The organism is Synechococcus sp. M16.1 (assembly GCF_014279895.1).
Taxonomy (GTDB): Bacteria; Cyanobacteriota; Cyanobacteriia; order PCC-6307; family Cyanobiaceae; genus Parasynechococcus.
In genome coordinates, this window is record NZ_CP047954.1 from 599,479 (window position 1) to 653,063 (window position 53,585).

Here is a 53,585-nt window from a genome sequence, read left to right on the forward strand (position 1 = left end):
GAAGGGACTTCTGGCGGCCTTGTCCCTCGCTTTGGCCGGTTTCATCTGGTTGTCGGGCTTGATGGACAGCCTCTCGCGACCTTCGGTGGCACCGGCCCTGAGCCTTCAACAGCAGGAACTGACGCTTCTGGCTGAACCAGCGGTGCCGCCCCCGTTGCGGGACGCTCTCCTGGGGGAGTCGCCGCGGGATGCGCTGCTCAAGGCCCTGGAGGGCATCAGCCCAGACGAGCGCAATGAGCGGCAGCAACAGATGCTCCTGTTGTTGCAAGGCCAAGGTTCCGCATCCACGGAGCTCGATCGTCAAGACGACGACCCATTGCTCCAGCAGCTGCATTGCGAAGCGGACGCCTCTGATCCGACGCTCTGCATCGATGCTGCAGCCGCGGGGCAAGCGGCGTTCCGTTTGGCCGTCAGCACGGTGCTGCCCCTGGTGACGGCCCTGCTCGGTGGACTGTTGCTGCTTGGTCAGGCCTGGCGTCTGCTGCGTGGTCGGCTGATGGCTTGGCCCGATGTTCAGGGGCCGGAGCTGACCCTGGTTGATATGGCCCTGCTGGTGGCTGGTGGCTTTGTGGTGATCAGTGCCGTTGGCGTTCCGCTGGTGGCGTTTCCCTTGGTGGGTGCCCTGACGGCGGGGCTGGGCAGCCCTCGTCGTGAAGCCATGAGTGTGGTGATCAACTACGGCGTGATGGCCCTGCCGAGCCTGCTGATCCTCTGGCGGCAACTGCGTTCTTTGCCCGGGGAGAGGGCACCGCTGGGGGGGTGGATGCAGTGGCGCGTGCGTCCGCTGCTTTCAGCTCTGCGGGATGCCCTGGCGGGCTGGTTGATGGTGACGCCGGTAGTGATGCTCACGGGGTGGTTGCTCGTGCGCCTGGTCGGTGATCCCGGGGGCAGCAATCCGCTGTTGGAGTTGGTGCTCGGCAGCCGTGATCCGCTTGCCCTGGCCTTGCTTGCCCTCACTGCGGTTGTGCTGGCCCCGCTGTTTGAGGAGACGATTTTCCGCGGTGCCTTGCTGCCGGTGTTGGCGATGCGACTCGGTCCCCTCCCGGGGGTCCTGCTCAGTGGCCTGTTGTTTGCCATGGCCCACATCAGTGTTGGCGAGTTGGCGCCGCTCACGGTGTTGGGGGTTGGGCTTGGTTTGGTGCGACTGCGCAGCGGACGCCTGTGGCCCTCGGTGCTGATGCATGGGCTCTGGAACGCCGTGACGTTCCTGAACCTGCTGCTGCTCTGAACCTTGCCCCGCCTTTCTGCAGGTGGTTCACTGGCCTATTCGCCTGTGATCCCGGTGGTTGCCGCTCCGGAACAGCGTGCATCGACCACAGCTTTCGAGCTGATTCAAGGGTCACTGTCCTCCGGACGCATTGCACGACGCTCGCCTCTTCTTGGGGGGCTCCATCGCCTGATGGACGGCACGCTGCTGGGGTTGATTGCGGCGGTTGCCGTTCTGGCTGGTCTCACGCTGCACTGGCAGCATCGCTGGACTGTGGCCTTCCGCCTGCTGGAGGCAACCCGAACCCAGGCGCACCGGTTGACGGAATCAACCGCTGTGATGGAGCAGCACCTGTTGCTGCGTTCTCAGCAGCCCAACCGTCTGGTGCCAACGCAGGTGGCCAATCTGGTGCATCTTGATCGCCCTGATCTGGGCGCGTTGCAAGCGTCCGCCTCCTCGCCCATGGCATCGCTCCAGGCCCTGGGGAATCAGCCCATCCGGGCGGGGTACTGATGACGCGGGCGTCGGGGCGTCGACCCATCCGTTCGCGCCGCTCCCGCGCGCGGGTCGTTCCCCTGACCCAGGTTCCCCCCAAGCGGCTCTGGATCATCTTCTGGATCCTGGCGGCAGGCTTGCTGGGGCTGGTGGGTCGCATGGCCTGGCTGCAGTTGGTGCAAGCCCCCGACCTGGAGCAGCGTGCCCGTCAGCTGCAAACCCAGCGCACCCAACCCTTGGGGCAACGCCGTCCGATCGTCGATCGCACCGGCCGTTTGGTCGCGATGGATGAAAAGCGGTTCCGGCTCTGGGCCCATCCCCGCTACTTCAACATGCCGGGAGATGCTCCCAACCTTGTCCGCCCTGCCGAAGATGTGGCGGCGGTGTTGGCCGATCCCTTGGCTCGTCCTGCGCCTGCGCTGCTGAAGGCCATGGGAACCCAGGCCTCGGGGATCAAATTGGCTGAGGAGCTGGATCCGGAAACGGCCGATCGCATCCGGGCCCTTGGAATCAGCGGCCTGGATCTGGAGGCCTATCCCCAGCGGGTGTACCCCCAGGCGTCGTTGTTCGCCAACGTGGTGGGCTTTCTCAATGCGGAGCGGCAACCTCAAGCGGGTCTTGAGCAGAGCCGTAATGGGGATCTGGCTCGCCATGAGCAAACCCGATACCTCCGCCGGGGTGCTGATGGCACGCCATTGCCGGCCAACCTCGCCCCGGGAGCCTTCTATGGCGATGATTTACGCCTGCAGCTGACGCTGGATTCCAGGCTTCAGCAGGTGGCCCTCAAAGCTCTTGCTGAGCAGGTTGCCAAGTGGAAAGCCCAGAAGGGCGCCGCAATCGTGATGGATGCCACCAACGGTGAGTTGTTGGTGCTGGCATCGACACCCACCTATGACCCCAACCGCTACTGGGACTTCCCCACGGGGCGGTTTCGTGAATGGTCCGTTCAGGATCTCTATGAACCAGGCTCAACGTTCAAGCCGATCAACCTGGCTCTGGCCCTCCAGGACGGTGCCATTCAGGCCACGGATCGGGTGAATGATGTGGGCAAGTTGATGGTTGGTGGTTGGCCGATCAACAACCACGACAAAAAAGCCCATGGTTTGGTGGATTTCGCCACCGTGCTGCAGGTGTCAAGCAACGTCGGCATGGTCCAGGCCATGCGCCGTCTCGACGACGACGCCTACTGGAACTGGATGGAGCGTCTTGGCATCAATCAGCGTCCTGACACCGACCTGCCTGGAGCGGTGGCTGGTCAGCTCAAGAGCAAGAAGCAGTTCACCAGTCAGCCGATCGAGCCGGCGACGACGGCCTTTGGTCAGGGGTTTTCGCTCACACCGCTCAAGCTGGTGCAGCTCCACGGGATGCTGGCCAACGGTGGCAAGTTGATCAGTCCCCACATCACCCGTGGCTTCCGCTCGGGTGATGCCTTGGCTCCGGCGGCGGCACCCAGTGGTCAGCAGTTGCTGAACCCGGAGGTCACGCGCACGGTGCTTCAGTGGATGGAATCTGTGGTGGATCAGGGCAGTGGCAAGGGTGTGAAAACACCCGGCTACCGAATTGGCGGAAAAACAGGAACGGCGCAGAAGGCCCTCAATGGGATCTATCTCCCAGGAGCCAAGATCTGCAGCTTTGTGGCGACCTTGCCGATTGAGGACCCCCGTTACGTGGTGTTTGTGGTGGTGGATGAGCCCCAAGGTGAGCACGCCTATGGCTCCACCGTGGCCGTTCCTGTCGCCAAACAGATCATTGATGCCTTGCTGGTTGTGGAGCGCATCGCCCCCTCAAAACCTGCTGAATTGAACAAGCTTTTGAACAGCTGACGCATCAAAAAGCGCGGCTACGTTACGGGTATTGAGCCGTCGTACATCATGGCCAGCCTGCTCGATCAGCTTTCACAAATGACCGTGGTCGTTGCCGACACGGGTGATCTGGAGGCGATCCGCAACTTTACCCCTCGGGATGCCACCACCAACCCGTCGTTGATCCTGGCTGCTGCACAGATTCCGGCCTATCAGAGCCTGATTGATGAGGCTTTGCGCTCATCGCGCAAGTTGATGGGTAGCGACGCAGCGGTGGAAGACGTGGTGCGGGAAGCGCTCGATGAGATCAGTGTGATCTTCGGCAAGGAGATTCTCAAGATTGTTCCCCGTCGTGTGTCAACGGAGGTGGATGCTCGCTTGAGTTTTGACACCGACGCCACGATTGAAAAAGGGCGCAAGCTGATTCGTCTGTACAACGATGCCGGCATCAGCAACGATCGCGTTCTGATCAAAATTGCTTCCACCTGGGAAGGCATCAAAGCCGCCGAGGTGCTGGAGAAAGAGGGGATTCACTGCAACCTCACCCTCCTGTTTGGTTTCGGTCAGGCCGTTGCCTGTGCCGAAGCCGGCGTCACTCTGATCTCCCCCTTTGTGGGGCGCATCCTGGATTGGTACAAGGCCGAAACCGGGCGCGACTCCTACCCCGGCCCTGAGGATCCGGGTGTGATTTCGGTGACAAAGATCTTCAACTACTACAAGACCCACGGCTACGGCACGGAGGTGATGGGGGCGAGCTTCCGCAACATCGATGAGATCACGGAGTTGGCCGGTTGTGATCTGCTCACGATTTCACCGAAGTTGTTGGATCAGCTCCGTGAGACTGATGCTGTGCTGACCCAGAAATTGGATGCCACCCATCCCACCGATGGCGAAGCCAAGATCCACGTCGATCGCGCCACCTTTGATGCACTGATGCAGGACGATCGGATGGCGAGCGACAAACTCACCGAGGGCATTAAAGGCTTCAGCAAAGCCATTGAAACCCTGGAGCATCAACTTGCCCATCGTCTGGCTGAACTGGAGGGTGGATCCGCCTTCCGCCACGCCGTTTCCGAGATCTTCATGCTCAACGACATGAACGGCGATGGCTCGATCACCCGCGACGAATGGCTCGGAAGTGATGCCATTTTTGATGCCCTCGATCAGGACCACGACGGCCTGATCTCTCAGGAGGACGTGCGCCAAGGCTTTGGCGCAGCTCTGACTCTGACCTCTGTCTGAGTCGCGCTGGTTCCATGCATGCCCTCGACACCATGCGTGCTTTGGCCAGCAAGGCCGAAGTGATTCATCTCAATCAGGGTGACGTGCTGTTTCGTGCCGGCGAAACCGGCACCTGCATGTACGGCCTGCTGGAGGGATCGGTGCGGCTCACCTGGATCGATTCAGCAGGCCATGAGGGACATGAAGACATCCCTGTGGGTCATGTGTTCGGCGCAGGGGCCTTGGTGATGGAGGACCATCAGCGTCTGAGCACCGCCACGGCTACCAGTGATTGCCGTTTGATTGCCATGAACCGCGACAAGTTCCTGTTTGCGGTTCAGGAGACGCCGATGTTTGCGGTGCAACTCCTCGCATCGATTGATGCCCGTTTGCGGGACATCAAGTTGGCCGATTGATGATTGATGGGCGGGGCGATTTTTAAAGCGAAAACGGCATAATTGCTCAACTTTTGAGTCTGACTTGGTGCACAGCCGTCCCCTGCGTCTTGCGCTGCAGTTGGGTTTGTTCCAGCTCAGCCTGGGGATCCTCGGCGTCCTGATCCTGGGACTTCTGAATCGTCTGTTGATTCAAGACATTCAGGTCCCGGCGGTGCTGGCGGCTGTTGCCGTTGGTGGTCACCAGCATGGAGGCCTCCGGCGGTCAGCTGAATGCGCGGCTGATGGTTTTGTTGATCCTGGTTTTTGTTCGGATCGGCACCGCGATTGCCGCTGGTGGCACGGCGTTTTCAGCCTTGATTGCGGATCGCACCACGGAAGCCGAACGGCCGCGGGTGCTGTCGGTGGTGTGGGGGATGCGTCTCCTGGGGCTGAGTGGCTTCTGCTTGATTGAGCGTGTCGGCAACATCAGAACGGCCCGGGTGGGTGCGGTGCTGGCTGCTTTGGCTTTGCTGTTGATGCTTTGGGCCGGTTCTGGCCAGTCCATCCCCCTGTTGCGGACAGCCGTTGGTTTGTTTGGCCTGTCACTGGGGGTGTGCATGAATGCCTGCCTCACCTTGATGTTCAGCTTTGTGCAGCCCGGACGCACCGGCTTTCTGCTTGGTGTTTGGGGGGCGGGATATGCCTATTCCTGCGGCCTGGCCACCATCAGTGGAGGCGGGCTGCTCACCTTGCTCAAAGCCGGGAACGGTGGTGATTTGTTTGCTGCCTATAGCGGCGTGTTCGGCCTGCAGATGGTTTGTTTCCTCGCTGCCGCGTTGATGACGCGCCGTTTGGATGTGGTGGGTTTCCGCAACACGGTGAAAACTCGCTTTGCCGATGTCATGGAAATGGCAGTGGATTGAAGCTTGGCTGGAGCTCCGGATCCACTAGAACCGGGTTCTTTCCATTGCAGTGAATGGCAGCGCTGCAGATCGTCTGGTTCAAGCGTGATCTGCGCATCGTTGATCACCGGCCCTTGGCGGCTGCTGTGGAGCGGGGTGTGGTGCTGCCGCTGTACGTGGTGGAGCCGGAGTTGTGGCGGCAGCCCGATGCCTCCCAGCGGCAGTGGATGTTTTGCCGGGAGTCGCTGTTGGAGTTGCGCCAGGCCTTAGCGGATCGGGGCCAACCCTTGGTGGTGCGCGCTGGGGATGTGGTGCAGGTGCTGGAACGGGCCCGGCGTCAGTTCGGCATCGATGGGCTGTGGAGCCATGAGGAAACTGGTAACGGCTGGACGTATCAGCGCGACAAACGCGTTGGCGCCTGGGCCCGTCGGCACGGCATCGCCTGGACAGAAATCCCGCAGTTCGGGGTGACGCGCCGGATGCGCAGTCGCAATGGCTGGGCCAAGCGCTGGGAAGTTCAGATGACGGAGCCCATCACACCCGTGCAGGCCGCATTGCAATCGCTGGAGGGCATTGATCCCGGCGTGATCCCGGAGCGCCCCTGTTCAGAACTGCTTTCGGATGCATGTCCGCAGCGTCAGATCGGAGGGCGTTCGATCGGCCTGGAGGAGCTGAACGACTTTTTGCAGCACCGCGCCCCGCGTTATCAACGGTCGATGTCGAGCCCCAACACGGCGTTCACCGGTTGTTCGCGCCTGTCGGCTTATCTCACCTGGGGTTGTCTCTCGATGCGCGAAGTGCTGCAGACCAGCCGCAACCACAGCGGCCGCGGCGTCAGCAGCTTTGAATCAAGGCTGCACTGGCATTGCCATTTCATTCAGAAGCTGGAGGATCAGCCGGCGATTGAATTCAGCGATTTCCATCCGTTCATGCGCGGCATTCGCGCAGCCGATGCCGAGCGCTTGACGGCCTGGAGCGAAGGTCGCACCGGCGTTCCCTTTGTGGATGCCTGCATGCGCGCCTTGCGGGCCCATGGCTGGATCAACTTCCGCATGCGGGCGATGTTGATGTCTTTTGCCAGCTACAACCTCTGGCTGCCCTGGAGAGACAGTGGTCTGCATCTGGCTCGTCAGTTTGTGGATTACGAACCGGGTATTCACTGGAGCCAGTGCCAGATGCAGTCGGGCAGCACCTCGATCAACACGATTCGGATCTACAACCCGATCAAGCAGGGAATGGATCACGACCCTCAGGGGCTGTTCATCCGTCAGTGGTGCCCTGAACTCAAGGATGTGCCCACGATTCACATCCATGAGCCCTGGATGCTGGGTGGTGGCATGCCAGCACCAATCGTTGATGTCACCGCATCGATGCAGGATGCCAAAGATCGCATCTGGGAGATTCGCCGATCGGCCGGTTTTGATCGCCATGCCGATGCGATCCAGCGCAAGCATGGCTCACGTAAGGCGGGATTGAAGCCAACAACGGCTCGACGCCGCCGGCGCAAACCTCAGCAGCCCGACAACGGCAGCCAGCAGCTCAGTCTTGGTCTTTAGTTGCGCTGCAGCAGCAGCCGCTTGATCACCCTTTGGGCGATGTCGCCATAGCCCATCTCCCCGGAGAGGATCTGAGCAATTCGCCGTGGTGCGGTGGGCCGCTTGATCCCCAACTGATACCCCACACCGGGGAAGCGATAGAACACCTGGGCAATGCGCCGGCCCCAGGCCATCGACTCACCCCAGCGCTCCCGCATGCTGCGGCTGTAGCCCCGCAGATCCTTGCTGTCGCCCTTGAGCCATAGGTTCAGATGTCGGGCCGCCTCGCAGCCACTCATCAGGGCGGGGCGTAGCCCCTCCGCCAGAAAGGGGTCGCAAAGCGATGCAGCATCGCCCACCACCACAATGCCGTCGCCATCAAGACGGTGATGGCCGTTCCATACCCGCAGTTGGCCGCGCTGACGGATGCCTGCATCGGCGGCGAAGCCCAGATCCGGCAACAGCTGAGCCAGCACCTGCTCCGGGTCAGCATCCTGCTTGCCGATGAAGCTGCCCACACCGATGTTCACACCACCGGCGAGGGGAAAGGCCCAGGCGAAGCCCTGTTTCACCAGGCCGAATTCAAAGCGGGTGCTGCCTTCGTTGAGTTTGCCTTGCCCCTCCAGCCGCACCGACATGGTGGTGGCCATCTGGGGTTGTTTGGGTCCCAGGCCGAGCCGTTGGGGCCAAGGGGACCCCGAACCATCGGCGATCACCACCGCCTTCCCCTGCCAATGGCGTCCATCGGTTGCCGTGACATGCCAGACGTCGCCATGGCGCCCGATGTCATTGACCTCAACGCCTGAAAGGCGTTTTGCCCCAGCCTGAATGGCCTGATCTGAAAGCAGTTGATCGAGCCTTTCGCGGCGCACGATCCAGAACGGTGCATCGCCGGGCAGCTTGGCGACCACCGGATCCTCCAGGCACCAACTGAAATCCACCTGCCGGATCACCTGCTCCACCGCTGGCTCCAGGGAAAACGGAAACCACTGCCGCACGGAGGCCGCCATGCCACCGCCGCAGGGTTTGATCCGCAGCTCTGAGTCGCGCTCAAGTATCAAGGCGTCATGGCCCGCTAACGCGAGATGCACGGCCGCCGCACCGCCAGCGGCCCCGGACCCGACGATCAGGACGTCGTGGGTGCGATCTGCATCGTTGCTCACACCTTGAGGATGTCGGCTTCCTTGTTGGCCAGGTGCTTCTCGAGTTCAGCAATGAACTTGTCGAGTGTTTTCTGAACGCCGTCTTGTTCGTCGCGACTCTGGTCTTCGGAGAACTCCCCTTCTTTTTCCTGCTTCTTGATCTTGTCGATCGCGTCGCGGCGCAGGTTGCGCAGGGCCACCTTGCCTTCTTCGGCGTACTTCGAGGCCAGCTTGCAGAACTCCTTGCGGCGCTCCTCGGTGAGGGGCGGCACGTTGATGCGGATGATCTTGCCGTCGTTGTTGGGGGTGAAGCCGAGCTCACTCATGGCGATGGCCTTCTCGATCGAGGCCAGGGCGCTGATGTCGAAAGGTTGGATCTGGATGGTCTGGGAGTCCGGGGTCGACAGGGTGGCCAGCGACTTCAGCGGTGTGTCAGCGCCGTAGTACTCGACGCTGATGCGATCCAGCAGGGAGGAATTGGCCCGGCCGGTACGGATCGTGTTGAAGTTGCGCTGGGTGGCCTCCACCGACTTGCGCATGCTGGCTTCGAGGTCCTGGGTCGACATGGTTGCTGAGGGAGGAGGCGTGCGAACTGGGTTGGCGTTGTTTAGGAGGGGTCGCCGATGCGGGACCCGATCGGTTCCCCGGCCACGGCTCTGCCGATGTTGCCAGGTTCAAACAGGTTGAAGACAACAATCGGGATGTTGTTGTCTTTGCAGAGGGCGATGGCGGTGCTGTCCATCACGCCCAGCTCTCCGCTGAGTACATCCTGATAGCTGAGCTGCGCGTGCTTCACCGCGTCGGCGTGCTTGGCCGGGTCTTTGTCGTAAACCCCATCCACCTTGGTGGCTTTGAACACCACATCGGCATTGATTTCGGCGGCCCTCAGGGCAGCCGTGGTGTCGGTGGTGAAGAACGGGTTGCCGCAACCGGCGCCGAACACCACCACCCGGTTTTTCTCCAGATGCCGGATTGCCTTGCGACGGATATACGGCTCCGCCACTTCCTGCATGGCGATGGCGGTCTGCACCCGGGTGGGAACACCAGCCCTCTCGAGCCCGTCCTGGAGGGTGATGGCGTTCATCACCGTGGCCAACATGCCGACGTAGTCAGCTGTGGCTCTCTCCATGCCCGCTGCAGACCCCTTCAGCCCGCGGAAGATGTTGCCGCCGCCCACGACGATCGCCAGCTGGGTGCCATTGGCCACCACCTTGGCCACATCGGAAGCAATCGACTGAACAATGGCGGGATCGATGCCATAGCCCTGAGATCCCATCAGAGCTTCGCCGCTGAGTTTCAGCAGGACGCGTGTGTAGGTCATCTACGGTCCAGATCCTTTCGACAGTAGCAAGCACTGGCACAAGCCTCTGATCGCCGCTTGGATAGGGAAACCGCGGCTGTTTGATGCCAGAGACCGATGCCACCCAAAGCGGTGTGATGGCCCGTCTCACGCTTTCAGCTCTGGAGCGGGCCAGTCAGGATCCCGACTGCTGGCGTGAACCGGTGGTGCATCGCGCTCTGTTGGTGAGTGGGCTTTCGGTGCTTACCGCGGCCACTCGTCATCTTCAGGATGATCTCGATGCGGCTGAAGCGGCCTGAGGTCGGCTGGTTCAACCTTTAAAACTCGATGCCTGCCTGGGCCTTCACTCCCTGTTCGCGGAAAGGGTGGTGCACCAGGGTCATTTCTGTCACCAGATCGGCCCGCTCCACAAGCTCGGCTGGTGCACCTCGGCCGGTCACCGCCACGTGGGTGAGCTCCGGTCGCTCGTTCAATCCGGCGATCACCGTATGGGCCTCGATGTAGCCCAGTTTCAAGGCCACGTTCAGTTCGTCGAGTAGCACCAATTTCACGCTGGCATCGCGCAGGTAGCCCAGGGCCGTCTGCCAGGCCGCCTCCACCAGTTGCTGATCCCGCTCTCGGTTCTGGGTTTCCCAGGTGAAGCCTTCCCCCAGGGCATGCCAGCTCACCTGATCACCGAAGGCCTGCAGTGCCCGTGCTTCGCCGGGCTCCCAGCCCCCCTTGATGAATTGAACAATCGCCACCCGCTCGCCATGGCCAAGGGTGCGCAGCACCAGCCCAAGCCCGGCGGTGGTTTTTCCCTTGCCCTGGCCGGTGAACACCAGCACCAGCCCCTTCTCCTTGTTGCGTTCCTCCACCCGTTGCTTCTGCACCTGCTGGCGCCGCTCCATCCGTTTGCGGTAACCGGCATCGTCGGTTTCTGGGGCGAGCTTGCCCCCCATGCCCAGTTCCGCGGCGGATTGATCGAGGTCGTTCGTGCTCATGGGGTGAGGGGGTGTTGGTTCTATCGAGGCCGAGTGGCGGTGATGCGTTGCAAGGCTCGACCCGCCAGCAGCTCCTGGCTCACGCTGCTGAACCCGAGTTGCTCCAGCTCGGTGGGGAGGTCGTCCTCCAGCATGGCGGTGGCGGTGTCGGTTTCAAACAGGGCACAAAACAGTTGCTGGGGAAGTTTCAGCCAAGGTCCGGCTGGATGCAGATCCACAAGCACCAACCAGCCGCCCGGTTCCAGCAGCCGTAGGGCACTGCGGAGCACCCGTTCCCGATCGCTGCGGGGAAATTCGTGCAGGGCCACGCTCAGCTGGATGGCGCTGAAGCTGGCATCGGCCAGGGGTGGATCTTCGGCCAGCCCTTCCACCCGCTCCAGGCTGGGGTGGCGTTGGGCGGCCAAATCCAGGGCCCGGGGGGAGACATCGAGCCCCGTCACGGCGTAGCCCGCCGCCAGCCAGGGGGCCGCTGCTTCGCCACTGCCGCAGCAGAGATCCAGCACCGCCGCGCCTGGCTTGAGATGGGGCTGCACCGCTTCGAGCCCGAGGCCCCGAAGGCGCTCCACCCCGCCAACACTCAGCGACGACACCGCCGTGACCGTGTCGTAAATCCAGCGGTAGTGGTAGGCCAGCGGCCTCAGAAATGAGGTCATCGTTGAAGTGAAAACAAGCAGACAGGGTGTTGTCAGGCCGGTTGCCGGGCCAGGGCTGCATCCACCGCCTGCTGCTGATCACGCCGGGTGATCCAGTGGTGATAGGTGCGGGTGTGGATCGTCACCGAGTGGCCCATCATCCTGGCGGCGACGGTGTCCGGCAGGCCGACATGGATGGTGCGCACCGCCCAGGCGTGGCGCAGGTCGTAGGGGGTAATCGGCAGGTCGTAGCGGCGGAACTGCTCACTCACCCGCCGTCCCACCTGCTGCAGGGTGGTGCGCCGCAGATCGGTCTGGATCGCCGGTAAGGCGGCCGGGTTCTCCGCCAGCTCTTGAAGCCCAAAGCGCTCGACCCAGTCGGGGTGGAACGGCCAGCTCTGGTGTTCACCGGTTTTGGTGGTGGGCAGCACCCGCAGCACCTGATCCCCGCCCGCTGCCAGGGAGGAGCAATCGCAGAAGAACACCTCGTGGTTGCGCAGGCCGTAGGTGGCCATCAGGGCAAAGGCCAGGCGCCACTGTGGATTGGGGATGCGGCCTGCGGCCTCGAGGATCTGCGGATCGGTGGGCAGCTGGCGGAAGCGGGCCCGGTGCAGGCCATAGCCGCCGGCCTCCTGGCGCCAGTCTTCCGGCAAGGGCAGCTCCAGGTGCCGGGCCAGGGCGGCCAGGGCTGTGGCGCATTGCTGCCGGCTGCGGCTGCCGTCCTCGTAACTGGTCAGCGTCTGCATCAGCAGCGCTGGCTCCAGCGGCTGATCACCGCACTGACGCGCCAGTCGCCGGAGGTAGGGCAAATAGGCACTGGTCCAGGTGGTGCGACTGCTCGCCGGGGAACGGCGTCGGCGCGGGTCGGCAAAAAAGGCTGCTTCGAAGCCCTCGATGGCGGCCTGGATCCCGATCGAACGCCCTCTGGCCGTGGCTGCAGAGGAGGAGGCCGACCAGAGCGTCCAATCAAAACTGCGCTGCTCAAGTTGCAACTGCACCAGGGCAGCGGTGCTGAGGGCCTGATTCAGTCCTGCTGCATCGGCCATTAGCCCCAGGCTGATCCGTTGCAGGCTGTTGCGGCTCGGATCCCCGCGCAACGGCAGAGACCCGCGCAGGTTCAGCCGCCGACCCCGCTGTTCGATGCGCAGGCGCGACCCCTGTGCCGCCAGCTGCGCATTGGCGGTCTCCAGCGCACTTTTGAGCTCCATAAATGTGTCGTTGGAACCAAGGATCGCGTCCGTGGCGGCTACGCTCAACCCCCGAAAACCGTTCTGATCGGTATGTCTCGCGTCGGTGTCGTCCTGCTGAACCTGGGTGGCCCGGAGCGGATCCAGGACGTTGGCCCGTTTCTCTACAACCTGTTCGCCGATCCGGAGATCATTCGGCTTCCCAGTCCGGCGCTGCAGAAGCCGCTGGCTTGGTTGATCAGCACCCTGCGCAGTGGAAAGTCGCAGGAGGCCTATCGCTCCATCGGTGGCGGATCACCGCTGCGGCGCATCACCGAGCAGCAGGCCCGTGAACTCCAGAGCTTGCTGCGCCAGCGCGGCATCGATGCCACCAGTTATGTGGCCATGCGCTACTGGCATCCGTTCACCGAATCCGCTGTAGCGGACATCAAGGCCGATGGCATGGATGAGGTGGTGGTGCTCCCCCTCTACCCCCATTTCTCGATCAGCACCAGTGGATCCAGTTTCCGTGAGCTGCAGCGCCTGCGTCAGGCGGATCCGGCCTTTGAGAAGTTGCCGATTCGCTGCATCCGCAGCTGGTTTGACCACCCGGGCTATGTGAAGGCCATGGCCGAGCTGATCGCGACAGAGGTCCGCAACAGCGACGACCCCACGAAGGCTCACGTCTTCTTTAGTGCCCACGGTGTGCCGAAGAGCTACGTCGAAGAGGCGGGCGACCCCTATCAAAAAGAGATCGAAACCTGCACCGGTTTGATCATGAAGGAGTTGGCCGTTCAGATGGGCCACGAGAACCCCTTCACCCTGGCCTACCAAAGCCGTGTGGGTCCGGTGGAGTGGCTCAAGCCCTACACCGAGGAGGCCCTTGAGGAATTGGGGCAAGCCAAGACCAACGATCTGGTGGTGGTGCCGATCAGCTTCGTCAGCGAACACATCGAGACGCTTGAGGAAATCGACATCGAATACCGGGAGTTGGCCACCGAAGCCGGTGTGGTGAATTTCCGTCGGGTGCGTGCTCTCGACACCTATGCCCCCTTCATCGAGGGATTGGCGGATCTCGTGGCCACCAGCCTGCAGGGCCCTGAGGTGAGTCTCGATGCGGCGGCGGAGCTGCCCAACAAGGTGAAGCTCTATCCCCAGGAGAAGTGGGAATGGGGTTGGAACAACAGTTCCGAGGTCTGGAACGGCCGTCTGGCCATGGTTGGTTTTTCAGCCTTTTTGCTCGAGCTGATCAGTGGTCAAGGGCCGCTGCACGCCCTCGGCTTGCTCTGACCAAGCCAGGGGAGCTGCGGGCCCTTAACCTTGGGGGTCATTGACCCGTCGCCTCTGTGACTCTCACCTCAGCGTCTTCGGCCGTCACTGGGCAGCAGGCCGGTCACGGTGGCCAGAGAATGTCTGGGGCGACAGCCCTGATGGATGCGTTGCGGCGCCATGGCGTCGACACGATTTTCGGCTACCCCGGCGGCGCGATTCTCCCGATCTACGACGCACTCCATATCGCCGAGAGCGAGGGCTGGGTGAAGCACATCCTGGTGCGGCATGAGCAGGCCGGCACCCACGCGGCCGATGCCTATGCGCGTGCCACCGGCAAGGTGGGCGTTTGCTTCGGCACGTCGGGGCCGGGTGCCACCAACCTGGTGACCGGCATCGCCACCGCCCAGATGGACTCGGTGCCCATGGTGGTGATCACCGGTCAGGTGCCGCGTCCGGCGATTGGCACCGATGCCTTCCAGGAGACTGACATCTTCGGCATCACCCTGCCGATCGTGAAACATTCCTGGGTGGTGCGCGATCCGGCTGATCTCGCCTCCATCGTTGCCCAGGCCTTCCTGATTGCAGCCAGTGGTCGTCCGGGCCCCGTGCTGATCGACATCCCGAAGGATGTTGGCCAGGAGATGTTCGATTACGTGCCGGTTGAGCCCGGATCGATTGTTCCCAAAGGCTTCCGCAAGCCTCAGCCCCCCCGGGATGAACCGATCCTGTCGGCGCTTGAGCTGATCGCCGAGGCGGAGCGTCCGCTGCTCTATGTGGGCGGTGGTGCGATCTCAGCCGGTGCTCACGACAGCCTGCGGGTGATCGCTGAGCGCTATCAGATCCCTGTCACCACCACCTTGATGGGGAAGGGTGCCTTCGATGAAAACGACCCTCTCTCGGTGGGCATGCTCGGCATGCATGGCACGGCCTATGCCAACTTCGCCGTCACCGAATGCGATCTGCTGATTGCTGTTGGCGCCCGTTTTGACGATCGGGTGACCGGAAAGCTCGACACCTTCGCCCCCCGGGCCCGGGTGATCCACTTTGAGATTGACCCGGCCGAAATCGGCAAGACTCGCCGCCCCGATGTTGCGGTGCTCGGTGATCTGGGCCTGAGCGTGGCGCGCTTGGTGGAGCTGAGCCTGCAGCAGCAGGTGCAACCCCGCACGGCCCCTTGGTTGGCGCGCATCGCCGAGTGGAAACAGACCTATCCCCTCACCGTGCCTCCCACCGAAGGCCCCCTCTTCCCCCAGGAGGTGCTGCTGGCCGTTCGCGAGCTGGCACCGAATGCCATCGTCACCACGGACGTGGGTCAGCACCAGATGTGGGCGGCCCAGTACCTGCGCAATGGGCCCCGGGGCTGGATCAGCAGTGCCGGTCTTGGAACCATGGGCTTCGGCATGCCGGCCGCCATGGGCGCCCAGGTGGCGTGCCCCGATCGTCAGGTGGTGTGCATCGCGGGTGACGCCAGCATCCTGATGAACATCCAGGAGTTGGGAACCCTGGCGGCCTATGGCCTTCCGGTGAAGGTGGTGATCGTCAACAACCACTGGCAGGGCATGGTGCGTCAGTGGCAGGAGAGCTTCTACGAGGAGCGTTATTCCGCCTCCGACATGCTCAATGGCATGCCGGACTTCGTGGCTCTCGCCCGCTCCTTCGGTGTGGACGGCGTGCACATCCGCGAGCGGGACTCGTTGAAGCGTGATCTCGAGGCGGCGCTCAAGGCCCCCGGCCCGATGTTGATCGACATCCACGTGCGTCGTGGTGAGAACTGCTATCCGATGGTTCCCCCGGGCAAAAGCAATGCTGAAATGGTGGGCCTTCCGGCTCCCATGCCGGTCCTCAACGCCCCGACCTCTTGATTCGTCTTGTCTTAATCGGCGTTCTGCTGCTGCTTTGGGCCGTGCCGGTGCAGGCCGCAGAGGTGCTTCAGGTGCGCAGCAGTTCCCTGCTGCAGGTGGGAGACCACAACCGCACTTACACCGTTGCCCTGGCCTGTTCCGCCGTTGATGCAAGCCAAGAGGCCGAGGCCACTGCATGGTTGCGTCAGGAACTGCCGCGCCGTCGCAAGGTCAATCTGCGGCCGGTCGGCTCCAGCGAGGGGCAGCTGATGGCCAGAGTGACCCCGATCGGTGCTGAGCGTGACCTCAGCACCGGCTTGATTGCCGCTGGTTTGGCCAGCAACAGCTGTGGGGTCGATGGCTGATAACCGCATTGCCCGGGGCATTGTCTTGGTGCCCTGTCTGCTGCTGGGGGGTGCCTTTCTGGCCACAGCGGCCTGGGGGCAGGGCGCCGCAGCTGAAAACCGCACCCTGGCCATCGGCATCGGTGCTGGCTTGCTGTTGGCAGGTTGGTTGTCCCAGTTGGGTGGCGGCTCAGACGGTGGGCCTGAATCCTCTGTGACAAAACCGGACGAGTCCGACCCCTCTCCCTAATTGCGGGGATCGGGTTGCTTCCCTCCGATCCCATGTCGAAGCCTGAGTGGCGACCTTGGCCTTTGCCGATGCAGAACCCTTGCCGTTGTCCGCTGACGGGGGCATCGATGCGATGGGTTGGTTGGACCCTGATCAGAAGGAGGTCGTTCCGATTTGCCAGGCCTTTGATCAGCGTCGCCCCGGGGAGCGTCTGCGTCTGAAGGCAGTGGCCAGTGATTCCCGCTTTCGTGCTGGCCTGGCACCATCCGGCCAGGCCATGGCCGGTCTGATCGAATGAGGTCTGGGGACACGACCTTGAGATGCTGCGCCTGAGTGAACTGAAGCTGCCCCTCGACCATGGGGAAGAAGCGCTGCAGGAGGCGGTGCTCAAGCGTTTGAGGATTCCGCCGGATCGTCTTTTGGGTCAGACCCTGGTGAAGCGCAGTGTTGATGCGCGGCGTCGCGACCGGATTCAGCTGATTTACAGCGTGGATGTGCAGGTGAAGGGTGAAGCCGCCCTGTTACGGCGCATCGGCAACAAAGGCCGGGTGCGTCTGGCTCCAGACACCCGCTACCGGTCTGTGGGTCAGGCCCCCGATGGCTTCCCCTTGGATGCGGCCGATCGGCCTGTGGTGGTGGGGGCAGGCCCCTGCGGTTATTTCGCTGCTCTGCTGTTGGCACAGATGGGGTTCCGACCGCTGTTGCTGGAACGGGGTCAGGCCGTGAAGCAACGCACCGCTGACACCTTTGGCTTCTGGCGGGGCACCAGCCCCTTCAACCCGGAATCCAATGCCCAATTCGGTGAGGGCGGAGCCGGCACCTTCTCCGACGGCAAGCTCTACAGCCAGGTGAGCGATCCCGAGCACTACGGCCGCAAGGTGCTGGAGGAGCTGGTGGCCTGTGGTGCCAGCGAGGAGATCCTCACGTTGCACCGCCCCCACATCGGCACCTTCAAGCTCGCCACCGTGGTGCGTGGCCTGCGGGCACGGATTGAAGCTCTGGGCGGTGAGGTGCGTTTCAACAGTCGCGTGACACGCCTCCAGCTCAGCGACAGCAGCGCTGGGAAGCCCCATCAACTCGATGGGGTGGTGCTGGCCGATGGAACGGAGATTCCCTGCCGCCATCTGGTGCTGGCTCCCGGTCATTCCGCGCGCGACTGCTTCGAAATGCTGGAGCAGATCGGTGTGCAGCTGCAGCGCAAACCGTTTTCCGTGGGTGTGCGGATTGAGCATCCGCAGCATCTGATTGACGCAGCCCGCTGGGGAGAGGCGGCGGGCCATCCGCGTCTCGGGGCCGCCGAGTACAAGCTGGTTCACCATGCTGAAAACGGCCGCTGCGTCTACAGCTTCTGCATGTGTCCCGGAGGATTTGTGGTGGGTGCCACCTCGGAGGAAGGCCGGGTGGTGACCAATGGCATGAGCCAGCACTCCCGCAACGAGCGCAACGCCAACAGCGGTTTGGTTGTGGCTCTGGACGCCGATGACCTGGCACCGTTTGAACGCTTCCCCGGGGATCCGCTGGCGGGGATTGCTCTGCAGCGGGAGCTGGAGGAGCGCGCCTTCAGGCTTGGAGGGAGCAGTTACGCCGCACCGGCGCAGCGGTTGGAGGATTTCCTGGCGGCCCGTCCCTCCACCCGTCTGGGTGGCATCGCCGCGTCGTATCAGCCGGGTGTGCATCCCGCCGATCTGGATGACCTGCTCCCTGCTGCCATCGTTGAGGCCTTGCGGGAGGCGTTGCCGGCCTTTGCCCGCAAGCTGAAGGGGTATGACCACCCCGATGCGGTGCTCACCGGCGTGGAAACCCGCACGTCATCGCCCGTGCGGATTCCCAGGGATGAAGCGTTGGAATCGCTCAATGTGAAGGGGCTGGTGCCCGCGGGTGAAGGGGCGGGCTATGCCGGCGGCATCCTCTCGGCCGGAATCGATGGCATTCGGGCTGCTGAAGCCTTGGCCATTCAGATCCTGAAGACCAAGCCTGTTTAAGTTTCAGCTGCAGACGGGGGCTTGCGCCACGATTCCGCTCCACTGAACGGCTTTCACCTGATCCCGTCGCCAGGAATGGAACAGCTCGGGCTCACTGACGGTGCACAGCGGGCAGTGGGCGATCCGTCCGCTCGGGATTCCTGCGCCCTGGAGCTGCACTCTGGCGGCGGTTCGAATGTCCAGGCGATGCCGCCCCGGTTGCTCATCCGGCAGCAGGGCCCCTGCATCGGACAGGGAAGCCTTGTTGGGGACCGCGGCGCTGACGGCCTTCACCACCTCATCGCCCACCTGGTAGCAGGGGCCGCTGACGGCCGGGCCCAGGGCAACCACCAGATCCTCCCGCCGGGCCCCCCGCTCCACCAACCGATCCAGGGCCGTGATCAGGATTCCAGCCGCCACCCCCCGCCAACCGGCATGACAGGCCGCGGCATGCCCCGTGCCGGGATCCGCGATCAGAACCGGTGTGCAGTCGGCACCGCACACCCAGAGGCTCTGGCCCCCGCGATCACTCACCAGGCCATCGGCCTCAGGCCAGGGATCCTGCGGGGCGTCGCTGGCGTTCAGAACGATTCCACTGTGGATCTGCTGGGGCCTGTGGACGCTGATGCCGGCACTGACGTACCCCGCCAGTTCATCAGGACCACGGCCGTGCCAGAGCCGGGTGAAGAAGCCGTGCTCGAACCCTTGCCCATGCAGCAGATCGCTCTGGAGGTAATAGCCCCCGTAACAACCGATCCAGGTCCAGCCCTTCAACGTGTTGAAGCGGCTGTCTGGTCGATCAAACGGCCCGTCTTTCATCAGCCCTGCAATCAGGCCATGGGGATGTCCCGCAGCATCCAGAAGCCGCCGAAGGTCTGTTCTTCGGGGCTGGACTGGATGGCGATGAACTGGAGGCCGCGCACCTGCTGCTGCGAAGTGGCCAGGGCCTCGGAGATTTCAGCGGCGACGTCTGGCTCCAGGTCGCTCACCAACCAACGGTCATCCTGACCAGCCTCCAGCACCAGCTGGCGGTCTTCAACGATCATCCGCACCGGTTCCAGACCACCCAACCAACCCGCCATGGCGAGGGAGCGGCTCTGGCTGAACAGGCGCAGACCCGGCACAGAGGCCTCGGGGTTGATGCCATCGGGCACAGGCAGCAGCCCGCTGAAACTCATCGGCCATTCCGATGCCTCCAGCAGCAGGCTCGCCGGCAGGGTGGCCCAGCTCCAGGCGTCGCCTTGAACTTCCTCCGGCAGGGGCACTGGAGGGGTTGGAACAGGCGCCGGCGGTGGTGCCAGCGGGCCCGCCATGAAGCCCTCCTCCTCGGGATACACCTCCCTTTCGCGCTGCTGAAGCCAGTCGAGCAGGGCGAAGGTGCGGCGACTTGGAATCACCTCGAGGTCTTGTTCGGCTGCGGCGCGCTGCACCATGGTGCGCATCGAACTGCGCCAGCAGCGCAAGCGCACGGGCGAACCCCAGCCCCCGCTTGCGGATGCCTGTTTGGCTTCAGCCAGGGCTTGGCTCAACCAGAGCGAATTCACCTCACCAGAGGGGCACACCTTGGCGAAGCGAAATGGCTCTGCATCCCCAGTTGCAGCGGGGGTGGAGGTGATCAGCAGTTCCCAACGCTTGCGGCCATCGGCCTCAAGGATGGGTCGGGAGTAGAAGTCGAGTTCCCAGTCTTCGGCGGCTGTCAGGGCAGCAGTGCTCATCCGGCCGATTGCTCCTGCTGTTTCAGGGTGTTCTGGGCGCGGCTGGCGCGATCGGCGGCTTCAGCCATCACTTTGTCTTTTTCGATCAGCAGCTCTCCAGGAGGCCCCTCCAGCAGGGCTGTGTTGAGGCCGATCCGTCCGCGGCCCGGGTCCAGTTCCGTGATCAGGGCCGAAACGCGGTCGCCCTGGTCGAACACCTCACGGATCGAGCGCAGGCTGCCATTGGTGATGGCTGATTGGTGCAGCAGTCCGCTGATGCCACCAAGGTCGATGAACAGTCCGTAGGGCTTCACCGCAGCAACCTGCCCTTCCACCAATTGGCCCACTTCCAGATCTTGGAAGCGTTCGGCCACGGCGGCTCGTTTTTCGGACAGCACCAGCTTGCGGGTCTCCGAATTCACCTCGATGAAGGCCACGCCCAGGGTCTTGCCCACGAGCTCCTGGTGGTTTTCACCGTTTTGGAGTTGAGAGCGGGGAACGAAGCCGCGCAGCCCTTCGAGATCGCAGGTGACACCGCCGCGGTTGAAGCCATTGACGATGACTTGAACCACTTTCCCCTGTTTCTCCAGTTCCTTCACCCGGTCCCAGCTCTTGCGCAGTTCAAGGGCGCGACAGCTGATCGTGACCATCCCGTCAGCGTTCTGCTCACGGGTCACCAGAACTTCAACCTCCAGGCCCTTGGGGAAGCGCTCCCGGAAGTTGGTCACCACGCCAAGGCCCGCCTCGCTCTTGGGCATGTAGCCGGGGGCTTTGCCGCCGATATCCACGTAAACGCCATCGCTTTCGATGCCGATCACCGTGCCCTTGATCACCTCACCGGTGGTGCCCACCGGAGCGTTCTCGTCCAGGGCGGCGAGGAAGGCTTCTTCATCGAAATCGAAGTCGTCCACGCTGCGCGGCTGATTGCGCTGCTCCTTCTTGGGTTGTTGATCCGGTGCGCCCATCAGGTCGGCCATGGTCATGCCTTCCATGCCGCCCATGTCGAACAGAGTGTCGTCATCCGTGCCTGGAGACGAGGTGGAGTCCTGCTGGACCGGTCGCGGCGGGGTGGCGAGACCCGCCCGTTCCTCAAGGATGCGTGCCTTTTCCGCAGCAGCCTCTGCTGCTGCTCGTGCTTCAGCCGCTTCACAAGCCAGCTTTTCCTGCTCTTCGCGGCGGTTGATCTGCATCACCTGCAGCGGTTTCGTCGCTGCCGGCTTGGGTGCCTTGGGGCGGTTGGGCTGCGGACTGCCGGCTGCGGGCATGGACCATTGGGCTTGTCGATCGCTCATTTTGACAGGCTGGGTTGGGATCAGCACCCCCGTGCCTGTGCAACGCCATGGACCAGCTCCGCAAGCGATTTGATCAGCTGACCTGGCCCGAGGCCAGCTGTGCTGCCAGCCAACCTGGTGCCACGGTGATCTGGCCCTTCGGAGCCTGTGAGCAACACGGCCCCCAACTGCCGCTTTCGACGGACGCTGTTTTTGCTGAGGGAATCCTCGATTCTGTGTTGCGCGGGCTTGAGCCAGCTCTGCCGATTTGGCGACTGCCGTGTCAGGCCATCGGCTTTTCGCCTGAGCACCAGAACTTTCCCGGCACCCTCAGCCTTTCAGCTCCTCTGATTCTGGATCTGGTCGACCAGGTGGGCATGCAGCTGGCGGCGATGGGGGTGCAGCGCCTGGTTCTGTTCAACGCCCATGGCGGCCAGATCGGTTTGCTGCAGGTGGCAGCCCGACAGCTGCGCGCTCGCTGCCCGTCGTTGGCCGTTCTGCCCTGCTTCCTCTGGAGTGGTGTGGAGGGGCTGGCGGATCTGTTGCCTGAGCAGGAGTTGGCCCATGGACTTCATGCCGGCCAAGCCGAAACCAGCTTGATGCTGCAGATGGCCCCAGAGCTGGTTGGATCTGCCCGCCCTGTGGATGGACGTCCAGCACCAGGATCCGCGCAGGATCCTCCAGCGGGCTGGAGTCTCGAGGGGGCGGCGCCCTGCGCTTGGCTCACCGACGACCTCAGCGCGACGGGAGTGATCGGTGATGCGCGCCAGGCCTCCGCTGATCTGGGACGTTGCCTGCAAGATCGCTTGATCAACCACTGGCAGGAGCGTTTTCAAGCCCTTCTGGCCAGTGACTGGCCACCCACGCAAAGTCTTCTCTCCCAACCGTCCAACATCACGCCCAAGTCCTGAACCTTGGACGCATGTGTCACCAACTCTTGGGGCACTGGTTATTGTCGGTCCCACTGAACGTGGTGGACAGCGTCCTATGACGACCCTCAATGCACCTGAAACATTCGTGCTGGAGGGCCAGGACGCACTGCCCGATTTCACAACTGAGGCCTACAAAGACGCCTACAGCCGGATCAACGCCATCGTGATCGAGGGCGAACAGGAAGCTCACGACAACTACATCTCCCTGGGGACGCTGATCCCCGAACATGCCGAGGAACTCAAGCGTCTGGCGCGGATGGAAATGAAGCACATGAAGGGCTTCACCTCCTGCGGACGCAACCTCGGGGTTGAAGCCGATCTTCCCTTCGCCAAGAAGTTTTTCGAACCCCTTCACGGCAATTTTCAGGCCGCTCTCAAGGAGGGCAAGGTGGTCACCTGCCTGCTGATTCAGGCCCTGCTGATCGAAGCATTCGCCATTTCGGCCTATCACATCTATATCCCTGTGGCCGATCCCTTCGCCCGCAAAATCACTGAGGGTGTGGTGAAGGACGAATACACCCACCTCAACTACGGTCAGGAATGGCTGAAGGCCAACTTCGAGGCCAGCAAGGACGAACTGTTCGAGGCCAACAAAGCCAACCTCCCCCTCATCCGCTCGATGCTGGAAGACGTGGCTGCTGATGCGGCCGTCCTTCACATGGAGAAGGAAGACCTGATCGAGGACTTTCTGATCGCTTACCAGGAAGCCTTGGGTGAAATCGGCTTCACTTCCCGCGACATCGCCCGCATGGCCGCAGCAGCGCTTGCTGTTTGACCCGTTTCAGGTCTTGATCCAACGCCGGTTTGTCGACAGGCACGTTGCCGTCGATACCGGTTGCCATGGGAGCATGGTTGTTCGAGGTGTTCTTTGAGACGTCAGCAGTAAGACATGTTTGGTCTGATCGGACATTCAACGAGTTTTGAGGCTGCTCGCCGCAAGGCGATGGAACTCGGGTTCGATCACATCGCCGACGGTGATCTGGATGTTTGGTGCAGTGCACCTCCGCAGCTCGTTGAGCACGTGGAAGTCACCAGTCCCGTGGGCACGACCATCGAGGGTGCCTACATCGACTCCTGCTTCGTTCCCGAGATGCTGAGCCGCTTCAAGACGGCCCGGCGCAAGGTGCTCAACGCCATGGAACTCGCCCAGAAGAAGGGCATCAACATCACTGCCCTGGGTGGCTTCACCTCGATCATTTTCGAGAATTTCAACCTGCTCCAGCACCAGACGGTGCGGAGCACCACCCTGGATTGGCAGCGGTTCACCACCGGAAACACCCACACGGCCTGGGTGATCTGCCGTCAGGTGGAGAACAACGCTCCAAGTCTCGGGATCGATCTCAGCAAAGCCAAGGTGGCCGTCGTTGGTGCCACTGGTGATATCGGCTCCGCCGTCTGCCGTTGGCTGCAGGCACGCACCGGAGTTGGTGAGCTCCTGCTGGTGGCGCGTCAGCAGCAACCGCTGCTTGATCTTCAGCAGGAACTGGGCGGTGGCCGGATTTTGTCGCTCGATGAGGCCCTGCCTGAGGCCGATGTGGTCGTCTGGGTGGCAAGCATGCCCCGCACCCTTGAGATCGATCAAGACAGCCTCAAGAAGCCCTGTCTGATGATTGATGGGGGCTACCCCAAGAACCTTGATACGAAGGTTGCCGGTGGTGGCATCCACGTTCTCAAGGGTGGAATCGTTGAGTTCTGCCGTGACATCGGCTGGTCGATGATGGCCATTGCCGAGATGGAGCGGCCGCAGCGCCAGATGTTTGCCTGCTTTGCCGAAGCCATGCTGCTCGAGTTTGAGCGCTGCCACACCAACTTCAGCTGGGGGCGCAACAACATCACCCTCGAGAAGATGGATTTCATCGGCGCGGCATCGGTGCGCCATGGGTTCAGCACCTTGAACCTTCAACCCAACCTGCAGGCCACTGCTGCCTGACATTCGAAGAGCCAGAGCCATGCCCCGACGCCCCCTGCTTGAGTTCGAAAAACCGCTCGTCGAGCTGGAGCAGCAGATTGAGCAGATCCGTCAGCTGGCCAGAGATTCGGAAGTCGACGTCTCGCAGCAGCTTCAGCAACTGGAAAGCCTCGCGGCCCGTCGGCGTCAGGAGATCTTTCAGGGGCTGACTCCCGCTCAGAAAATTCAGGTCGCCCGTCATCCGCAGCGTCCGAGCACGCTGGATTTCATCCAGATGTTCTGCGACGACTGGGTTGAACTGCACGGTGATCGTCGCGGTAACGACGATCAGGCCTTGATCGGCGGTGTCGGCCGGGTGGGCGATCGACCCGTGATGTTGATCGGCCATCAGAAAGGCCGCGACACCAAAGAGAACGTCGCCCGCAATTTCGGGATGGCCGCTCCGGGTGGATACCGCAAAGCCATGCGGTTGATGGATCATGCCGATCGCTTCCGCTTGCCGATTCTCACGTTCATCGATACCCCCGGGGCCTATGCCGGCCTTGAGGCTGAAGAGCAGGGCCAGGGTGAAGCGATCGCCGTCAACCTGCGGGAGATGTTCCGCTTGCGTGTTCCGGTGATCGCCACCGTGATCGGTGAAGGTGGATCCGGCGGTGCCTTGGGCATCGGGGTGGCCGATCGCTTGCTGATGTTTGAGCACAGCGTTTACACGGTGGCCAGCCCTGAGGCCTGCGCTTCCATTCTCTGGCGTGATGCGGCTAAAGCGCCTGATGCGGCGGCAGCCTTGAGGATCACCGGCCGCGACTTGCTGGAGCTTGGGGTGGTGGATGAGGTGCTTGAGGAGCCTTCCGGCGGCAACAACTGGGCACCATTGGAGGCCGGAGAAAACCTGCGGGCGGCAATCGAGCGTCACCTCGAACAACTGCTGAGCCTTTCGGAACAGCAACTGCGTGAGGCCCGTTACTCCAAATTCAGAGCCATGGGACGGTTCCTCGAAAAAACGTCACAGGATGTCGACAAAGCCGCTTAAAGTGTCGCGGTTTGCTAACGGTTTTTGCCAACGGCTCTAATAACAGGTGCGAGCCGAGGCATAGGTCGCCGAACTGCTGAGCTTCTGGCTCATCAAGGATGGGATTTGCTGCTAACCGCCCGCAGCGCTGATCAACTGGAGCAGCTGAGTGCTCAGCTCAGCTCCAAAGGTGTTTCTGTGGCCTTTGCCGCCATCGACCTGACGCAACCAGATGGCATCGCAGCTGCGATGGCTGGCTTGTTGCAGCAGGGTGAGACCCCATCCGTGTTGATCAACAACGCGGGTGCGGCCTACACCGGCGATCTATTGGCCATGCCGATTGAGCGTTGGCAATGGCTGCTACAGCTGAATGTCACCAGCGTGATGCAGGTTTGTTCTGCTGTTGTTCCCGCCATGCGTGAGAACGGCGGACTGGTGATCAACATCAGCAGCCACGCCGCCCGCAATGCTTTCCCTCAATGGGGGGCGTATTGCGTCAGTAAAGCTGCCTTGGCCAGCTTCACCCGCTGCCTGGCGGAAGAGGAACGGAGCAATGGCATTCGTGCCTGCACCCTCACTCTTGGGGCCGTGAACACACCACTGTGGGACGCGGAAACCGTACAAAGCGATTTCGATCGTCGTGCCATGCTCTCTGTCGATCAGGCGGCAGAAACACTGGCGAATCTGGCGTTGCAACCCAGCAACCAGTTGATCGAAGACCTCACCCTTATGCCGGCCGCCGGCGCCTTCTGAACGAACACCATGACCTCCACAGTCCCTTTCGTTTCCAACGGCGTCGCCAACGGCAACGGCAATGGCAGCTTGAATCCCCAGATTTCTGCGCGCATCCGTGAACGCCTGAGGGAAGCGGGTGCTTCCTTCCTGGCGAACGACAACATCGCTGATCACCTCCAGCCGGGTGAGCTGGATCAGCTTCAGGTTGAAGTTGCAGACAAGGTTCGCGACCTGCTGCGCAGCCTGGTGATCGATATCGATAACGACCACAACACCCATGAGACGGCGGAGCGCGTCGCCAAGATGTACCTCCAGGAGGTGTTCAAGGGGCGCTACCACCAGCAGCCCAAGGTGGCCAGCTTCCCCAATGTGAAACAGCTGGATGAGATCTACACCGTTGGCCCGATCACGGTTCGTTCCGCCTGTTCACACCACTTGGTGCCGATCATGGGCAACTGCTGGATCGGGATCAAACCTGGTGCCCGGGTGATCGGTCTCTCCAAATTCACCCGCGTGGCTGACTGGGTCTTCTCCCGACCTCACATCCAGGAAGAGGCTGTGATGATCCTTGCCGATGAAATCGAGAAGCTCTGTGAGCCCCAGGGTCTCGGCATCATCATCAAGGCGCAGCACTACTGCATGAAGTGGCGTGGGGTGAAAGAGCCCCAAACCAGCATGGTGAACTCCGTTGTGCGCGGCGATTTCCGCCACGACCCAAGCCTCAAGCAGGAGTTCTTTGAGCTGGTGCGTCAGCAGCAAGCGCTGCTCAGCACCTGATCAGCCGCGATTCAACGCTCTTTCAACTCCTCGACTTCACGGTCTCGACCTCACAGCCTCGACAAGGGCTTGAACCTTGTCGAGGTTTTTCCATCCCGGTCGTTCCTCAAGCCGACTTGAGGCATCGAGTCCCTGGGGAGTGACGCGGCTGAGCAGTTCTGGAACCCACTCCGCACTCACTCCCCCTGCCAGCCACCACGGCACCGAAAGCTCGGTTTCGGCCAGCCAATCAAGGGGGATCCGGTGCCCGGTGCCGCCCAGTTGATCGGCGCTCCAGGCATCGAGCAGCAGAGCATCCACATGGGGCGCGTACTGCTCGAGCTGCTTGAGATCGTCGGGTTCACGCACCCGCAACGCTTTCCACCACTGCTGCCGGGGGTAGCGCTGTTTCAGGTGTTGGCAGCGTTGGTCTGACTCGCTGCCGTGCAGCTGCACCACGGAGGGCTGCCCAGCACCGTTGAGCGCTTCCTCGAGAGCGGCATCGTCGGGATCGGCCACCACCCAAACGCGATGCAGCTGGGGGTGCTGTTGTTCCAGCAGCTGGAACAAGGCCCTGCGCTGGGCTGGTTCCACAAAGCGTGGGGTGGCGGGAACGCCGATCACGCCAATCGCCTGCACCCCCATCTGTGCGATGGCTTGAGCCTGCTCGGGGTCGGTGATCCCACAGATCTTGAGGTCTGGAGTGGGGCGGGGATCACGCAAGGGCTGCTTGGGTTGCTCTCCCTAGGATCGTGGATGACAGTCCGCAGCAGCGGCACACGACGGGATTGGCGGTGGGAGAGGGCTGGCAGGTGCTCAAGATTGGCGGAATTCCCCTGCGGCTTCAGCCCAGCTGGTTGTTTGCCGTGGCGATCTTCACCACGTTGTTTCAGTCCCGCTACGCGTCCACGGCCTCGGTAACGGCGAGTTGGGGGCTGGGATTGCTGACCACCTTGTTGCTGTTCAGCTCCGTGCTGCTGCATGAATTGGGTCATGCCCTGATGGCCCTGCGAGAAGGGGTGAAGGTGTTGAGCATCACCCTGTTTCATCTGGGCGGCATCGCGCGGGTGGAGAAGGAATGCCCCACCGCCATGGGCAATCTGCGCATTGCGGCTGCTGGCCCGATCGTGAGTTTGGTGTTGGCCTTCGGAATGCTGGCGGGGGCTGCAGCGCTGTCGGACAACCAGCCCTTGGCCACTCAGTTGTTGAGCCAGGTGGGTTTGCTCAACTTGATGCTCGGCTTGTTCAATCTCCTGCCCGGGCTGCCCCTCGATGGCGGGCTGATCCTCAAGGCCTTGGTCTGGCAGCTGAGCGGCAGTCAGCAGAAAGGCGTTCAGGTGGCATCGGCGTCCGGACGGGCTTTGTCGCTGCTGATGATCCTGTTGGGTGGTGTTCTGCTTTGGCAGGGCTGGGGGCTCAACGGCCTCCTGCTGATGTTGATCGGTTGGTTCGGCCTGAGTGCCAACCGCAGTCAGACCCAGATGCTGCAGTTGCAGACGGTGCTGCGGGAGTTGAAGGTGGAGGCTGCGGCAGGCAAACGTTTCCGCGTGCTGGAGGCGGATCAGACCTTGCGGCGCCTCAGTCAGCTGCGGCTGACCGCCAGCGAGGCGGAGGGACCTGCCGATTGGGTGCTCGTCTGCAAAAGCGGCCGTTGGGTGGGTTGGATTGATGATCAGCCCTTGAAACTGCTGCCGGTTCAGCAATGGGACCAACAGCGCCTCGAGGATCATCTGCGCCCCCTCACTGAACTGCCGTCCATCGCCAGTTCGGCTCCCCTGGTGGAGGCGGTGCCGGCCCTGGAGGCGGCCTCCCAGGGACGCCTGTTGGTGATGAGTGCTGCGGGCCTTCCTTCCGGCACCCTCAACCGCATGGATGTAGGCGATGCGGTGCTGAAGCGGCTCGGGGTGACCCTGCCCCCCGCAATCCTCGAAGAGGCGCGCAAGCGCAACGGCTATCCCCTGGGCCTGGCGATGCTTCCGCAGATGGTGCAGACGATGCAGGATCAGAGCTCTGAGCCGGATGCGAGTTCGCCCTCCAACTCCTGAGTTTCTTCGGGCATCAGGGGCTGCATTTGCCAACAGCAGTGGCTCCAGCTCTCAATCAGGCTCTGACGCAGCTGCTGATCCAGCCCCAGTCGGCTGATCTGGGCAGGGGCTGCCGCTGGAGCCGCTTCCTCAAACACCTCTTCCCAGAGCGCAGCAGGGGGATCCAGCAGGATTTCACCGTGTTGAAGCACGCGACCGTTCTGCCAGCGCTGGGCGCTACCGACCCGTTTGACGCCGCACGGATCCACCAGGTCGGCCACCGTTGCCGAGGCGAAACAGTTGTTGGCCTCGCCACCAGCAGGGTCCGAGCCGAAGTGCAGCGCTAGCCCGAGATCCTGGAAGCCATCGATCAACCACTGGCAGGCCTGGCGGTAAGCCTCCTGGCGTCGCCGGGGTGCATCCGGCCAGATCAAGGCATAGGTGAGACCGCTGGCATGAAGCACGGCCCGACCTCCGCTCGGGCGTCGCACCAGGCTGATGCGGCCGCGGCGGGCCAGCTCATTCCAGTGTTCAGGCCAGTGGCGTTGATGGCGTCCCAGCGAGAGCCAGGGCCCATCCCAGCGGTAAAAACGCAGAACCGGACCGTTGCTGCGCTTCAGAAGCCAGGCATCCAAAGCCATCTGGGTGTGTCCATCCGCTTGCTGGGTGGGGAGCAAACGCCCGGTTGCGGGCATGCTGGAGGGAAGCATCGATCGCACGCCATGGTGCCCTGGTGGGATGTGCCGATCCTGATCGCCCTGGGCCTGCTGGCGGGGGGCTTGGCCGGGTTGTTGGGGATTGGCGGCGGCTTGATCTTTGCCCCGCTCCTGCTCTGGCTTGATCTCCCGCCCCATCAGGCCCTGGCCACCAGCAGTTTCGCCATTGTGCCCACGGCTTTGGCGGGCACCATCACCCATCTGCGCCAGGGGCGGCTGCCGACCCGGCCTGGACTCGCCATCGGCTTGGCGGCCTTTGGCTCGGCTCTACTGTTCGGTGGTTTGGCCGGTTTGGCAGCGGGCTGGATTCTGCTGGCGATGCAGACGCTGATGTACATCGTGCTGGCGTTCTGCGTTCGCGAACGGCCCGAGGCGGATGCCAATGATGACGTTGATGACGGCAGCGCTCCGAAGTTGGCGGGTGTGGGCTGCATCGCCGGCTGGACCGCTGGGATGTTGGGCCTGGGCGGGGGGCTGGTGATGGTGCCCCTGATGAGCGGTCCGATGTCTGTGCCGATTCATCAGGCCGTGCGGCTGAGCACGGTGGCGGTGCTCTGCTCGGCCAGCGCAGCATCCCTCCAGTTCCTGCATGAAGGACGCGGAGTTCCTCTGATGGGCCTGCTGCTGGGGGCTGTGGCGGCGATCGCTGCGCAGTGGACGGCCAGCCGGCTCGATCAGTTTGATGCGGCCCTGCTGGTGCGCTGTCTGCGGGGGCTCGCCATCATCCTGGCAATCGACAGCTCCAGGCGGGCCCTGCAGCTTTGGCTGGGCTGACTGGTCAGCCCAACAGGTTCCAAAATCCCGAATCCAGCTCATAGCCCAGGGCTGCGGCCATCTGGGAGAGGTTGCCCCGCATCGGGCGTCCGAGCTCTCGCTGACAGAGGTCGTCCAACTGCATCAATCGATGCGTCACCCAGAGCTCCAAGGCTTCCGGGTCAAAACGCAGGCCTTCGCTGCGGCTGAAACTGTGGGGCACCACCAGGGCCACATGGCGAATCAGGCTGCCCTGGTCGCGTTCAAGCAAGAGCGGCAGCCAGGGGTAGCGCGCATCGGCCCGCAGGGCCCAGAGCCGAGGCTCGGGGCATTCCGGCAGTTCGCGTGGGTCATCCTGCGCCCGGGGCCAATCGAAACGAAGCTCGAGCACCGGTCCCTGGCTCAGCAGTGCATCCAGCGGCTGAGTGCTCCAGATCTCCAGCGGCCGTAGATCCAAGGCGCGGATAGCAGGGGCATCGATCAGAACCGGATCCATGGGCTGGTGTGACAGGCCTTTGCGAATGATGGCCTGCAGACCTTCCCTCAGAGAAGAATGGGACCGTTTGATGCATGGCTCCCATGGAAACCGTTCTGTCTGCACCTGAGGTGTTCATTGCCCTCGTGGTGGCTGCCCATGCCGCTGTTCTGGCCCTGCGTCTCTCCATCAGCCTTTACGAGGCCTGATTTCAAAGGCAGCCCAGATCAACGGGCGTAGAGCTGGTCTTGGCACTGCGAACGGATTGCGTTACAAGCGGATGTTCGTGCTGATGCGGTGACCGCCAGTCAGGTTCAAAGATCAGCTCCCCGCACGGATGCAGCCAGCATGGCTGCGGCGATTCAGCGGCAGACCGACCAACAAGAACTGCAGTGCAGCCTTCTCGCCTTGGCGGCCAAGGCGGGGCTTGTTCTGTTGGGCGCTGTGAGCCTGATCCGTCTGTCCGTGGCCTATCAGGAACGCATGGATCGCCACAGTGAAATCGCGGCGGTCGTGTCGATTGAGTCGGCGAAATTGGAAACGCTGCAACAACGCTTCGATCGTCTGTTCAGCATCGGTGGAGAGAAGCGTCTGATCAGCGAGCAGGATCAGTGGATCGCCCCCAACCGTCTGCGCGTGATCTGGCGCTGAGATTCGTGACCAGCGGCGTTGGGATTGAGTGCTGACCGGCAGACTGGCAGCCTTCCTGGCCCTGTCTTGATGTCCACGCCCGGCACCGTTCTGATCACCGGCACCACCTCCGGTGTGGGCCTGAATGCCACCTGCGCCTTGGTGAAGCGGGGTTGGACGGTGATCACGGCGAACCGCAGCCCGCAGCGGGCCGCGGCGGCTGCCGACGAGTTGGACCTCCCCAAGGAGCGTCTCAAGCACGTGTTGATGGATCTGGGTGATCTCGACAGTGTGCGTCGGGCGGTGGATGCCTTGCCCGAGCGCGTGGATGCCGTGGTCTGCAATGCAGCCGTGTACAAGCCGAAGCTGAAGCAGCCGGAGCGTTCGCCCCAGGGCTATGAAATCTCGATGGCCACCAACCATTTCGGCCATTTCCTGCTGGTGCAGCTGCTCTTGGGTCGGCTCAAGGCCTCCACTCATCCCTCCAAGCGGGTGGTGATCCTGGGCACCGTGACGGCGAACTCCAAAGAGCTGGGGGGCAAGATTCCGATCCCTGCGCCGGCAGATCTGGGGGACCTTTCTGGTTTTGAAGCCGGGTTCAAAGACCCCGTTGCCATGGCCAGTGGCAAGCCGTTCAAGCCCGGCAAGGCCTACAAAGACAGCAAGCTCTGCAACATGATCACCACCCAGGAGCTGCATCGCCGTCTTCACGGGGACACGGGGATCACCTTCATGTCGCTCTACCCGGGCTGTGTGGCGGACACACCGTTGTTCCGCAACACCCCCAAGGCCTTCCAGACGATCTTCCCCTGGTTTCAGAAAAACATCACCGGCGGCTACGTCTCCCAGGCCCTGGCGGGGGAACGGGTGGCTGATGTGGTGGCCAATCCCGACTTCGCCGAATCAGGGGTGCACTGGAGCTGGGGCAACCGCCAGAAGAAGGATGGACAGCAGTTCAGCCAGGAACTCTCCGACAAGGCCACTGATCCAGAAACAGCCCGCCGGGTGTGGGAGCTGTCGATGAAACTCGTTGGCCTTTGAGCTGAGCTCATCACAACAAGGCCCCGGTGGCAGCGGCCAGGGCTTTGTTGATGGCTTTGTTGATCAAGTGAGGATCAATCGAATCCCAGCAGGTCGAAGATTTCGCGGTCTTTGAGGGATGTGGCCTCGAGCGGCTCCACCTTGTCGAGCATGTTCTGGGCCAGCCGCAGATATTCGTTCTGCACCGCTTGCACAGCCTCATCGGCATCATCCATTTCAAAGATGGTGCATTTCTTGAGTCGGGATCGCCGGATGGCATCCACATCCCTGAAATGGGCCATGGTGCGCAGGCCGGTGCGATCGTTGAACTTGTCGATCTGATCGGTGTCTGCCGAGCGGTTCGCAACAACGCCGCCAAGCCGCACCTTGTAGTTCTTGGCTTTGGCTTGAATCGCCTGAACGATGCGATTCATCGCGAAGATCGAATCGAAATCGTTGGCGGTCACAATCAGGCAATAGTTGGCGTGCTGCAGCGGGGCGGCGAAACCACCACACACCACATCGCCGAGCACATCGAAGATCACCACATCGGTGTCTTCCAGCAGATGGTGCTCCTTGAGCAGCTTCACGGTCTGCCCGGTCACGTATCCGCCGCAGCCCGTGCCCGCCGGTGGGCCGCCGCTCTCGACGCATTGCACCCCGTTGAATCCGGTGAAGACGAAATCCTCAGGCCTCAGCTCTTCGCTGTGGAAGTCCACCTCTTCAAGGATGTCGATCACCGTCGGCACCATCTTGTGGGTAAGGGTGAAGGTGCTGTCGTGCTTGGGGTCGCAGCCGATCTGAAGCACCCGCTTGCCCAGCTTCGAGAAGGCGGCTGACAGGTTCGAGGAGGTGGTGGATTTGCCGATCCCGCCTTTGCCATAGACCGCGATCACCAGGGTTTCTTCCTGGATGTTCAGTGCCGGGTCCTGGTGGACCTGCACGCTGCCTTCGCCGTCCGCCGGTCGCGTCAGGGTTGTGGTCATGCAGCGACCTGTGTAAGAGAAGTCGATTTCATTCAACAGCAGCAGATGTGCAGTGGTTGGTTTTCACCAAGAAATGAAAGATCTGGTTCTTGCTTGAGTTGCAAGAGCAGAATTTCTTTCAATTAAATAAAAAGAAATGAGTGCAAATGCTCATGCCTTGAAGTGGGCTTTTGCGTCATACAGCGTTTCGCTGCTGATCACTCTGCAGCCCACATCGCGCGCGTAAGCCTCTGTGTTGCGTCGCACCTTTCCCCGTACGAAGAAGGGGATCTTCTTCAGCTCGGCTTCCCCATCGGCCGTCCACTGCAGAGCGCCATCGCCCTCCCCTGGGATGTCACTCAAGCTGGAACTGTCGGCGGCGCCGGCACCACCGGCATGGCCCAGGTGGCTCTGGTGGCCATCTACGAATTCGAAGTCGTGGCGGAACATGCCGATCAGGTGTTCCTCCAGGCCCATCATCAGCGGGTGCACCCAGTCGTCGAAGATCACGTTTGCTCCTTCCCAGCCCATCTGGGGGCTCATTCGGGCAGGAACGTCCTGCACATGCATGGGTGTGCTGATCACCGCGCAGGGAATCCCCAGCCGCTTGGCGCTGTGGCGCTCCATCTGGGTTCCCAGCACCAGTTCCGGTGCCGCTTCGGCCATGGCCGCTTCCACCGCCAGGTAGTCGTCACTGATTAGGGCCTCCAGGCCCAGGGCTTTGGCGGCGGCCCGCACGGGCCGGGCCATCTCCCGGCTGTAGCTGCCCAGCCCCACCACCGTGAAACCCAGTTCCTCGCTGCAGATCCGGGCTGCGGCGAGGGCGTGACTACCGTCGCCAAAGATGAACACCCGCTTGCCCGTGAGGTACGTGGAGTCCACGGATTCCGAATACCAGGGCAGGCGTGAGCGCCGGTAGCCCTCGTCGGGGGCGGGGGGCTCCATCCCCAGCATTTCGTGCACTTCGACGAGGAAATCGTGGGTGGCGCCCACGCCAATCGGCACCGTTCGGCTGAAGGGCATGCCGAAATTGCGCTCCAGCCAGCTGCAGCTGGATTCCGCCACCTCTGGATAAAGGCAGACGTTGAGATCGGCATCGGGGATCCGCTGCAGATCCTCCACGCCTGCCCCGAGGGGCGCCACCACGCCCACATCGATGCCGTGCAGGGTGAGCAGTTTCTGCACCTCCAGTACGTCGTCGCGGCAGCGGAAGCCCAGCAGGGATGGGCCCAACAGGTTCACCCGGGGCCGGCGGCCCTGGTGTTGCCATGCCCTGGGGTCGTGCTGGTTGTTGGCTGGCGCCTGCTCCTTCAGCAGGTTGCGCACCAGTTGGTAGAAGGTTTCCGCGGCTCCCCAGTTCTCTTTTTTGCTGTAGGCCGGCAGCTCCAGACTCACCACCGGCATGGTGAGCTCCATGCCTTGGGCCAGGGCACCGGGCTGATCCTGAATCAACTCCGCGGTGCAGCTTTCCCCCACCAGCAGGGCATCGGGTTGGAAGCGATCCACCGCTTCACGCACATGCCGTTTCACCAGTTCGGCGGTGTCCCCGCCGAGATCCCGGGCCTGAAAGGTGGTGTAGGTGACGGGCGGACGCTGTCCGCGCCGCTCAATCATCGTGAACAGCAGATCGGCATAGGTGTCCCCCTGGGGGGCATGGAGCACGTAATGAACGCCGCGCATGGAGGCGGCAATGCGCATGGCCCCCACATGGGGTGGCCCTTCGTAGGTCCAGAGCGTGAGTTGCATGGGATCAGGCGTGCACGGTTGGGTCGGGGCTGCTGGGGTGGAGGCCAGGTCGAATCAGTTGCCGGCGACGCAACGGCCGCGAAAACAGTTCCGCTAGGTCGCCGGCCTGGTCGATGCCGTGGATCGGGCTGAACACCAGTTCGATCGACCATTTGGTGGCGATGCCTTCGGCCTCCAGCGGATTGGCCAGGCCCATCCCGCACACCACCAGGTCGGGCTGGCTGGCGCGAACCCGGTCCAGTTGCTGCTCCACGTGTTGCCCCTCCATCACCGGGACGTCATCGGGGAGCAAGGCCAGCTCGGCAGCCATCTGTTCGCGGTTCAGATAAGGCGTGCCCACCTCCACCAGTTCCATGCCGCATTCCCGTTGCAGAAACCGGGCTAGGGGCAGTTCCAGCTGGGATTCGGGCAGCAGGAAGATCCGCTTGCCCTCCAGCACGGCGCGATGGCGGGCCAAGGCGCTCTGGGCGCGCTCCATCAACGGGTCGAGCACAGCAGCAACCCGTTCATCAGGCAGATGAAAGGCAGCAGCAGCAGCCTCCATCCAGCGGCGACTCCCCTCGGCCCCCAACGGGAAGGGGGCCGTGAGCACTGTGGCGCCGCGGTCGCTGAGCAGGCGCGCAGTTTCCGTGAGAAAGGGTTGGGTCAGCAGCACCGTGGTTCCAGCTCCCACGGCGGGCAGGTCACTCGATTGCCGGGGCGGCAGGCTGCGAATTGTCTCGATGCCCATACGCTGGAACAGGTGCATCTGCCGGTCTTCCACGGCATCAGCGAGGGTTCCCACCAGCAGCAACTGACGCTCATCGCTGGCGGGGAGCAGGGGAACGAGGGCTGCCAGTGCCCCGTCTTCTCCCTGGGTGAACGTGGTTTCAATGCCGCTGCCGGAGTAGTTCACCACCCGCACCCGGCCTGTCAGTTCTTCGTTGAGCCGTTCGGCGGCCCGGGCCAAATCCAGCTTGATCACTTCGCTGGGGCAGGACCCCACCAGAAACAGCGTGCGGATTTCGGGGCGGCGTTGCAGCAGTTCCCTGCAGACCCGGTCGAGTTCGTCGTGGGCATCGGCGAGGCCAGCCAGATCCCGCTCGCTGAGAATGGCTGTGCCGAAACGGGGTTCGGCAAAAATCATCACCCCTGCGGCGCTCTGGATCAGATGGGCGCAGGTGCGTGATCCCACCACAAGAAAAAAGGCATCGGGCATGCGCCGATGCAGCCACACAATCGAGGTGAGGCCGCAGAACACCTCTCGCGGCCCCGATTCCTTCAGCAGCGTTGGCCCGGCCATCGGCCGCTCCCTTGATGATCAACCTCTCCAAGCTGCGAAAAAATCCGCTGAGGAGTGGAAATGTCGCTCAAACTCTTTGGGATCGCTCCGGCCAGGCAGGCCCTGGCTTGAGTTCAAAGGCGGCGGCGGAATCCGTCGTAGCGATCGGAGCGATCGCTCTCCTCTGATTTGCTCAAGCGCCAGACGTTGCGGCTGACCCGGCGGGCGATAAGGCCACCGCGTTCCACCTTTTCCGTTCCAGGGCGGGCCCCCAGCAGCATGCTCACCTCCGCGGTGGTGAGGGGAGCACCGGTTTCGATGGCCAACGACGTCAGTTCCAGCCGTTGACGCAGCTGGCGCAGACGCTCACTGTCTGCATTTCCTGATGCCTCGAGCCAGGGCAGATCCACCTGGCCATCCTGCGCAAGCCGTTGCATCAGGCCGAAGCTCACCATCCCAAGGGCTTGATCAGCGTTGAGATCCACTGGCTTCAAAGAAGACTGCTCAGTCATTGCAAGATCTCTAGAGGTGTTCTCCGGAAGTTATCGGCTGTTTTTCAAGGCGCAAGACCGCAGGCTCTAACTCTTTATTGGCCCGTTTGAGCTGAATTCGTCCGGTACACTCCCCGCCATGACCCGTTTTGCCAGCTTCGATGCTCGGGAGCGGCGACGCGGCGGTAGTGCTCTCGTCACCGGCACTGAGGTGACCCCCCAGCAGGGGGGGGCGAGCTGTGTTGTGACAACGGATTCGGAGTCGCCCAGGCTGTTGCGGCAGAACAGCCATGTGCAGTCGATCGAACTGCGCACCCACGTCTTCATTGACTCGCTGCAGCCGCAACTCGCGGCCTACATGGGTTCTGTGAGCCAGGGATTTCTGCCCATCCCCGGAGATGCCTGCCTCTGGATGGAGGTGTCACCGGGCATGGCGGTGCACCGGGTGACGGACATCGCCCTGAAGGCCAGCAACGTCCGTCTCGGCCAGATGGTGGTGGAGCGGGCGTTCGGCTCAATGGCCCTCTATCACCGCGACCAGAGCACGGTGCTCCATTCCGGAGATGTGGTGCTGGAAGCGATCGGGAGCACCATCGATCAGCGTTCTCCAGCCGATGTGAGCTGGACGGAAGTGATCCGGGCGATCACCCCCGACCATGCCGTGCTGATCAACCGGCAGAACCGACGCGGCTCAATGATCGAAGCCGGGATGAGCATGTTCATCCTGGAGACGGAGCCGGCCGGATACGTGTTGATTGCTGCAAACGAAGCGGAAAAAGCCTCCAACATCACCTTGGTGGACGTGAAAGCGGTGGGTGCCTTCGGACGTCTCACCCTGGCGGGACGGGAAGGTGATGTGGAGGAAGCGGCCGCGGCGGCGATGCGCGCCATCGACCACGTCAACAGCAACGCAAGGCTGCGCTGAGCATTCAGATCAGCTCAGGTGCAGCAGCTCTCGCAACTGTGGTGCCAGAGCTCGTGCCGCCTTGCCGCGGCTGCCCAGGCGGCTGAGCTGAGCCGCATTCAGTTCGCCGTAGGTGCAACGGGCTTCCCGCACCCAAAGCAAGGATTCGAATCCGCCGCCGGCGTAGGCCGGGGCACTCAGGAGTTCGCCCCAGCAGATTCCCTCCGCGGCGGCACGACAGTTGCCGGAGGGATCACACAACACCATCGTGCTGCGGAAACAGGCACTCCGATAAGGCGATCCCACCAGTTCGTGGAGGATCCGCTGCACCTTGGCCTCGTTTCCTTCGGCGTAGCGGGCCGAATAGAGCCCTGGTGCCCCTTGAAGGGCATCCACCTCAAGCCCTGAATCGTCAGCCAAGGCCCAGCAGCCGGTACGCAGGGCTGCAGCGCTGGCTTTCAGCTCAGCGTTTTCGCGGTAGGTGCTCCCCGTTTCTTCAACGTCCAGATCGGCAGGTTGACGCTGCACGTCCAGGGGAAGGGGTCCCAGCATGGCCTCGATTTCGGCAACCTTGATCGGGTTGCCCGTGGCGATGGTGAGCTGAAGCGACAAAGAGGACCAACAAAAGAGGGCCTCCATTGTGCGGGCTGGTAGGGGCTAGGAGCTAACTATCTCTGGATTCGACCCAGCGACACCCGTTTGGGTTGAACATTCCACCCCGCAGCAAGGCTTTGGGAAGGTGACGCAACGTGAACCTATGCAGCTTCACCAGCGTCGACAACGACTTGTGGGGATGTGATCACACGAACCACCACAGCAGACCGGAACAGTGAGGCACAGGGTGATAAGCCCGGCTTATTTGGTTCACTATGGACAGTGATCGAGAAAGTCGTCCAAATCGCTTGACGGGAAGGGTTCTGGCGAAGCAATGTCCCCAGCGAACATTCCACCCCTTCTCCCGGTAGGCAATGGCTAACGAAACCATGGGCATCGCCCTCGGCATGATCGAGACCCGCGGTCTGGTCCCCGCCATCGAGGCAGCTGATGCCATGACCAAGGCTGCCGAAGTGCGCCTGATCGGTCGTGAGTTCGTCGGCGGCGGCTACGTCACCGTTCTGGTTCGCGGCGAAACTGGCGCTGTCAACGCTGCTGTGCGCGCTGGCGCTGACGCTTGCGAGCGCGTCGGTGACGGCCTGGTCGCCGCTCACATCATTGCCCGCCCCCACCGCGAAGTGGAGCCTGCTCTGGGCAACGGCAACTTCCTTGGTCAGAAGGACTGAGATCTTCCGCTGAGCCTCTGACGAGGCACGCGAACGTCTCAACCTCTTCACCGACCTAACGGAGTTTTCCCATGAGCAAGAAGTACGACGCTGGGGTCAAGGAGTACAGGGATACCTACTGGACTCCTGATTACGTCCCCCTCGACACCGACCTGCTGGCCTGCTTCAAGTGCACCGGCCAAGAAGGTGTGCCCAAGGAAGAAGTTGCCGCTGCTGTGGCCGCTGAATCCTCCACCGGCACCTGGTCCACTGTGTGGTCCGAGCTCCTCACAGATCTCGACTTCTACAAGGGCCGTTGCTACCGCATCGAAGACGTCCCTGGCGACAAGGAGTCTTTCTATGCCTTCATCGCCTACCCCCTCGACCTGTTCGAAGAGGGTTCCATCACCAACGTTCTGACCTCCCTGGTCGGCAACGTGTTCGGTTTCAAGGCTCTGCGCCACCTCCGTCTGGAAGACATCCGCTTCCCGATGGCGTTCATCAAGAGCTGCTACGGCCCGCCGAACGGCATCCAGGTCGAGCGCGACCGGATGAACAAGTACGGCCGTCCTCTGCTGGGTTGCACCATCAAGCCGAAGCTCGGCCTGAGCGGTAAGAACTACGGCCGTGTTGTCTATGAGTGCCTGCGTGGCGGTCTGGACTTCACCAAGGACGACGAGAACATCAACTCCCAGCCTTTCCAGCGTTGGCAGAACCGCTTCGAATTCGTTGCGGAAGCCATCAAGCTGTCCGAGCAGGAGACCGGCGAGCGCAAGGGTCACTACCTCAACGTGACCGCCAACACTCCCGAGGAGATGTACGAGCGCGCTGAGTTCGCCAAGGAACTCGGCATGCCGATCATCATGCACGACTTCATCACCGGTGGCTTCACGGCCAACACCGGTCTGTCGAAGTGGTGCCGCAAGAACGGCATGTTGCTGCACATCCACCGCGCCATGCACGCGGTGATCGACCGTCACCCCAAGCACGGCATCCACTTCCGCGTTCTCGCCAAGTGTCTGCGTCTGTCCGGTGGTGACCAGCTCCACACCGGCACCGTGGTCGGCAAGCTGGAAGGTGATCGTCAGACCACCCTCGGCTACATCGACCAGCTGCGCGAATCCTTCGTGCCCGAAGACCGCAGCCGCGGCAATTTCTTTGATCAGGACTGGGGTTCCATGCCTGGCGTGTTCGCCGTTGCTTCCGGCGGTATCCACGTGTGGCACATGCCCGCCCTGGTCACCATCTTCGGCGACGACTCCGTTCTTCAGTTCGGTGGTGGTACCCACGGTCACCCCTGGGGCTCCGCTGCAGGTGCTGCTGCCAACCGTGTGGCCCTCGAGGCCTGCGTCAAGGCACGCAACGCCGGCCGTCATCTCGAGAAAGAGAGCCGCGACATCCTCACGGAAGCCGCGAAGCACAGCCCTGAGCTGGCCATCGCCCTCGAGACCTGGAAGGAGATCAAGTTCGAGTTCGACACCGTCGACAAGCTCGACGTCCAGAACTGATCGTCTCAACGGCCGGTTGATGCAACCGGCCACCCCTTTTTCTTACACCCAGGATCCCCATGCCTTTCCAGAGCACAGTGGGTGACTATCAAACAGTCGCCACCCTGGAGACCTTCGGCTTCCTCCCGCCGATGACCCAGGACGAGATCTACGACCAGATCGCCTACATCATTGCCCAGGGTTGGAGCCCGCTCGTCGAGCACGTCCACCCCAGCAACTCCATGGCCACCTACTGGTCGTATTGGAAGCTCCCCTTCTTCGGTGAGAAGGATCTGAACGTCGTTGTCAGTGAGCTCGAGGCTTGCCACCGCGCATACCCCGACCACCACGTGCGCATCGTCGGTTACGACGCCTACACCCAGAGCCAGGGTGCCTGCTTCGTGGTCTTCGAAGGACGCTGATCCTTCGAACCCTTGGTTCCGAGCCCTGACCTGATCAGGGCTCCAGCTTTTTCCGGAGGGGCAAGTGCCCTTCTACTTCACGACGACATCCTCGGGCGGACATGGCAAGACTCTCCAGTCGCGAACTCGCACTTGAACGCCGCAAGGCGCTGACCACTTCCGGTAAGAAGTCCTCGGTAGCGGCTGGTGATGGCGCCAACCGTGTTCGCACCGTTGCTGATGCCCGTCCCACCCGCACCAACGCGGCCGCAGCTGCTGAGCCTGCCTCTGCACCTGCCACCCCCGCTGCTGTAGCTCCGCAGCGGACCACATCCTTCACAGCTGCTCCTGCAAACCGCAGCTCTCAGGTCAAGCCGCATCGCGATCCAAGTCGCGAATTGGTGCTCGCCCGTCGTGATGCCCTGTCCCGCCGCGGTAAGACCGCCGACACCAGCCGCGATCGCAACCGCGCTGATGTTGCCCGCCAGACCAACGCCTCTGCTCCTGCAGCTGCACCCGCTGAAACCACCAAGAGCTGTGGCTGCGGTGGCAAGCGTGCCTCTGAAAAGGCTTCCCTCAGCGCACCGGCTCCCAAGTTGTCTGCCCGCACAGAGCGCCGTTCGGCCACTCCAAAGCGTCGTGCCATCGAGAACCCCAGCCGCGCGCTGGTGCTGGCCCGTCGTGAAGCCATGGCGAAGCACGGCAAAACCGCTGGTAAGCAACCCACCAGCGCCGCAGCTGTTGCCCGTCAGGCCAACCCTGACCTCACCAGCCGTGAGTTGGCCCAACAGGTGCGTGAGCTGCGCACCAAGGCCGGCGCTCGCAACAAACAAAGCGCTGGTGTGACTCGCCCCACCGGTCCCAACCGCCACGGCGCCAAGCAAGCCGCTGCCGCTGATGCCCACTGGAAGGTGGGTGAAAGCACCACCACAAGCGGCCAGACCGTGACCGGCACCCAGGCCAACCGCTCGGTGAAAACCACCGGCAACGAAGCCAGCACCTGCCGTTCGATCACCGGTACCGAGTACCTGGGCGCCGAAGTCTTCCAGACCTTCTGCCAGACCGCCCCCGCTGCCACCACTCCGGCCAAGGTGCGCGTCACCGCCACCAGCCACGGCAATCGCGTCACCGGCAATGAAGTTGGCCGTTCCGAAAAGGTCACCGGCGATGAGCCCGGCACCTGCAAGAGCGTGACCGGCACCGAGTACATCTCCGCTAATCAGTCCGCTGCCTACTGCGGTGGTGGCTTGACCTCCCCGCGCAAGGTGGGCCACAGCCTCACCGAACAGGGGCGTCCTGTGAGTGGTGTGATGGTGGGCCGCTCCGCCAGCGTCACTGGCGATGAAGCCGGTGCCAACCGCAGCCTCACCGGCGATCAGTACCTCGGCTCAGATCCCCTGCCCGAAGGTCGTCCTGCCGCCAAGGTGGGCCTTTCCGGAACTCTCTCCGGCACTGGCGTGACCGGCACCATGGTGGGCCGTTCTGCTCAGGTCACCGGTGATGAGTTCGGCTCCTGCCACCGCGTTACCGGTGATCAATACATCAGTGCCGAGCAGGTGAATGCCTTCTGTGGTTCTAAGCCCGAACCCGAAGCAGCCAAAGTTGGTTTCAGCGTCACCAACCGCAACCAGGTGGTGAGCGGCACCCGCACGGGTCGTTCGGAGAACGTCACTGGCGACGAGCCCGGCAGCTGCCAGGCCGTCACCGGCACCCCCTATGCAGGCCTTGAGCAGGCCGGCCAACACTGCGGAACCCCTGCTGTTCAGGCCATCCGTGAGCGCACACCAGTGCGTGTCGGTACCCCTTCCGCTGCCATGACCGGCATCCAACCCGGTGTGGGTGGTGTGATGACCGGCGACAAGCGTGGCGCTTGTGAAGCAGTCACCGGCACGCCTTACGTGGGTGCTGATCAGCTGGCCGCTGCCTGCGGCGCTGATGCTCCCGCTGGCACCGATACCCACGGCCAAGCTCCTGAGGGTGCCGCCTGGACCCGCTTCAGCGTGGTGTCTCCCGCCCGTGCTGCCCAGCAGCAACGTGAGGCCGCGTCCGGTGTGACGGGCACCTCCTACGAGCAGGGGAATCGCATCACCGGCCCTTTTGACATGGCTGGCGGCAAGGTGACCGGTACCGAGCAGTTCCGCTTCGACAACCGCGAGTTCCAGAACCGTCAGCAGCAGCGCCAGTTCCAGCCCACCGTGGCTGTGGTCAGCGAGCCTTCCGAGAAGCCTGCATCCCGGGTGACCGGCGAGGGTTCCTCCACCAAGATCACTGGCGATGACTGGGATCGTGGTGAGCACGTGACCGGTACTGAGGGTGCTTCGGCCCGCCGTCGTAACCCCAGCCGTCCCGGCCCGATGAGTGCCATGTCTTCCTTCGAGCGCAAGCGCAACGAGGAGACCGAATGGCCTGTGAGCCGCGTGACCGGTTCCAGCGGCAACACCGAAAAGGGCTCCCTGATCACCGTCTCCGGCGGCGCACGGGGCTGATTCATTGATGGTTCGCTCCAAGCCTCTCCGTGGCGGGCGACCTCAGGCCCCCTCGGCACCCACCCGACGTCAGCTTCAACAGCTGGCCGCAACCTCTGATTCCGTTCAGACCTCGTCTGATGTGGAGTCCTCCACCCGCAAGGCCGCTCTGGATCGGCGCCGTGCCCTCACCACAGCGGGCAAGGCCGCTCAACTCGGTGGCGGCTCGGTTGGTGGTGGTCGGATTCGCTCAAGCAAGGACGTTCAGCGCCCCGCTCCTTCCCAGCCGAACTGGGTCCGCCGGGAGAAGGCAGCCACCCGGGCGGTTCCTTTCAATCTGAGCCGCAGCTCTCTGCCGATCACCCATCGGCGCCATCCGTTGACGGATGCAGCGGCCAATGCCCGTCTCCAGGCCTACGAGCAGGAGATCAAGGGCCGCTTTGATCGGATCGTTCCCCTGCTGCAGCAGGTTTCAGCGCTTCAGCACGAAACCGATTTCATTCCCCAGGCACAGCGGTTGTGCCGGGCCGAACTCGGCTTTGATCTGCCGGATCACATCCTGCAGCGGGCCTGGGTTCGCCCCCTCGACATGCGCGCCCTGTTCGCCTGGTGCGTGTTCGAAAGCCACCGGTTGTTCAGTGACCGCTTCTTCCAGGACGATCCCCTGGATGCCGGTACGGGCAGTGCTGCCTCCCGGGAGTTCGAACAGTTCCTGCTCGACTGTGGGATCCATCTGCTCGACCTGACGCCCTGTGCCGATGGTCGGCTGGCCCACACCGTGGCCTACGCCCTGCGCATTCCCTTCAGCGCTGTGCGTCGCCGTTCCCACGCTGGCGCCATGTTCGACGTGGAGAACACGGTGAACCGCTGGGTCAAAACCGAGCACCGTCGCTACCGCGAAGGTTCACCCAATCCCTCCACGGAACCGACCCGTTACCTGAAGGTGGTGACGTACCACTTCAGTTCCCTCGATCCCTCCCATCAGGGCTGCGCTGCCCATGGCAGCAATGACGAACTGGCGGCAGCGGCGGGTCATCAACGCCTGCTCGATTTCCGTGAGTCGGTGGAAAACAGCTTCTGTTGCGGTGCCTCCGTTGACCTTCTACTGATCGGCCTCGACACCGACACCGATGCGATCCGGGTGCATCCCCCAAGCCGTGAAAGCGAAATGGTGCTCGACCGTTGGCTCTGCGCCAGGGAACTGCATGCCGCCACGGCATCGATGAGTTCCGATCAAGCCATGGCACAGATTGCTGAAGCCGTTGAGAGCTCTGCCCCTGGCCCCATGGATGCCGGGATGGTGTCGTTCCTGACCCGTTTGCTCGCCAATAACTTCTCCCAGATCGACTACGTGCAGGATCTGCACGGGGGCACGTACCCGGATGCCGGGCACGCAGAGCGTTTCATTGGCGTTGGCATCGGTTTCAAAGAGGTGCATCTGCGCAACCTCACCTATTTCGCTCACCTCGACACCGTCGAGGAGGGCGCTCCTGATCTCGATGTGGGCGTGAAAATTTTCAAGGGTCTGAATGTGTCTCGGGATCTGCCGATTCCGGTTGTGGTGCGTTTCGACTATTCCGGCCGCGTGCCGGGTGCTCGGGAACGGGCCATCGCTGATTGCCAACGGGTGAACCAGGCCATCGCCGATCGCTACGCAGTTCTCGTTGATGAGGGTCTGCTCCACACTTGTCTCACCATTCGCGACCGCAACCAGACGGCTCCGGCCGAGGTCGTCGGTTCCACGCTCGACCCGCAACTTCCGGAGGCTCACTGATCATGCTCATCGTCAAGGTCGTCAAGCCGCTCGTTTCCACCAACCGGATTCCCGATTTCGAGCACAAGCATCTCCAGGTGGTTCTGGATGGCAGCACCAAGAAGGTGGCCGTCGATGCGGTGGGTGCAAAACCTGGGGACTGGGTGATCTGCGTCAGCAGCTCGGCCGCCCGTGAAGCTGCCGGCAGCAAGTCGTATCCCAGTGACCTCACGATCGTGGGGATCATTGACCACTGGGAACCCGACCCCCCGAAGACCTCCGCTCCCTCTCCGTCCCCCAGCCCCAGCAAACCCGCGGGAGGCAAGGCCAGCTGATGGAGATCATGCAGGTGATGGGAACGCTGGTGTGCTCCTACCGGGTTGCCGGTCTGGATCACATGCACCTGCGCATTCTCAAGAACAACAAGGGCAAGAAGCTGGTGGCTGTTGACCCCGTGGGTGCCCGTGAGGGCAACTGGGTGTTCACCGCCAGCGGTTCGGCTGCCCGGCATGCCTGCCCTGACAACACCGTTCTCACCGATCTCACCATCGGTGGCATCATCGATTTCTGGAATCCGGACGGATAGGGATCCTTCATTTCCCTCCGCCGTTTCCGTTCCGCTTCCACACCTACCAATCCATGGCCACTCCTTCCCCCACCCCCCGTCGTCGCACCACCCGCAGCACCGCCGCGGCGAACAAGACTGTGGATGTGAAGCCCGTGGACGTGAAGCCTGTGGCCAGCACTCCTGCTCCCGCTTCGACTCCCGCCAAGGCAGCTCCTGCTTCCACCACCCGTCGCGCGTCCACCACAACGCGTCGCAGCAGCGCTTCCAACACCGGATCCGGAGGCGGCTCAGCCGTGACCAAGCCCGCTGCCACCCCTTCCCCCATCGTTCCCGGTGTGGCGCTGGGCATGATCGAAACCCGCGGCATGGTTCCTGCCATTGAGGCAGCCGATGCGATGACCAAGGCTGCTGAGGTGAGCCTGATCTGCCGTGAGTACGTGGGTGGTGGCTACGTCACGGTGATGGTGCGTGGCGAAACCGGTGCAGTGAATGCCGCTGTGCGTGCCGGTGCCGATGCCTGCGAGCGCGTGGGCGACGGCCTTGTCGCAGCTCACATCATTGCCCGTCCTCATAAAGAGGTGGAGCCGGTGTTGGCCGGCAGTGGTGCAGCTCGACGCAGCTGATTGCATAAAAGCCTCCTCACAGCCGTTCACAAAGAGCCCTTTTGCTCCTGACCGGCTCCTAGATTCGCCGGCCAACCAGCGACCAGCTCGATCACCATCCCGCTCGCCGTTTTGACCCCGGAGCTTTCGCTTCCCATACAGACCGCCTGGTTGATCCCGCTCTATGGGTTCATCGGGATGCTGGTTTCTCTCCCTTGGGCCTGTGGCTGGTTCCGCCGAGATGCCCATCGACCGGCGGCCTACCTCAACATTCTTCTCACCCTGCTGGCCTTCGCCCACGGAAGCCTGATCCTGCAGGAGGTGTACCAATCAGGGCCGGTGGATCTGGCCTTCCCCTGGCTCAGCGTGGCTGATCTGGAGCTGAACATCAGCTTCAGCCTGTCGCTCACCAACCTGGTAGCCCTGGAACTGATCACGGGCCTCAGCTTGCTGTCGCAGGTGTATTCCTTGGGCTATATGGACAAGGAATGGGCGTTGGCCCGCTTCTTTGCCCTGCTTGGTTTTTTCGAGGGTGCGATGAGTGGTGTCGTGCTCAGCGACTCCCTGTTCCAGAGCTATTTCCTGCTGGAGATGCTGACGCTCTCCACTTATTTGTTGGTGGGTTTCTGGTACGCCCAACCCCTGGTGGTCACTGCAGCCCGGGATGCCTTCCTCACCAAGCGCGTTGGTGATGTGCTGCTGCTGATGGGTGTGGTGGCGCTCTGCAGCTATTCCGGCGTGATGGGGTTCAACGACCTTTACGCCTGGGCCGCTCAAGACACCCTCTCTCCCTTGGCGGCAACGCTGTTGGGTTTGGGCCTGGTTGCTGGCCCAACGGGCAAATGCGCCCAGTTCCCCATGCACCTCTGGCTGGACGAAGCCATGGAGGGTCCGAACCCCGCTTCGATTCTGCGGAACTCGGTGGTGGTGACCTGCGGCGCCATCGTGCTGCTGAAGGTGATGCCCATCCTTCAGCTCTCTCCCATCGCCATCGGCGTGATGCTCGTGATCGGCAGCATCAGTGCGATCGGTGGCTCTTTGGTGGCCCTGGCTCAGGTGGACATCAAACGCACGCTGTCGTATTCCACAACGGCCCACATGGGCCTTGTCTTCATTGCCATTGCGCTGCAGATCCCAGTTCTGGCCTTGTTGCTGCTGTTCACCCATGCCGTGTCCAAGGCGCTGCTGTCGATGAGCATTGGCGGCGTGATTGCCTCCACCAACTGTCAGGACATCACCGAGCTGGGGGGATTGGGCAGCCGCATGCCGGCTACCACCACGGCGTTTCTGGTGGGTGGTGCTGGTCTCGTGGGCTTCCTGCCCCTGGGTGGCTTCCTGGCCCTGGCCCAATCGATTGAGCTGCTGAGCGTGCGCTCGGTTCCGTTCATGGCGGTGTTCCTTCTCACCAACGCACTCACTGCCATGGGTCTGGTGCGGGTGTTCCGCCATGTGTTCATGGGGGATTCCCTGATCAAGTCCCGCCGGGCTGCCGAGGTGAACTGGCAGATGGCGTTCCCAATGGTGGCGCTCACCGTGATCGTGCTGATCACCCCGCTGTTGCTGGTGCGGCTTGAGTCCCTCGATGGTTTGTTGGCCTTCCCCCTCTGGGCAGCAGCTCTTGTGGTGGGAAGCGGACTGCTGGGCCTGCTGGCTGGTGCCGTTCTCCCCCTGAGCAAGGCCTGGTCCCGCTCGCTGAATCCTGTGCTGCGCTGGTGGCAGGACCTGCTGGCCTACGACTTCTACACCGAGCGCTTCTATCGCCTCACCATCGTCAACGTGGTGGCTGGCTTCTCTCGCCTGGCCTCCTGGTTCGACCGAAATGTGGTGGATGGTCTTCTCAATGGAGTGGCTCGCTTCTCCCTGGCCAGTGCCGACAGCCTCAAGCTCAGCGTCAGCGGCCAGAGCCAGTCGTACGTGCTGACGGTGCTCCTGGCCATCGTTCTTTTCCTCACCGCGGTGAGCTGGTTCCTCACCTGATCGCCCCGAGATGCTTCTTTCCCTCCTGCTTCTGATTCCCTTCCTCGGGGCTCTGGCTCTGATCCTCTGGCCGGGATCCCCGTCTAGTGCACGCCTGCGCGATGTGTCCATCGTGCTTCTGGTGGTGCAGTGCTTGGCGAGCTTCGCCCTGCTGCTGCCTTTCGATGCCGCCGACGCAGGTTTGCAGTTGGTGGAACAGGCCCGCTGGGTGCATGCCATCGGCCTGGATTACGCCTTGGCGCTGGACGGTTTGTCGTTGCCGCTGGTGTTGATGAATGGGGTGCTCTGCCTGGTGGCGGCCATCGCGTCGCGCACGATCGAAAACCGCCCCCGGGTCTACTTCGCCCTGTTGCTGGTGATTTCCGGAGCGGTGAATGGTGCCTTCCTGGCCCAGAACCTTCTGCTCTTCTTCCTTTTCTACGAACTGGAACTCATCCCCCTCTGGATGCTGATCGCTGTATGGGGTGGTGCCAACCGGGCCTACGCCGCCACGAAGTTTCTGATCGTCACCGCCGTCTCAGGCGTGCTGATCCTGGGTGCCTTCCTCGGCATTGCTCTGGTCACAGGAACCATGGATTTCAGTCTGCGGCCGATCCTTTCCGGTGAACTGGGCATGACCGCCCAGCTGCTGCTGATGGGTGCTCTGTTGATCGGCTTCGGCATCAAGATCCCCCTCTTCCCCTTCCACACCTGGCTGCCGGATGCCCACACCGAGGCTTCCACACCGGTGTCGGTTCTTTTGGCAGGTGTGCTGCTCAAGCTGGGCACCTACGGCCTGCTGCGTTTCTGCCTTGGCTTGTTCCCCGACGCCTGGCAGGTGGCTGCTCCCTGGCTGGCCGGCTGGGCTGCGATCTCAGTGCTCTACGGATCCCTTGCGGCGATTGCCCAGACCGACATGAAGCGCATGGTGGCTTACAGCTCGGTGGGCCACATGGGCTACGTGCTGCTGGCCGCCGCTGCCGCCACGCCGCTCGGGTTGATGGGGGCCCTGTTCCAGATGGTGAGCCACGGCCTGATCTCTGGCGTGCTGTTCCTGGTGGTGGGTGTCGTTTACGCCCAGACCGGCACCCGCGACCTCAACGTCTTGCGTGGCCTGCTCAACCCCCAGCGCGGCCTGCCGCTCACTGGATCTCTGATGATCATCGGGGTGATGGCCAGTGCCGGAATCCCAGGCATGGCCGGCTTCATTTCCGAATTCCTGATCTTCCGCGGCAGCCTTCAGCCCTTCCCCCTGGCCACGCTGCTTTCCATGGTGGGATCGGGACTGACGGCGGTGTATTTCCTGCTGTTGGTGAATCGCGCCTTCTTCGGTCGCCTGGCGATCGCCCCCGGCGAGGTGGTGAATCCCCGTATCCTCAACCGCGTGGCGCTGCGGGAGCAGGCCCCGGCCATCGCCCTCAGCCTCGGTGTGCTGGTGCTTGGCCTTGCTCCGGAGCTGCTGTCGAACCTCAGTGAGGCGGCCACCACGGGCCTCAGCCTGATCACTGGAGATCTGTCATGACCCCGACATCCGCATCCCCCGTTCAACCTCCGGTGCTTCCTGATCAGGAGGAGTTGATCCGTCGTTTGCTCAGCGACACGCCGCTGCTCAAGGACACCCCCGACCATCTGCTGCAGGTGGTGAATGTGCTCGAGAGCTATGGGCTTGTTCTCGATGCCTACAGCAAGAACCTTGTGGATCAGGGGGAGCAGCAGATGCTCAATCCCTTCCCGGTGTTCCGCTTCTTCCATGAGGGGTTCAACCTCAAGCGCCTCTGGACCCATCTGATGGGGGATCGCATCAACTTTGAGTACGCCGAGTACTGCCAGAAGGCGATGTTCTGGCATGGCACCGGCGGGTTGGATGCCTACCTCGACACGCCTGAGTTCGCCGAGGCCTGCCAGCGGATCATCAAGCGCAAGTCGGCGCGGGACCCTCTGCTGGCCCTCAACAACCGCCTTTATCCCGATTTCGCCCCCGAGGCCATCCGTTCGCTCACCACGATTTATTGCCTCGGTCTGTTCTGGCGCGTGATGAGCGACATCTTTGTCGACCTGGCCCGCCGCTACGCGATCAAGGAAGTCACCTGCGTCAACGATGTGGTGCATCACATCCGCGATGGCCTGGTGGCGGCGGCCGGAAGCCCGATTGAATACAAGGTGACGATCGGTGGTGAAGAGATCTGGGTGCTTCCCCCTGAGGCGGGTCTCACCTTTCTGGTGGATGTTGCGGTGCCCTACGTGGAGGCCGTTTTCTTCCGCGGCATGCCCTTCCTTGGAACGGTGTCGTACAACGCCCAGGCCCGGCAGATTTCACCGGACATCAGTGATTTCAAGTACGGCGCCCTTTACGCCGACCCGATTCCGAGCATGGGTGCGGGCATTCCCCCCAGCCTCTGCATGCAGGACATGTACCGCCACCTGCCCGAGGAACTGAGCCTCTGGTACGACGACAACGGTCGAGGTCAAACGGATGTGCACGTGCAGATCTGCGTCAGCTTCCAGAAGTCGATGTTCTGCGTCACCAATGCCGCCATCGCCGGCACGATGCCGCATCCGCTGGACACCGATGACCCCGAGCAGCAGGCCGCCAATCGGGCCTACGCCGAGGCCTGGTCTGGGCGCTTGATGGGCTGTCAGCGGGTGGCGCTCCTCTAGGTTTCCAGCAGGTTCAGGCTGAACGGGGACTCTGATGAATCAGTGGCAGGAGCGGAAACGACCCGTATGCCTCGAGTGTCGTTTCGAGTTTGAGAGCTACGACGCCACCAGGGATTTTCTCGACAAGCTCGGCGACCACAGCGAGGCCACCCAGCGCTTTCCTGACATCAGCTTTGGGCGCACCTACGTGAACATCACGATCCGGCCGGAGGATGACGGCCCCGAGGCCCAGCTGAGCGAAGCCGATCGTGCCTTTGCCGCAGAGATCGATGCCCTCCTCAGTTGATCTGGCTTCGGCCTATGCCGATTCCGGTGTGGCTGAGGTGTTGGACCAACTGGACCGTGAACTGATCGGCCTGGCGCCGGTGAAGACGCGGATCCGAGAGATCGCAGCGCTGTTGCTGGTGGATCAGGCGCGGCAGCAACTGGAGTTGCCCAGCACCGCGCCCAGTTTGCACATGTCGTTCACCGGCCATCCCGGCACGGGCAAGACCACCGTGGCGCAGCGGATGTCGCAAATCCTGCATCGCCTGGGTTACCTCCGCAAGGGTCATGTGGTGACGGCCACCCGCGACGATCTCGTGGGTCAGTACGTCGGTCACACCGCCCCGAAAACCAAGGAGATGCTCAAGCGTGCCCAGGGTGGCGTGCTGTTCATCGATGAGGCCTATTACCTCTACAAGCCAGACAACGAACGCGATTACGGCGCCGAAGCGATTGAGATTCTCCTGCAGGAGATGGAGAGCCGGCGCAGCGACGTTGTGGTGATCTTTGCGGGCTACAGAGATCGGATGGAAACCTTCTACAGCTCCAATCCAGGTCTGTCCTCAAGGGTGGCGCACCATCTCGATTTCCCCGACTACAGCGACGACGAGCTGATGGCGATTGCAGGCCTGCTCCTCGAGGCCCAGCACTACCAGTTCAGTGCCGAGGCCGAGACTGCGTTCTCCGACTACGTCTCGCGTCGGCGTCAGCTGCCTTTCTTCGCCAACGCGCGCTCGGTTCGAAATGCGTTGGACCGGGCCCGTCTGCGCCAGGCCAACCGGTTGTTTTCGCGGATGGGAGAAGCCCTCACCAAGCAGGATCTCATCACGATTGAGGAGGCCGACATCCGGGCCAGCCGTGTGTTCAAGGGCGAAGTGGAGGGCCACCATCCCGCTCAGCACGGCGCCTGATCAGCTGCGCCATGCCGAGGCCCACCAGCAGGCCGGCTGTGCCGTGACCCTGCAGGAGGGCAACCCCGAGCATCAGAACCGCCAAGGGTGCAGGAAGCACGCAGCGGTACAACGCACCTGTGAGGGCGCCGCACCAGCTGCCCAGGCTGCCCAGATCGGGCAGCAGCAGGTGGAGTCCCATGCCAAGTGCGCAGGCCACCAGGAACAAGGGGAAGAACACCCCTCCGCGCCAGCCTGTTTCCAGGCAAAGGCCGAGCATCAGCAGTTTCATGATCGAGGAGAGGAGCAGAACCAAGGCCCCACTTGAGTTCTGGCCTTCCAGCAGGGGCCGCAGCTGCTCTTCTCCGGCGAAGGGAACCAACGGCAACCAGTGCATGCAGGCCCCCAACAGCAGGCCGGTCAGCAGCGGCCACCAGGGCCATTGGGCCAGGAGTTGGCGCTGCTCCAGCCAGCCTCGCCACTGCAGAAACAACAAACCCAGGCCGCAACCGATGAGTCCCCCCAACAGGCCTGCGCTGAGGCTGCCGAGATCTTCCCCCAGGTTGCTGGGCCAGATGTAGGGAAGCCCTTGCAGCGATCCACCGCTAGCGGTTCCCATGCCATTGAAGGCGGCAAAACCGGCAACACCGCCGAGGCTGCCGGGCAACCAGCGGTCGAGGTAGGCCTGCTTGCGGTTTTTGGGGTGAGTGACCTCGCCCACCACAGCACCCCCCAGCAGTGGAGCTCCGAAAAAGGCGAGGCTGCCTGCCACTGTTGCTTCCTGAAGCTTCTGGTCACGACCACGCCAGATCCGTTGACTGACCAGGGCGGCCATGCGGCTCATCAGGGCCTCAGGTCCGATGCAACCTCCCCCAACCTGGGCCAGCGCCGCTCCGAGGAGACCGCGAGCTTCATCGCGCTTCGGTGCCTGGTCGGGATCACGCAGATCACTCAGGGTGTCCCGCAGCTCCGGTAGCAATGTGGTGGGGCCGGGGCGATGCAGCAGCGAGAGGATCAAGCCGCTGCCGCCGCAGATCAGCAGCGACCAGCCCAGGGGAAGGCTGCGATCCAAGCCCTCGAGTACCGGATCTCCCCAGAGCCGCTGGCTTAAGCCACCGATCCAGCCCATCACAACCGCCACACCGGCGCCGCTCAGGGTGCCGGTGAGCAGGGCCATCAGGCTGAGGCGAAGGCGAGTCACCAGTGCGGGTCGGTGGCGAATTCAACGCTGAGTTTCGCTGATTTCGACGCCGGAACGGTGCTGATGCAGGCGCGCACCGTCTTGCCGTTGACGTCGATCTCGCAGGCCCCGCAGCTGCCCCCCAGGCAACCGGTGGGAATGCTGATGCCCGCTCCACTGGCGGCCACCAACCAGTCCTCGCCGATGGTTTCGTGGGTGATGCGCCCATCGGGCCAGCGCACAGGAATCGACGTCATGGCTGGAGCAATGGAGCAAGGTTCACATGTTGCTCGAAGGCATCGGCGAGGCGATCGAGCAACAGATCACGGTGGGCGCTGTGGTTCTTGGGATCGTTGGCCAGCGGTTGCAATCCCCGTTGCTCGCGAAGCCGGTTGAGCCAGG

General features: G+C 62.7%; 60 protein-coding genes (2 of these 60 only partly in view). 39 read left to right on the forward strand and 21 right to left on the reverse strand.

Annotation, left to right across the window (positions count from 1 at the left end; translation table 11 throughout):
* The 5 genes in view from SynM161_RS03330 to SynM161_RS03350 are tightly spaced (at most 48 nt apart) and all read left to right on the forward strand, a layout consistent with a single transcriptional unit that may run on beyond the window.
* On the forward strand, positions 1-1,228 hold the 3' portion of the coding sequence (locus tag SynM161_RS03330; protein ID WP_186541968.1) for a CPBP family intramembrane glutamic endopeptidase. It extends 35 nt beyond the left edge of the window; the window shows 1,228 of its 1,263 coding nt (coding positions 36-1,263); its start codon lies beyond the left edge, outside the window; the stop codon is at positions 1,226-1,228.
* Between the two features lie 3 nt (positions 1,229-1,231).
* Positions 1,232-1,720: a hypothetical protein gene (locus tag SynM161_RS03335; protein WP_244272861.1), complete on the forward strand. Its 489-nt coding sequence runs from the start codon at positions 1,232-1,234 to the stop codon at positions 1,718-1,720.
* Positions 1,720-3,525 carry a penicillin-binding protein 2 gene (locus SynM161_RS03340; RefSeq protein ID WP_186541969.1) on the forward strand — a complete coding sequence of 602 codons (1,806 nt, stop codon included), beginning with the start codon at positions 1,720-1,722 and terminating at the stop codon, positions 3,523-3,525. Before SynM161_RS03335 ends, SynM161_RS03340 begins: the two co-directional genes overlap by 1 nt.
* Positions 3,526-3,573: 48 nt before the next feature.
* A complete protein-coding gene (locus tag SynM161_RS03345; protein ID WP_186541970.1) occupies positions 3,574-4,746 on the forward strand; it encodes a transaldolase in 1,173 nt (390 codons plus the stop codon).
* Between the two features lie 14 nt (positions 4,747-4,760).
* Entirely contained in the window at positions 4,761-5,141 is a 381-nt protein-coding gene (locus SynM161_RS03350; protein WP_186541971.1) for a cyclic nucleotide-binding domain-containing protein, read from the forward strand.
* A 46-nt stretch (positions 5,142-5,187) separates the two neighbouring features.
* Here SynM161_RS03350 and SynM161_RS11985 read toward each other — a convergent pair whose 3' ends face one another.
* Complete coding sequence (locus SynM161_RS11985; protein WP_255441901.1) at positions 5,188-5,370, reverse strand: hypothetical protein; 183 nt, start codon at positions 5,368-5,370, stop codon at positions 5,188-5,190.
* On the opposite strand from SynM161_RS11985, the gene SynM161_RS03355 reads away from it, so the two are divergent.
* Positions 5,357-6,025 (forward strand): PucC family protein, encoded by a 669-nt coding sequence (locus SynM161_RS03355; RefSeq protein WP_255441981.1) that lies wholly within the window; start codon positions 5,357-5,359, stop codon positions 6,023-6,025. The genes SynM161_RS11985 and SynM161_RS03355 overlap by 14 nt on opposite strands.
* Before the next feature lie 53 nt (positions 6,026-6,078).
* Positions 6,079-7,560 (forward strand): deoxyribodipyrimidine photo-lyase, encoded by a 1,482-nt coding sequence (locus SynM161_RS03360; RefSeq protein WP_186541972.1) that lies wholly within the window; start codon positions 6,079-6,081, stop codon positions 7,558-7,560.
* Here the strand turns inward: SynM161_RS03360 and SynM161_RS03365 are convergent.
* Genes SynM161_RS03365 through pyrH form a run of 3 tightly spaced genes read right to left on the reverse strand, consistent with a single transcriptional unit; the run spans position 7,557 to position 10,002 of the window.
* Positions 7,557-8,702, reverse strand: a complete 1,146-nt coding sequence (locus SynM161_RS03365) for a geranylgeranyl reductase family protein (RefSeq protein WP_186541973.1) — start codon at positions 8,700-8,702, stop codon at positions 7,557-7,559. The two genes, SynM161_RS03360 and SynM161_RS03365, sit on opposite strands and share 4 nt — an antisense overlap.
* On the reverse strand, positions 8,699-9,247 hold the full coding sequence (gene frr / locus SynM161_RS03370; protein WP_186541974.1) for a ribosome recycling factor: 549 nt from the start codon (positions 9,245-9,247) through the stop codon (positions 8,699-8,701). Before frr ends, SynM161_RS03365 begins: the two co-directional genes overlap by 4 nt.
* A gap of 41 nt (positions 9,248-9,288) precedes the next feature.
* A complete protein-coding gene (gene pyrH, locus SynM161_RS03375; protein ID WP_115008677.1) occupies positions 9,289-10,002 on the reverse strand; it encodes a UMP kinase in 714 nt (237 codons plus the stop codon).
* Between the two features lie 83 nt (positions 10,003-10,085).
* On the opposite strand from pyrH, the gene SynM161_RS03380 reads away from it, so the two are divergent.
* A complete protein-coding gene (locus tag SynM161_RS03380; protein ID WP_186541975.1) occupies positions 10,086-10,280 on the forward strand; it encodes a hypothetical protein in 195 nt (64 codons plus the stop codon).
* Positions 10,281-10,298: 18 nt separating this feature from the next.
* Here SynM161_RS03380 and cobO read toward each other — a convergent pair whose 3' ends face one another.
* The 3 genes from cobO to SynM161_RS03395 are packed head-to-tail and all read right to left on the reverse strand — an operon-like array spanning position 10,299 to position 12,804.
* A complete protein-coding gene (gene cobO / locus SynM161_RS03385) occupies positions 10,299-10,964 on the reverse strand; it encodes a cob(I)yrinic acid a,c-diamide adenosyltransferase (RefSeq protein WP_186541976.1) in 666 nt (221 codons plus the stop codon).
* A gap of 20 nt (positions 10,965-10,984) precedes the next feature.
* Positions 10,985-11,617, reverse strand: a complete 633-nt coding sequence (locus tag SynM161_RS03390) for a class I SAM-dependent methyltransferase (protein ID WP_186541977.1) — start codon at positions 11,615-11,617, stop codon at positions 10,985-10,987.
* A 32-nt stretch (positions 11,618-11,649) separates the two neighbouring features.
* Positions 11,650-12,804 (reverse strand): site-specific integrase, encoded by a 1,155-nt coding sequence (locus SynM161_RS03395; protein ID WP_186542464.1) that lies wholly within the window; start codon positions 12,802-12,804, stop codon positions 11,650-11,652.
* 72 nt (positions 12,805-12,876) lie between these two features.
* Between SynM161_RS03395 and hemH the strand changes: the two genes are divergently transcribed.
* Genes hemH through SynM161_RS03425 form a run of 6 tightly spaced genes read left to right on the forward strand, consistent with a single transcriptional unit; the run spans position 12,877 to position 18,430 of the window.
* Positions 12,877-14,052 (forward strand): ferrochelatase, encoded by a 1,176-nt coding sequence (gene hemH, locus SynM161_RS03400; protein ID WP_186541978.1) that lies wholly within the window; start codon positions 12,877-12,879, stop codon positions 14,050-14,052.
* 56 nt (positions 14,053-14,108) lie between these two features.
* Positions 14,109-15,896 (forward strand): biosynthetic-type acetolactate synthase large subunit, encoded by a 1,788-nt coding sequence (gene ilvB / locus SynM161_RS03405; RefSeq protein WP_186541979.1) that lies wholly within the window; start codon positions 14,109-14,111, stop codon positions 15,894-15,896.
* On the forward strand, positions 15,893-16,240 hold the full coding sequence (locus tag SynM161_RS03410; RefSeq protein ID WP_186541980.1) for a nuclease: 348 nt from the start codon (positions 15,893-15,895) through the stop codon (positions 16,238-16,240). The genes ilvB and SynM161_RS03410 overlap by 4 nt, the downstream gene beginning before the upstream one ends.
* Complete coding sequence (locus SynM161_RS03415; RefSeq protein ID WP_114988532.1) at positions 16,233-16,469, forward strand: GIVxVP protein; 237 nt, start codon at positions 16,233-16,235, stop codon at positions 16,467-16,469. Before SynM161_RS03410 ends, SynM161_RS03415 begins: the two co-directional genes overlap by 8 nt.
* A gap of 46 nt (positions 16,470-16,515) precedes the next feature.
* Positions 16,516-16,746 (forward strand): hypothetical protein, encoded by a 231-nt coding sequence (locus SynM161_RS03420; RefSeq protein WP_186541981.1) that lies wholly within the window; start codon positions 16,516-16,518, stop codon positions 16,744-16,746.
* A gap of 22 nt (positions 16,747-16,768) precedes the next feature.
* A complete protein-coding gene (locus SynM161_RS03425; RefSeq protein ID WP_186541982.1) occupies positions 16,769-18,430 on the forward strand; it encodes an NAD(P)/FAD-dependent oxidoreductase in 1,662 nt (553 codons plus the stop codon).
* 3 nt (positions 18,431-18,433) lie between these two features.
* Here SynM161_RS03425 and pgeF read toward each other — a convergent pair whose 3' ends face one another.
* Genes pgeF through SynM161_RS03440 form a run of 3 tightly spaced genes read right to left on the reverse strand, consistent with a single transcriptional unit; the run spans position 18,434 to position 21,368 of the window.
* Positions 18,434-19,228, reverse strand: a complete 795-nt coding sequence (gene pgeF / locus SynM161_RS03430) for a peptidoglycan editing factor PgeF (protein WP_186541983.1) — start codon at positions 19,226-19,228, stop codon at positions 18,434-18,436.
* An 11-nt stretch (positions 19,229-19,239) separates the two neighbouring features.
* Positions 19,240-20,124 carry a Tab2/Atab2 family RNA-binding protein gene (locus SynM161_RS03435; RefSeq protein ID WP_186541984.1) on the reverse strand — a complete coding sequence of 295 codons (885 nt, stop codon included), beginning with the start codon at positions 20,122-20,124 and terminating at the stop codon, positions 19,240-19,242.
* Positions 20,121-21,368 (reverse strand): S1 RNA-binding domain-containing protein, encoded by a 1,248-nt coding sequence (locus tag SynM161_RS03440; protein WP_186542466.1) that lies wholly within the window; start codon positions 21,366-21,368, stop codon positions 20,121-20,123. Before SynM161_RS03440 ends, SynM161_RS03435 begins: the two co-directional genes overlap by 4 nt.
* A gap of 74 nt (positions 21,369-21,442) precedes the next feature.
* On the opposite strand from SynM161_RS03440, the gene SynM161_RS03445 reads away from it, so the two are divergent.
* From SynM161_RS03445 to folE, 6 genes are all read left to right on the forward strand, one after another.
* The gene (locus tag SynM161_RS03445) at positions 21,443-22,285 is read left to right on the forward strand and encodes a creatininase family protein (protein ID WP_186541985.1); all 843 of its coding nucleotides are present in this window, start codon (positions 21,443-21,445) and stop codon (positions 22,283-22,285) included.
* Positions 22,286-22,361: 76 nt separating this feature from the next.
* Positions 22,362-23,081 (forward strand): aldehyde oxygenase (deformylating), encoded by a 720-nt coding sequence (locus SynM161_RS03450; RefSeq protein WP_186541986.1) that lies wholly within the window; start codon positions 22,362-22,364, stop codon positions 23,079-23,081.
* Positions 23,082-23,195: 114 nt separating this feature from the next.
* Complete coding sequence (locus SynM161_RS03455) at positions 23,196-24,236, forward strand: long-chain acyl-[acyl-carrier-protein] reductase (protein ID WP_006850195.1); 1,041 nt, start codon at positions 23,196-23,198, stop codon at positions 24,234-24,236.
* Positions 24,237-24,255: 19 nt separating this feature from the next.
* Positions 24,256-25,245 carry an acetyl-CoA carboxylase carboxyltransferase subunit alpha gene (locus SynM161_RS03460; protein WP_186541987.1) on the forward strand — a complete coding sequence of 330 codons (990 nt, stop codon included), beginning with the start codon at positions 24,256-24,258 and terminating at the stop codon, positions 25,243-25,245.
* 24 nt (positions 25,246-25,269) lie between these two features.
* Positions 25,270-25,977: an SDR family oxidoreductase gene (locus SynM161_RS03465; RefSeq protein WP_186541988.1), complete on the forward strand. Its 708-nt coding sequence runs from the start codon at positions 25,270-25,272 to the stop codon at positions 25,975-25,977.
* Between the two features lie 9 nt (positions 25,978-25,986).
* Entirely contained in the window at positions 25,987-26,736 is a 750-nt protein-coding gene (gene folE / locus SynM161_RS03470) for a GTP cyclohydrolase I (RefSeq protein WP_186541989.1), read from the forward strand.
* A gap of 36 nt (positions 26,737-26,772) precedes the next feature.
* On the opposite strand, the gene SynM161_RS03475 is transcribed toward folE, so the two are convergent.
* Entirely contained in the window at positions 26,773-27,438 is a 666-nt protein-coding gene (locus tag SynM161_RS03475; RefSeq protein WP_186541990.1) for a phosphoribosylanthranilate isomerase, read from the reverse strand.
* 71 nt (positions 27,439-27,509) lie between these two features.
* On the opposite strand from SynM161_RS03475, the gene SynM161_RS03480 reads away from it, so the two are divergent.
* The gene (locus SynM161_RS03480) at positions 27,510-28,760 is read left to right on the forward strand and encodes a site-2 protease family protein (protein WP_186542468.1); all 1,251 of its coding nucleotides are present in this window, start codon (positions 27,510-27,512) and stop codon (positions 28,758-28,760) included.
* On the opposite strand, the gene SynM161_RS03485 is transcribed toward SynM161_RS03480, so the two are convergent.
* The gene (locus SynM161_RS03485) at positions 28,718-29,434 is read right to left on the reverse strand and encodes a lipoate--protein ligase family protein (protein WP_186541991.1); all 717 of its coding nucleotides are present in this window, start codon (positions 29,432-29,434) and stop codon (positions 28,718-28,720) included. The two genes, SynM161_RS03480 and SynM161_RS03485, sit on opposite strands and share 43 nt — an antisense overlap.
* 27 nt (positions 29,435-29,461) lie before the next feature.
* Between SynM161_RS03485 and SynM161_RS03490 the strand changes: the two genes are divergently transcribed.
* Positions 29,462-30,229 carry a sulfite exporter TauE/SafE family protein gene (locus SynM161_RS03490; protein WP_186541992.1) on the forward strand — a complete coding sequence of 256 codons (768 nt, stop codon included), beginning with the start codon at positions 29,462-29,464 and terminating at the stop codon, positions 30,227-30,229.
* A gap of 4 nt (positions 30,230-30,233) precedes the next feature.
* On the opposite strand, the gene SynM161_RS03495 is transcribed toward SynM161_RS03490, so the two are convergent.
* On the reverse strand, positions 30,234-30,704 hold the full coding sequence (locus tag SynM161_RS03495) for a CRR6 family NdhI maturation factor (protein WP_115161371.1): 471 nt from the start codon (positions 30,702-30,704) through the stop codon (positions 30,234-30,236).
* A gap of 83 nt (positions 30,705-30,787) precedes the next feature.
* Here SynM161_RS03495 and psaM point away from each other — a divergent pair, with 83 nt between their 5' ends.
* From psaM to SynM161_RS03510, 3 genes are all read left to right on the forward strand, one after another.
* Complete coding sequence (gene psaM, locus SynM161_RS03500) at positions 30,788-30,892, forward strand: photosystem I reaction center subunit XII (protein WP_025362433.1); 105 nt, start codon at positions 30,788-30,790, stop codon at positions 30,890-30,892.
* A gap of 139 nt (positions 30,893-31,031) precedes the next feature.
* A complete protein-coding gene (locus tag SynM161_RS03505) occupies positions 31,032-31,334 on the forward strand; it encodes a hypothetical protein (RefSeq protein WP_115161474.1) in 303 nt (100 codons plus the stop codon).
* A gap of 69 nt (positions 31,335-31,403) precedes the next feature.
* Positions 31,404-32,354, forward strand: coding sequence for a protochlorophyllide reductase (locus SynM161_RS03510; RefSeq protein WP_186541993.1), 951 nt, complete (start codon positions 31,404-31,406; stop codon positions 32,352-32,354).
* A 74-nt stretch (positions 32,355-32,428) separates the two neighbouring features.
* Here SynM161_RS03510 and bchL read toward each other — a convergent pair whose 3' ends face one another.
* From bchL to SynM161_RS03530, 4 genes are all read right to left on the reverse strand, one after another.
* Positions 32,429-33,319, reverse strand: coding sequence for a ferredoxin:protochlorophyllide reductase (ATP-dependent) iron-sulfur ATP-binding protein (gene bchL / locus SynM161_RS03515; RefSeq protein WP_114988518.1), 891 nt, complete (start codon positions 33,317-33,319; stop codon positions 32,429-32,431).
* Between the two features lie 150 nt (positions 33,320-33,469).
* Positions 33,470-35,044 carry a ferredoxin:protochlorophyllide reductase (ATP-dependent) subunit B gene (locus tag SynM161_RS03520; protein WP_186541994.1) on the reverse strand — a complete coding sequence of 525 codons (1,575 nt, stop codon included), beginning with the start codon at positions 35,042-35,044 and terminating at the stop codon, positions 33,470-33,472.
* A gap of 4 nt (positions 35,045-35,048) precedes the next feature.
* Positions 35,049-36,326 carry a ferredoxin:protochlorophyllide reductase (ATP-dependent) subunit N gene (locus SynM161_RS03525; protein ID WP_186541995.1) on the reverse strand — a complete coding sequence of 426 codons (1,278 nt, stop codon included), beginning with the start codon at positions 36,324-36,326 and terminating at the stop codon, positions 35,049-35,051.
* A gap of 113 nt (positions 36,327-36,439) precedes the next feature.
* On the reverse strand, positions 36,440-36,817 hold the full coding sequence (locus tag SynM161_RS03530; protein WP_186541996.1) for a hypothetical protein: 378 nt from the start codon (positions 36,815-36,817) through the stop codon (positions 36,440-36,442).
* Positions 36,818-36,935: 118 nt separating this feature from the next.
* Here SynM161_RS03530 and SynM161_RS03535 point away from each other — a divergent pair, with 118 nt between their 5' ends.
* On the forward strand, positions 36,936-37,721 hold the full coding sequence (locus tag SynM161_RS03535; RefSeq protein ID WP_011363745.1) for a BMC domain-containing protein: 786 nt from the start codon (positions 36,936-36,938) through the stop codon (positions 37,719-37,721).
* A gap of 9 nt (positions 37,722-37,730) precedes the next feature.
* On the opposite strand, the gene SynM161_RS03540 is transcribed toward SynM161_RS03535, so the two are convergent.
* Positions 37,731-38,339 carry a non-canonical purine NTP pyrophosphatase gene (locus SynM161_RS03540; protein WP_186541997.1) on the reverse strand — a complete coding sequence of 203 codons (609 nt, stop codon included), beginning with the start codon at positions 38,337-38,339 and terminating at the stop codon, positions 37,731-37,733.
* Between the two features lie 329 nt (positions 38,340-38,668).
* On the opposite strand from SynM161_RS03540, the gene SynM161_RS03545 reads away from it, so the two are divergent.
* The 13 genes from SynM161_RS03545 to cbbX all read left to right on the forward strand — a co-directional run bounded on the left by SynM161_RS03545 (position 38,669) and on the right by cbbX (position 52,024).
* Positions 38,669-38,980: a BMC domain-containing protein gene (locus SynM161_RS03545; protein WP_006169870.1), complete on the forward strand. Its 312-nt coding sequence runs from the start codon at positions 38,669-38,671 to the stop codon at positions 38,978-38,980.
* Between the two features lie 71 nt (positions 38,981-39,051).
* Positions 39,052-40,467 (forward strand): form I ribulose bisphosphate carboxylase large subunit, encoded by a 1,416-nt coding sequence (locus SynM161_RS03550; protein WP_011363747.1) that lies wholly within the window; start codon positions 39,052-39,054, stop codon positions 40,465-40,467.
* Between the two features lie 59 nt (positions 40,468-40,526).
* Complete coding sequence (locus SynM161_RS03555) at positions 40,527-40,868, forward strand: ribulose bisphosphate carboxylase small subunit (protein WP_006043651.1); 342 nt, start codon at positions 40,527-40,529, stop codon at positions 40,866-40,868.
* Between the two features lie 101 nt (positions 40,869-40,969).
* Positions 40,970-43,333: a CsoS2 family carboxysome shell protein gene (locus tag SynM161_RS03560; RefSeq protein WP_186541998.1), complete on the forward strand. Its 2,364-nt coding sequence runs from the start codon at positions 40,970-40,972 to the stop codon at positions 43,331-43,333.
* A gap of 7 nt (positions 43,334-43,340) precedes the next feature.
* Positions 43,341-45,086: a carboxysome shell carbonic anhydrase gene (locus tag SynM161_RS03565; RefSeq protein ID WP_186541999.1), complete on the forward strand. Its 1,746-nt coding sequence runs from the start codon at positions 43,341-43,343 to the stop codon at positions 45,084-45,086.
* A 2-nt stretch (positions 45,087-45,088) separates the two neighbouring features.
* The gene (locus tag SynM161_RS03570; protein WP_006850911.1) at positions 45,089-45,400 is read left to right on the forward strand and encodes a carboxysome peptide A; all 312 of its coding nucleotides are present in this window, start codon (positions 45,089-45,091) and stop codon (positions 45,398-45,400) included.
* On the forward strand, positions 45,400-45,651 hold the full coding sequence (locus SynM161_RS03575; RefSeq protein ID WP_011363752.1) for a carboxysome peptide B: 252 nt from the start codon (positions 45,400-45,402) through the stop codon (positions 45,649-45,651). Before SynM161_RS03570 ends, SynM161_RS03575 begins: the two co-directional genes overlap by 1 nt.
* A gap of 53 nt (positions 45,652-45,704) precedes the next feature.
* A complete protein-coding gene (locus SynM161_RS12190) occupies positions 45,705-46,256 on the forward strand; it encodes a BMC domain-containing protein (RefSeq protein ID WP_304623156.1) in 552 nt (183 codons plus the stop codon).
* Between the two features lie 111 nt (positions 46,257-46,367).
* A complete protein-coding gene (locus SynM161_RS03585; RefSeq protein ID WP_114988510.1) occupies positions 46,368-48,212 on the forward strand; it encodes an NAD(P)H-quinone oxidoreductase subunit F in 1,845 nt (614 codons plus the stop codon).
* Between the two features lie 10 nt (positions 48,213-48,222).
* Complete coding sequence (locus SynM161_RS03590) at positions 48,223-49,713, forward strand: NADH-quinone oxidoreductase subunit M (protein ID WP_115008705.1); 1,491 nt, start codon at positions 48,223-48,225, stop codon at positions 49,711-49,713.
* On the forward strand, positions 49,710-50,849 hold the full coding sequence (locus SynM161_RS03595; RefSeq protein ID WP_115132847.1) for a CO2 hydration protein: 1,140 nt from the start codon (positions 49,710-49,712) through the stop codon (positions 50,847-50,849). The genes SynM161_RS03590 and SynM161_RS03595 overlap by 4 nt, the downstream gene beginning before the upstream one ends.
* 34 nt (positions 50,850-50,883) lie before the next feature.
* The gene (locus SynM161_RS03600; protein ID WP_115008707.1) at positions 50,884-51,135 is read left to right on the forward strand and encodes a 4a-hydroxytetrahydrobiopterin dehydratase; all 252 of its coding nucleotides are present in this window, start codon (positions 50,884-50,886) and stop codon (positions 51,133-51,135) included.
* A complete protein-coding gene (cbbX, locus tag SynM161_RS03605; RefSeq protein WP_115008708.1) occupies positions 51,119-52,024 on the forward strand; it encodes a CbbX protein in 906 nt (301 codons plus the stop codon). The genes SynM161_RS03600 and cbbX overlap by 17 nt, the downstream gene beginning before the upstream one ends.
* On the opposite strand, the gene SynM161_RS03610 is transcribed toward cbbX, so the two are convergent.
* The 3 genes in view from SynM161_RS03610 to SynM161_RS03620 are tightly spaced (each overlapping or abutting the next) and all read right to left on the reverse strand, a layout consistent with a single transcriptional unit that may run on beyond the window.
* The gene (locus tag SynM161_RS03610; RefSeq protein WP_186542000.1) at positions 51,978-53,204 is read right to left on the reverse strand and encodes a chloride channel protein; all 1,227 of its coding nucleotides are present in this window, start codon (positions 53,202-53,204) and stop codon (positions 51,978-51,980) included. The genes cbbX and SynM161_RS03610 overlap by 47 nt on opposite strands.
* A complete protein-coding gene (locus SynM161_RS03615; protein WP_115008710.1) occupies positions 53,201-53,440 on the reverse strand; it encodes a 2Fe-2S iron-sulfur cluster binding domain-containing protein in 240 nt (79 codons plus the stop codon). The genes SynM161_RS03610 and SynM161_RS03615 overlap by 4 nt, the downstream gene beginning before the upstream one ends.
* Positions 53,437-53,585: the final stretch of a cobyric acid synthase gene (locus SynM161_RS03620; RefSeq protein ID WP_186542470.1), read on the reverse strand. 1,321 nt of this gene lie beyond the right edge of the window; the window shows 149 of its 1,470 coding nt (coding positions 1,322-1,470); its start codon lies off the right edge, out of view; it ends in the stop codon at positions 53,437-53,439. The genes SynM161_RS03615 and SynM161_RS03620 overlap by 4 nt, the downstream gene beginning before the upstream one ends.

Excerpts from the sequence above, each read along its gene's own strand:
- SynM161_RS03490 (WP_186541992.1), top strand. The coding sequence starts at position 29,462 with ATGGTGCCCTGGTGGGATGTGCCGATCCTGATCGCCCTGGGCCTGCTG.
- pgeF (WP_186541983.1), bottom strand. The coding sequence starts at position 19,228 with ATGAAAGACGGGCCGTTTGATCGACCAGACAGCCGCTTCAACACGTTG.
- folE (WP_186541989.1), top strand. The coding sequence starts at position 25,987 with ATGACCTCCACAGTCCCTTTCGTTTCCAACGGCGTCGCCAACGGCAAC.
- SynM161_RS03395 (WP_186542464.1), bottom strand. The coding sequence starts at position 12,804 with ATGGAGCTCAAAAGTGCGCTGGAGACCGCCAATGCGCAGCTGGCGGCA.
- SynM161_RS03380 (WP_186541975.1), top strand. The coding sequence starts at position 10,086 with ATGCCAGAGACCGATGCCACCCAAAGCGGTGTGATGGCCCGTCTCACG.
- SynM161_RS03540 (WP_186541997.1), bottom strand. The coding sequence starts at position 38,339 with ATGGAGGCCCTCTTTTGTTGGTCCTCTTTGTCGCTTCAGCTCACCATC.
- SynM161_RS03350 (WP_186541971.1), top strand. The coding sequence starts at position 4,761 with ATGCATGCCCTCGACACCATGCGTGCTTTGGCCAGCAAGGCCGAAGTG.
- SynM161_RS03570 (WP_006850911.1), top strand. The coding sequence starts at position 45,089 with ATGCTCATCGTCAAGGTCGTCAAGCCGCTCGTTTCCACCAACCGGATT.
- cbbX (WP_115008708.1), top strand. The coding sequence starts at position 51,119 with ATGCCCTCCTCAGTTGATCTGGCTTCGGCCTATGCCGATTCCGGTGTG.
- SynM161_RS03435 (WP_186541984.1), bottom strand. The coding sequence starts at position 20,124 with ATGAGCACTGCTGCCCTGACAGCCGCCGAAGACTGGGAACTCGACTTC.
- SynM161_RS03505 (WP_115161474.1), top strand. The coding sequence starts at position 31,032 with ATGGCTGCGGCGATTCAGCGGCAGACCGACCAACAAGAACTGCAGTGC.
- bchL (WP_114988518.1), bottom strand. The coding sequence starts at position 33,319 with ATGACCACAACCCTGACGCGACCGGCGGACGGCGAAGGCAGCGTGCAG.
- hemH (WP_186541978.1), top strand. The coding sequence starts at position 12,877 with ATGTCTCGCGTCGGTGTCGTCCTGCTGAACCTGGGTGGCCCGGAGCGG.
- frr (WP_186541974.1), bottom strand. The coding sequence starts at position 9,247 with ATGTCGACCCAGGACCTCGAAGCCAGCATGCGCAAGTCGGTGGAGGCC.
- SynM161_RS03340 (WP_186541969.1), top strand. The coding sequence starts at position 1,720 with ATGACGCGGGCGTCGGGGCGTCGACCCATCCGTTCGCGCCGCTCCCGC.
- SynM161_RS03615 (WP_115008710.1), bottom strand. The coding sequence starts at position 53,440 with ATGACGTCGATTCCTGTGCGCTGGCCCGATGGGCGCATCACCCACGAA.
- SynM161_RS03525 (WP_186541995.1), bottom strand. The coding sequence starts at position 36,326 with ATGGCCGGGCCAACGCTGCTGAAGGAATCGGGGCCGCGAGAGGTGTTC.
- SynM161_RS11985 (WP_255441901.1), bottom strand. The coding sequence starts at position 5,370 with ATGCTGGTGACCACCAACGGCAACAGCCGCCAGCACCGCCGGGACCTG.
- SynM161_RS03485 (WP_186541991.1), bottom strand. The coding sequence starts at position 29,434 with ATGCCCGCAACCGGGCGTTTGCTCCCCACCCAGCAAGCGGATGGACAC.
- SynM161_RS03555 (WP_006043651.1), top strand. The coding sequence starts at position 40,527 with ATGCCTTTCCAGAGCACAGTGGGTGACTATCAAACAGTCGCCACCCTG.
- SynM161_RS03535 (WP_011363745.1), top strand. The coding sequence starts at position 36,936 with ATGACCCGTTTTGCCAGCTTCGATGCTCGGGAGCGGCGACGCGGCGGT.
- SynM161_RS03495 (WP_115161371.1), bottom strand. The coding sequence starts at position 30,704 with ATGGATCCGGTTCTGATCGATGCCCCTGCTATCCGCGCCTTGGATCTA.
- SynM161_RS03415 (WP_114988532.1), top strand. The coding sequence starts at position 16,233 with ATGGCTGATAACCGCATTGCCCGGGGCATTGTCTTGGTGCCCTGTCTG.
- SynM161_RS03590 (WP_115008705.1), top strand. The coding sequence starts at position 48,223 with ATGCTTCTTTCCCTCCTGCTTCTGATTCCCTTCCTCGGGGCTCTGGCT.
- SynM161_RS03595 (WP_115132847.1), top strand. The coding sequence starts at position 49,710 with ATGACCCCGACATCCGCATCCCCCGTTCAACCTCCGGTGCTTCCTGAT.
- SynM161_RS03460 (WP_186541987.1), top strand. The coding sequence starts at position 24,256 with ATGCCCCGACGCCCCCTGCTTGAGTTCGAAAAACCGCTCGTCGAGCTG.
- SynM161_RS03510 (WP_186541993.1), top strand. The coding sequence starts at position 31,404 with ATGTCCACGCCCGGCACCGTTCTGATCACCGGCACCACCTCCGGTGTG.
- SynM161_RS03445 (WP_186541985.1), top strand. The coding sequence starts at position 21,443 with ATGGACCAGCTCCGCAAGCGATTTGATCAGCTGACCTGGCCCGAGGCC.
- SynM161_RS03425 (WP_186541982.1), top strand. The coding sequence starts at position 16,769 with ATGCTGCGCCTGAGTGAACTGAAGCTGCCCCTCGACCATGGGGAAGAA.
- pyrH (WP_115008677.1), bottom strand. The coding sequence starts at position 10,002 with ATGACCTACACACGCGTCCTGCTGAAACTCAGCGGCGAAGCTCTGATG.
- SynM161_RS03575 (WP_011363752.1), top strand. The coding sequence starts at position 45,400 with ATGGAGATCATGCAGGTGATGGGAACGCTGGTGTGCTCCTACCGGGTT.
- SynM161_RS03600 (WP_115008707.1), top strand. The coding sequence starts at position 50,884 with ATGAATCAGTGGCAGGAGCGGAAACGACCCGTATGCCTCGAGTGTCGT.
- SynM161_RS03450 (WP_186541986.1), top strand. The coding sequence starts at position 22,362 with ATGACGACCCTCAATGCACCTGAAACATTCGTGCTGGAGGGCCAGGAC.
- SynM161_RS03440 (WP_186542466.1), bottom strand. The coding sequence starts at position 21,368 with ATGCCCGCAGCCGGCAGTCCGCAGCCCAACCGCCCCAAGGCACCCAAG.
- SynM161_RS03360 (WP_186541972.1), top strand. The coding sequence starts at position 6,079 with ATGGCAGCGCTGCAGATCGTCTGGTTCAAGCGTGATCTGCGCATCGTT.
- SynM161_RS03565 (WP_186541999.1), top strand. The coding sequence starts at position 43,341 with ATGGTTCGCTCCAAGCCTCTCCGTGGCGGGCGACCTCAGGCCCCCTCG.
- SynM161_RS03345 (WP_186541970.1), top strand. The coding sequence starts at position 3,574 with ATGGCCAGCCTGCTCGATCAGCTTTCACAAATGACCGTGGTCGTTGCC.
- psaM (WP_025362433.1), top strand. The coding sequence starts at position 30,788 with ATGGAAACCGTTCTGTCTGCACCTGAGGTGTTCATTGCCCTCGTGGTG.
- cobO (WP_186541976.1), bottom strand. The coding sequence starts at position 10,964 with ATGAGCACGAACGACCTCGATCAATCCGCCGCGGAACTGGGCATGGGG.
- SynM161_RS03390 (WP_186541977.1), bottom strand. The coding sequence starts at position 11,617 with ATGACCTCATTTCTGAGGCCGCTGGCCTACCACTACCGCTGGATTTAC.
- SynM161_RS03550 (WP_011363747.1), top strand. The coding sequence starts at position 39,052 with ATGAGCAAGAAGTACGACGCTGGGGTCAAGGAGTACAGGGATACCTAC.
- SynM161_RS03545 (WP_006169870.1), top strand. The coding sequence starts at position 38,669 with ATGGCTAACGAAACCATGGGCATCGCCCTCGGCATGATCGAGACCCGC.
- SynM161_RS03520 (WP_186541994.1), bottom strand. The coding sequence starts at position 35,044 with ATGCAACTCACGCTCTGGACCTACGAAGGGCCACCCCATGTGGGGGCC.
- SynM161_RS03530 (WP_186541996.1), bottom strand. The coding sequence starts at position 36,817 with ATGACTGAGCAGTCTTCTTTGAAGCCAGTGGATCTCAACGCTGATCAA.
- SynM161_RS12190 (WP_304623156.1), top strand. The coding sequence starts at position 45,705 with ATGGCCACTCCTTCCCCCACCCCCCGTCGTCGCACCACCCGCAGCACC.
- SynM161_RS03560 (WP_186541998.1), top strand. The coding sequence starts at position 40,970 with ATGGCAAGACTCTCCAGTCGCGAACTCGCACTTGAACGCCGCAAGGCG.
- SynM161_RS03455 (WP_006850195.1), top strand. The coding sequence starts at position 23,196 with ATGTTTGGTCTGATCGGACATTCAACGAGTTTTGAGGCTGCTCGCCGC.